51 protein-coding genes (1 of these 51 running past the window's edge) are annotated in these 54,344 nt (G+C 59.9%); 24 read left to right on the plus strand and 27 right to left on the minus strand.

Annotation, left to right across the window (positions count from 1 at the left end):
• From J1G35_RS17000 to rpsU, 4 genes are all read right to left on the minus strand, one after another.
• On the minus strand, window positions 1–2,246 hold the 5' portion of the coding sequence (locus J1G35_RS17000; RefSeq protein ID WP_053131120.1) for an EAL domain-containing protein. It extends 1,498 nt beyond the left edge of the window; 2,246 of the gene's 3,744 nt are visible here — the first part of the coding sequence; it begins with the start codon at window positions 2,244–2,246; its stop codon lies beyond the left edge, outside the window.
• A gap of 121 nt (window positions 2,247–2,367) precedes the next feature.
• Entirely contained in the window at window positions 2,368–4,218 is a 1,851-nt protein-coding gene (gene rpoD, locus J1G35_RS17005; protein ID WP_053131122.1) for an RNA polymerase sigma factor RpoD, read from the minus strand.
• Between the two features lie 67 nt (window positions 4,219–4,285).
• A complete protein-coding gene (gene dnaG, locus J1G35_RS17010) occupies window positions 4,286–6,256 on the minus strand; it encodes a DNA primase (protein ID WP_223015510.1) in 1,971 nt (656 codons plus the stop codon).
• A gap of 445 nt (window positions 6,257–6,701) precedes the next feature.
• On the minus strand, window positions 6,702–6,917 hold the full coding sequence (gene rpsU, locus J1G35_RS17015) for a 30S ribosomal protein S21 (RefSeq protein WP_002551877.1): 216 nt from the start codon (window positions 6,915–6,917) through the stop codon (window positions 6,702–6,704).
• Between the two features lie 203 nt (window positions 6,918–7,120).
• Here rpsU and tsaD point away from each other — a divergent pair, with 203 nt between their 5' ends.
• Window positions 7,121–8,146, plus strand: a complete 1,026-nt coding sequence (gene tsaD / locus J1G35_RS17020) for a tRNA (adenosine(37)-N6)-threonylcarbamoyltransferase complex transferase subunit TsaD (RefSeq protein ID WP_027605922.1) — start codon at window positions 7,121–7,123, stop codon at window positions 8,144–8,146.
• 33 nt (window positions 8,147–8,179) lie between these two features.
• On the opposite strand, the gene plsY is transcribed toward tsaD, so the two are convergent.
• Window positions 8,180–8,749: a glycerol-3-phosphate 1-O-acyltransferase PlsY gene (gene plsY, locus J1G35_RS17025; protein WP_223015511.1), complete on the minus strand. Its 570-nt coding sequence runs from the start codon at window positions 8,747–8,749 to the stop codon at window positions 8,180–8,182.
• A gap of 72 nt (window positions 8,750–8,821) precedes the next feature.
• Here plsY and folB point away from each other — a divergent pair, with 72 nt between their 5' ends.
• Together folB and folK are read left to right on the plus strand one after the other, a co-directional pair.
• The gene (gene folB, locus J1G35_RS17030; RefSeq protein ID WP_053131128.1) at window positions 8,822–9,175 is read left to right on the plus strand and encodes a dihydroneopterin aldolase; all 354 of its coding nucleotides are present in this window, start codon (window positions 8,822–8,824) and stop codon (window positions 9,173–9,175) included.
• Window positions 9,166–9,684, plus strand: coding sequence for a 2-amino-4-hydroxy-6-hydroxymethyldihydropteridine diphosphokinase (folK, locus tag J1G35_RS17035; RefSeq protein WP_053131129.1), 519 nt, complete (start codon window positions 9,166–9,168; stop codon window positions 9,682–9,684). Before folB ends, folK begins: the two co-directional genes overlap by 10 nt.
• Before the next feature lie 71 nt (window positions 9,685–9,755).
• Here the strand turns inward: folK and J1G35_RS17040 are convergent, their stop codons facing one another.
• From J1G35_RS17040 to J1G35_RS17090, 11 genes are all read right to left on the minus strand, one after another.
• Window positions 9,756–10,988, minus strand: coding sequence for a multifunctional CCA addition/repair protein (locus J1G35_RS17040; RefSeq protein ID WP_223015512.1), 1,233 nt, complete (start codon window positions 10,986–10,988; stop codon window positions 9,756–9,758).
• A gap of 63 nt (window positions 10,989–11,051) precedes the next feature.
• On the minus strand, window positions 11,052–12,617 hold the full coding sequence (locus tag J1G35_RS17045; protein ID WP_053131134.1) for a SpoVR family protein: 1,566 nt from the start codon (window positions 12,615–12,617) through the stop codon (window positions 11,052–11,054).
• Window positions 12,614–13,885: a YeaH/YhbH family protein gene (locus tag J1G35_RS17050; RefSeq protein WP_223015513.1), complete on the minus strand. Its 1,272-nt coding sequence runs from the start codon at window positions 13,883–13,885 to the stop codon at window positions 12,614–12,616. The genes J1G35_RS17045 and J1G35_RS17050 overlap by 4 nt, the downstream gene beginning before the upstream one ends.
• A gap of 113 nt (window positions 13,886–13,998) precedes the next feature.
• Window positions 13,999–15,921 (minus strand): PrkA family serine protein kinase, encoded by a 1,923-nt coding sequence (locus tag J1G35_RS17055; RefSeq protein WP_003194732.1) that lies wholly within the window; start codon window positions 15,919–15,921, stop codon window positions 13,999–14,001.
• 284 nt (window positions 15,922–16,205) lie between these two features.
• Window positions 16,206–16,535, minus strand: coding sequence for a thiosulfate sulfurtransferase GlpE (glpE, locus tag J1G35_RS17060; RefSeq protein ID WP_053131140.1), 330 nt, complete (start codon window positions 16,533–16,535; stop codon window positions 16,206–16,208).
• 29 nt (window positions 16,536–16,564) lie between these two features.
• Window positions 16,565–17,416 carry a symmetrical bis(5'-nucleosyl)-tetraphosphatase gene (locus J1G35_RS17065; RefSeq protein WP_223015514.1) on the minus strand — a complete coding sequence of 284 codons (852 nt, stop codon included), beginning with the start codon at window positions 17,414–17,416 and terminating at the stop codon, window positions 16,565–16,567.
• Window positions 17,416–17,796, minus strand: coding sequence for a Co2+/Mg2+ efflux protein ApaG (gene apaG / locus J1G35_RS17070; RefSeq protein WP_053131146.1), 381 nt, complete (start codon window positions 17,794–17,796; stop codon window positions 17,416–17,418). Before apaG ends, J1G35_RS17065 begins: the two co-directional genes overlap by 1 nt.
• A gap of 103 nt (window positions 17,797–17,899) precedes the next feature.
• Window positions 17,900–18,712 carry a 16S rRNA (adenine(1518)-N(6)/adenine(1519)-N(6))-dimethyltransferase RsmA gene (gene rsmA, locus J1G35_RS17075; protein WP_053131149.1) on the minus strand — a complete coding sequence of 271 codons (813 nt, stop codon included), beginning with the start codon at window positions 18,710–18,712 and terminating at the stop codon, window positions 17,900–17,902.
• Window positions 18,709–19,698 (minus strand): 4-hydroxythreonine-4-phosphate dehydrogenase PdxA, encoded by a 990-nt coding sequence (pdxA, locus tag J1G35_RS17080; RefSeq protein ID WP_223015515.1) that lies wholly within the window; start codon window positions 19,696–19,698, stop codon window positions 18,709–18,711. The genes rsmA and pdxA overlap by 4 nt, the downstream gene beginning before the upstream one ends.
• Window positions 19,695–21,035, minus strand: a complete 1,341-nt coding sequence (locus J1G35_RS17085; protein WP_053131154.1) for a peptidylprolyl isomerase — start codon at window positions 21,033–21,035, stop codon at window positions 19,695–19,697. Before J1G35_RS17085 ends, pdxA begins: the two co-directional genes overlap by 4 nt.
• Window positions 21,010–23,823, minus strand: coding sequence for an LPS-assembly protein LptD (locus J1G35_RS17090; protein WP_053131157.1), 2,814 nt, complete (start codon window positions 23,821–23,823; stop codon window positions 21,010–21,012). The genes J1G35_RS17085 and J1G35_RS17090 overlap by 26 nt, the downstream gene beginning before the upstream one ends.
• 130 nt (window positions 23,824–23,953) lie before the next feature.
• Between J1G35_RS17090 and J1G35_RS17095 the strand changes: the two genes are divergently transcribed.
• From J1G35_RS17095 to J1G35_RS17105, 3 genes are read left to right on the plus strand one after another with little or no spacing between them, the layout of a single operon-like run.
• Window positions 23,954–24,979: a phosphotransferase gene (locus J1G35_RS17095; RefSeq protein WP_223015516.1), complete on the plus strand. Its 1,026-nt coding sequence runs from the start codon at window positions 23,954–23,956 to the stop codon at window positions 24,977–24,979.
• The gene (gene murU / locus J1G35_RS17100; RefSeq protein ID WP_053131162.1) at window positions 24,976–25,650 is read left to right on the plus strand and encodes an N-acetylmuramate alpha-1-phosphate uridylyltransferase MurU; all 675 of its coding nucleotides are present in this window, start codon (window positions 24,976–24,978) and stop codon (window positions 25,648–25,650) included. The genes J1G35_RS17095 and murU overlap by 4 nt, the downstream gene beginning before the upstream one ends.
• A 1-nt stretch (window position 25,651) precedes the next feature.
• On the plus strand, window positions 25,652–26,419 hold the full coding sequence (locus J1G35_RS17105) for a TerB family tellurite resistance protein (RefSeq protein WP_053131164.1): 768 nt from the start codon (window positions 25,652–25,654) through the stop codon (window positions 26,417–26,419).
• Window positions 26,420–26,492: 73 nt separating this feature from the next.
• Here the strand turns inward: J1G35_RS17105 and J1G35_RS17110 are convergent, their stop codons facing one another.
• Window positions 26,493–27,467 (minus strand): alpha/beta hydrolase family protein, encoded by a 975-nt coding sequence (locus J1G35_RS17110; protein ID WP_053131166.1) that lies wholly within the window; start codon window positions 27,465–27,467, stop codon window positions 26,493–26,495.
• A 77-nt stretch (window positions 27,468–27,544) separates the two neighbouring features.
• On the opposite strand from J1G35_RS17110, the gene J1G35_RS17115 reads away from it, so the two are divergent.
• The 14 genes from J1G35_RS17115 (at window position 27,545) to J1G35_RS17180 (ending at window position 42,489) form a co-directional block, all read left to right on the plus strand.
• On the plus strand, window positions 27,545–29,539 hold the full coding sequence (locus J1G35_RS17115; protein WP_223015517.1) for a transporter substrate-binding domain-containing protein: 1,995 nt from the start codon (window positions 27,545–27,547) through the stop codon (window positions 29,537–29,539).
• An 18-nt stretch (window positions 29,540–29,557) separates the two neighbouring features.
• Window positions 29,558–30,187 (plus strand): response regulator transcription factor, encoded by a 630-nt coding sequence (locus J1G35_RS17120; RefSeq protein WP_027605903.1) that lies wholly within the window; start codon window positions 29,558–29,560, stop codon window positions 30,185–30,187.
• A gap of 225 nt (window positions 30,188–30,412) precedes the next feature.
• A complete protein-coding gene (locus J1G35_RS17125; protein WP_223015518.1) occupies window positions 30,413–31,525 on the plus strand; it encodes an ABC transporter ATP-binding protein in 1,113 nt (370 codons plus the stop codon).
• 43 nt (window positions 31,526–31,568) lie between these two features.
• Window positions 31,569–32,609: an ABC transporter substrate-binding protein gene (locus tag J1G35_RS17130; RefSeq protein WP_053131175.1), complete on the plus strand. Its 1,041-nt coding sequence runs from the start codon at window positions 31,569–31,571 to the stop codon at window positions 32,607–32,609.
• A 68-nt stretch (window positions 32,610–32,677) separates the two neighbouring features.
• Window positions 32,678–33,925 carry an ABC transporter permease gene (locus J1G35_RS17135; RefSeq protein WP_053131178.1) on the plus strand — a complete coding sequence of 416 codons (1,248 nt, stop codon included), beginning with the start codon at window positions 32,678–32,680 and terminating at the stop codon, window positions 33,923–33,925.
• A gap of 12 nt (window positions 33,926–33,937) precedes the next feature.
• On the plus strand, window positions 33,938–34,762 hold the full coding sequence (locus tag J1G35_RS17140) for an ABC transporter permease (RefSeq protein WP_092489587.1): 825 nt from the start codon (window positions 33,938–33,940) through the stop codon (window positions 34,760–34,762).
• Window positions 34,763–34,880: 118 nt separating this feature from the next.
• Window positions 34,881–36,029, plus strand: coding sequence for an iron-containing alcohol dehydrogenase (locus tag J1G35_RS17145; RefSeq protein ID WP_053131184.1), 1,149 nt, complete (start codon window positions 34,881–34,883; stop codon window positions 36,027–36,029).
• A gap of 84 nt (window positions 36,030–36,113) precedes the next feature.
• On the plus strand, window positions 36,114–36,788 hold the full coding sequence (gene rpe, locus J1G35_RS17150; protein WP_034101050.1) for a ribulose-phosphate 3-epimerase: 675 nt from the start codon (window positions 36,114–36,116) through the stop codon (window positions 36,786–36,788).
• The gene (locus J1G35_RS17155; RefSeq protein WP_223015519.1) at window positions 36,785–37,603 is read left to right on the plus strand and encodes a phosphoglycolate phosphatase; all 819 of its coding nucleotides are present in this window, start codon (window positions 36,785–36,787) and stop codon (window positions 37,601–37,603) included. Before rpe ends, J1G35_RS17155 begins: the two co-directional genes overlap by 4 nt.
• 70 nt (window positions 37,604–37,673) lie before the next feature.
• Complete coding sequence (gene trpE / locus J1G35_RS17160; protein WP_223015520.1) at window positions 37,674–39,155, plus strand: anthranilate synthase component I; 1,482 nt, start codon at window positions 37,674–37,676, stop codon at window positions 39,153–39,155.
• Between the two features lie 10 nt (window positions 39,156–39,165).
• The gene (locus J1G35_RS17165; RefSeq protein WP_223015521.1) at window positions 39,166–39,759 is read left to right on the plus strand and encodes an aminodeoxychorismate/anthranilate synthase component II; all 594 of its coding nucleotides are present in this window, start codon (window positions 39,166–39,168) and stop codon (window positions 39,757–39,759) included.
• Between the two features lie 9 nt (window positions 39,760–39,768).
• Window positions 39,769–40,818, plus strand: coding sequence for an anthranilate phosphoribosyltransferase (gene trpD, locus J1G35_RS17170; RefSeq protein ID WP_053131196.1), 1,050 nt, complete (start codon window positions 39,769–39,771; stop codon window positions 40,816–40,818).
• Window positions 40,815–41,651: an indole-3-glycerol phosphate synthase TrpC gene (trpC, locus tag J1G35_RS17175; protein ID WP_053131199.1), complete on the plus strand. Its 837-nt coding sequence runs from the start codon at window positions 40,815–40,817 to the stop codon at window positions 41,649–41,651. Before trpD ends, trpC begins: the two co-directional genes overlap by 4 nt.
• A gap of 142 nt (window positions 41,652–41,793) precedes the next feature.
• Window positions 41,794–42,489, plus strand: coding sequence for a lipoate--protein ligase family protein (locus J1G35_RS17180; RefSeq protein ID WP_053131201.1), 696 nt, complete (start codon window positions 41,794–41,796; stop codon window positions 42,487–42,489).
• On the opposite strand, the gene crp is transcribed toward J1G35_RS17180, so the two are convergent.
• Window positions 42,486–43,130: a cAMP-activated global transcriptional regulator CRP gene (crp, locus tag J1G35_RS17185; protein WP_223015522.1), complete on the minus strand. Its 645-nt coding sequence runs from the start codon at window positions 43,128–43,130 to the stop codon at window positions 42,486–42,488. The two genes, J1G35_RS17180 and crp, sit on opposite strands and share 4 nt — an antisense overlap.
• A 245-nt stretch (window positions 43,131–43,375) precedes the next feature.
• Here crp and J1G35_RS17190 point away from each other — a divergent pair, with 245 nt between their 5' ends.
• Window positions 43,376–43,798: an OsmC family protein gene (locus J1G35_RS17190; protein WP_005792019.1), complete on the plus strand. Its 423-nt coding sequence runs from the start codon at window positions 43,376–43,378 to the stop codon at window positions 43,796–43,798.
• Between the two features lie 62 nt (window positions 43,799–43,860).
• On the opposite strand, the gene coq7 is transcribed toward J1G35_RS17190, so the two are convergent.
• From coq7 to hemJ, 6 genes are all read right to left on the minus strand, one after another.
• Window positions 43,861–44,508 (minus strand): 2-polyprenyl-3-methyl-6-methoxy-1,4-benzoquinone monooxygenase, encoded by a 648-nt coding sequence (gene coq7 / locus J1G35_RS17195; RefSeq protein WP_053131207.1) that lies wholly within the window; start codon window positions 44,506–44,508, stop codon window positions 43,861–43,863.
• Window positions 44,509–44,625: 117 nt separating this feature from the next.
• Window positions 44,626–44,964, minus strand: a complete 339-nt coding sequence (locus tag J1G35_RS17200) for a histidine triad nucleotide-binding protein (RefSeq protein ID WP_003194682.1) — start codon at window positions 44,962–44,964, stop codon at window positions 44,626–44,628.
• 46 nt (window positions 44,965–45,010) lie between these two features.
• A complete protein-coding gene (locus tag J1G35_RS17205) occupies window positions 45,011–45,799 on the minus strand; it encodes an SDR family oxidoreductase (protein WP_053131210.1) in 789 nt (262 codons plus the stop codon).
• A 62-nt stretch (window positions 45,800–45,861) separates the two neighbouring features.
• Window positions 45,862–46,824: a DUF805 domain-containing protein gene (locus J1G35_RS17210; RefSeq protein ID WP_223015523.1), complete on the minus strand. Its 963-nt coding sequence runs from the start codon at window positions 46,822–46,824 to the stop codon at window positions 45,862–45,864.
• Window positions 46,825–46,893: 69 nt separating this feature from the next.
• On the minus strand, window positions 46,894–47,856 hold the full coding sequence (locus tag J1G35_RS17215; protein WP_053131216.1) for a nitronate monooxygenase family protein: 963 nt from the start codon (window positions 47,854–47,856) through the stop codon (window positions 46,894–46,896).
• A 25-nt stretch (window positions 47,857–47,881) separates the two neighbouring features.
• Window positions 47,882–48,310 carry a protoporphyrinogen oxidase HemJ gene (gene hemJ, locus J1G35_RS17220; protein WP_053131219.1) on the minus strand — a complete coding sequence of 143 codons (429 nt, stop codon included), beginning with the start codon at window positions 48,308–48,310 and terminating at the stop codon, window positions 47,882–47,884.
• 134 nt (window positions 48,311–48,444) lie between these two features.
• On the opposite strand from hemJ, the gene argC reads away from it, so the two are divergent.
• A complete protein-coding gene (argC, locus tag J1G35_RS17225) occupies window positions 48,445–49,479 on the plus strand; it encodes an N-acetyl-gamma-glutamyl-phosphate reductase (RefSeq protein WP_027605886.1) in 1,035 nt (344 codons plus the stop codon).
• A 165-nt stretch (window positions 49,480–49,644) separates the two neighbouring features.
• A complete protein-coding gene (erpA, locus tag J1G35_RS17230) occupies window positions 49,645–49,995 on the plus strand; it encodes an iron-sulfur cluster insertion protein ErpA (protein WP_003176443.1) in 351 nt (116 codons plus the stop codon).
• 92 nt (window positions 49,996–50,087) lie between these two features.
• On the opposite strand, the gene J1G35_RS17235 is transcribed toward erpA, so the two are convergent.
• The gene (locus tag J1G35_RS17235) at window positions 50,088–51,179 is read right to left on the minus strand and encodes an anhydro-N-acetylmuramic acid kinase (protein ID WP_223015524.1); all 1,092 of its coding nucleotides are present in this window, start codon (window positions 51,177–51,179) and stop codon (window positions 50,088–50,090) included.
• 3 nt (window positions 51,180–51,182) lie between these two features.
• The gene (locus J1G35_RS17240; protein WP_223015525.1) at window positions 51,183–52,601 is read right to left on the minus strand and encodes a peptidoglycan DD-metalloendopeptidase family protein; all 1,419 of its coding nucleotides are present in this window, start codon (window positions 52,599–52,601) and stop codon (window positions 51,183–51,185) included.
• 209 nt (window positions 52,602–52,810) lie between these two features.
• On the opposite strand from J1G35_RS17240, the gene tyrS reads away from it, so the two are divergent.
• Window positions 52,811–54,010, plus strand: coding sequence for a tyrosine--tRNA ligase (tyrS, locus tag J1G35_RS17245; protein WP_223015526.1), 1,200 nt, complete (start codon window positions 52,811–52,813; stop codon window positions 54,008–54,010).
• A gap of 126 nt (window positions 54,011–54,136) precedes the next feature.
• On the opposite strand, the gene J1G35_RS17250 is transcribed toward tyrS, so the two are convergent.
• Window positions 54,137–54,344 (minus strand): hypothetical protein (locus J1G35_RS17250; RefSeq protein ID WP_223015527.1); only part of this gene is annotated, 208 nt, incomplete at its 5' end.

A 54,344-nucleotide genomic window follows, 5' to 3' on the forward strand; every position in this document is an offset into this window, starting at 1 on the left:
GCTGTCAGTTGGTGCCACATGGCGGCATAGAAGGCACTGTCATGCAAGCCGGAGGCGAGCAAGCGCGGGGTCTGGCCAAGGGCTTCGGCTTCGCTGTAGCCGGTGATCTCGCTGAAGGCGCGGTTTACGGCGCTGATGTTCTGGCGGGTGTCGGTGATCAATACACCTTCGGCGGTACTCTCGAAGACTGTCGCGGCCTGTTGTAGTTTTTCCTGCATCAGTTGGCGCTCGGTGATGTCCCGGGCGATGGTGAGCATGCAGGCTTCACCGGCGATTGGCAGTGGGCGGCTGGAGACTTCACACAGCCGAATCTGTCCGTCGCTGCGGCGTATGTGGCAAATGAAGTCACGCACAAATCCATCCCGATGCATCAATTCCAGCATGTGCTTGCGTTCGTTGAGGTCGACCCAGATGCCCAGGTCCAGGGTCGACTGGTCGAGGGATGCCGCGCTGTTGAAGCCGGTGATGCGACTGAACCCATCGTTCACTTCAATCAGCAGGCCGTCACGCTGTCGGCTTAACAGCAAGCCGTCGGGAGAGGCATGAAAGGCCTTGGCGAATTTCTCTTCGGAGATTTGCAGTTGCTGCTGGGTTTCTTTGAGCTGGGTGATGTCGCGCACTACCACGACGATGGCTTCAGTGGTGTCGAGTTGAAACGGTTCGGCGGAAATCAGGCCGGTAAAGGATTGGCCGTTGCTGCGCAGAAAAGGCATTTCCAGGTTTCGGATGCTGGTGGTCTGCACGCGTTGCAACAGGTCCGGGCCGATGCCCGGGATGCCCCAGATATTCAGCGCCGTCGCGGTTTTGCCAATCACCTCTTCGGCCTTCAGGCCCACTTGATCCTCAAACGCCTTGTTGACCTCCAGCAGGCAACCGTCGGCCAGCCGTGCGATCACCAAAATATCCGGGCATTGCTGGAACACCGAGGCAAACTTCTGCTCGGACAACTGCAAGGCTTCCTCGGTGCGCTTGGCCTCGCTGATATCAATCATCAAACCGCGCAGTACGGGCTCATGGCCGTGTTCGATCAGGCTGACAATATCGCGTACCCACAGGCAACGGCCGTCGGCGGTAATCACCCGGTAATCAACACTGTGGTCGCGGTTGGCGCGGGTTTCGCGGTAGCAATAGGCTTCGGTGCGGATAAGGTCGGCGGGGTGAATGATGTTGCGCCAGAAGCCCGGAATCAGCCAATGGGCGCGCGGGTAACCGAGCAGATCCTCGGCATGGGGTGACACGTAGCTGTAGGTGAAATCGCTGACGCTGGCTTCCCAGGCGATGGCGGACAGGCTCTCCACCAGGCCGCGATAATGGTATTCGCTGCTGCGCAATTCCTGTTCGAGGGCGACGCGGCGGGAAATTTCCGAACTCAGCCGGCGATTGATCCGAATCACGACGCCCAATACCGTGCTTAGCAGCAGCACGGCGGGCAGCCCGTACATCAGCAGGTCGCTCCAGAAGGTGCGGTTATCGGTGAACCTACCCACCCAGTGTTGCTGAATGGCGTTGGTCTCGGTCGGGCTGAGGTCGGCAAGGACTTTATCCAGGATACCCACCAGCATTTTGTCGTCTCGTGGCACTCCCATCGCCAATTGATAGCGGTAGGGCGTTTCACCGCTGACGTACAGGCCGTCAAGCTTGAGTTCGCGCAGGCTCCAGACGCTGGATGCCAGGTCGCTGACCACGGCATCCACTTCGCCAGTGGCCAGTGCTTGCAGCGTGGAGCTGACGTTGGGCAGGGCCACCAGGTTGAGGTCGGGGTGGTGGGTACGCAATAGCTCGTGGGGGGCGTAGTTTTCCACCACGGCGACCTTCAGCCCGTAAAGGTCCTTGAGATTGCGCGGCCGTGCCCCGCCTTCGTGGGCAAGGATGACCATCGGAAAGTCGATATACGGCCGCGTGAAGGCCAGGTAGTTCTGGCGTTCCGGGGTCGACATGATACTGGGAACAAGGTCGAGCTGATTGCTGCGCGCCATATCCAGCACAACGCCCCAGCTCGATGGCTCGATCAGCTTTACCCTGACACCCAGACGGTCCTGGATCAGGCGTACATAATCTGCCGACAAGCCCAAGTAGCGGCCATCTTCATCACGGTATTCGAACGGTGGCCATGAGGCGTCCACCCCAAGGCGCAGCTCCTGATGGTCCGCCAGCCAGCTACGCTCATCATCGGTAAGAGTCAACGCGCCAGCCGTTGCGGTCCAGGTCAGCAGCGACAGCAGTATCACGGTCGGCAATCTGGGCATAACGGTCTCGTTATGGCACGGGGAATGTTTCGAGTGTAGACGGGCATTGCGGGAGAGGGGATTCGCGCGGGATTTTATCTGTACAAAGCAAAACCCCCGGCCTGGGCCGGGGGTTCTGGTGTCACTCGTCGAGGAAGGAGCGTAGATGCTCGCTTCGCGTCGGGTGGCGCAACTTGCGCAACGCCTTGGCTTCGATCTGACGGATCCGCTCGCGGGTCACGTCAAACTGCTTACCGACTTCCTCAAGGGTGTGGTCGGTATTCATGTCGATGCCGAAACGCATGCGCAGTACCTTGGCTTCACGGGCAGTGAGGCCGGACAGTACGTCGCGGGTCGCTTCTTTAAGGCTCTCAACAGTGGCGACATCGATTGGCGACTGCATGGTCGAGTCTTCGATGAAGTCACCCAGGTGGGAGTCTTCGTCATCACCGATCGGGGTTTCCATGGAGATCGGCTCTTTAGCGATCTTCAATACCTTGCGGATTTTATCCTCAGGCATTTCCATGCGTTCACCCAGCTCTTCCGGGGTCGGTTCGCGACCCATTTCCTGCAACATCTGCCGGGAAATACGGTTGAGCTTGTTGATGGTCTCGATCATGTGCACCGGAATACGGATGGTGCGGGCCTGGTCGGCGATCGAGCGAGTGATCGCCTGACGGATCCACCAGGTGGCATAAGTCGAGAACTTGTAGCCGCGACGGTATTCGAACTTGTCCACAGCCTTCATCAAGCCGATGTTGCCTTCCTGGATCAGATCGAGGAATTGCAGGCCACGGTTGGTGTACTTCTTGGCAATGGAGATCACCAGACGCAAGTTCGCTTCAACCATTTCTTTCTTCGCGCGGCGGGCCTTGGCCTCACCGATCGACATGCGACGGTTGATGTCCTTGATCTCGGCAATCGTCAGACCGGTTTCGGTCTCAAGTGCAGTCAGCTTCTGCTGGCAACGGATGATATCCGGCTGCAGGCGGCCAATGGCTTCAGCGTACTTCGCCTTGCCTTTGGCCAGAGCATCGCTCCAGCTTTCGTCAACTTCGTTGCCCGGGAACTGGCGCAGGAAGTCGGTACGCGGCATGCGCGCATCACGGACACAGAGCTGCATGATCGCACGCTCTTGTGCACGCAGACGCTCAAGGGCGCTACGAACGCGTTCAACCAGGCCTTCGAATTGCTTCGGTACCAGCTTGATCGGCATGAACAGCTCTGCCAGCGCCAGCAGCTCGGCAATTGCCAGCTTGTTGGAGCGACCGTGCTTTTTCAGGGCCTTGCGGGTGATTTCCATTTGATCGGAAACCGCACCGAAACGCTGGGCGGCGATGATCGGGTCTGGACCGCTTTCGACTTCGTCTTCGTCATCACTGCTGGCTTCAGCGTCGTCGTCTTCGGTGTCATCGTCCGCTTTCGCGGCTTTGGCATCGACAGGCGGCGGTACTTCGGCGGCAGGCGGCGCAATACCGTCATCCGGGTCGATATAACCGCTCAGGACGTCGGACAGGCGGCCACCTTCGGTGGTGACGCGAGTGTACTCGGAGAGAATGTGGTCAACCGTGCCAGGGAAGTGCGCGATTGCGCCCATCACTTCACGGATGCCCTCTTCGATACGCTTGGCGATTTCGATCTCGCCTTCGCGTGTCAGCAACTCGACGGTACCCATTTCACGCATATACATGCGCACAGGGTCAGTCGTGCGACCGATGTCGGTCTCCACCGCGGCCAACGCGGCAGCGGCTTCTTCAGCGGCTGCCTCGTCGGTATCGGCGTCGGCCAACATAAGGGCGTCCGCATCCGGAGCACTCTCGTGTACGGGGATCCCCATGTCATTAATCATGCGGATGATGTCTTCCACCTGCTCAGGATCTGAAATATCCTCAGGCAGGTGATCGTTGACCTCTGCGTAAGTCAGATACTTCTGCTCACGACCAAGGGTGATCAACTCTTTGATACGAGACTGCTGTTGCGCTTTTCCGGACATAACACCCTATCCACTGAAGGTCTTGGCGGGCAAAAAACAAGCCGAGGATTATACCCGAGCTATGACCTCACACGCCAGCTGAGGTCGGGTTTGATGCGGAAACATTCTGTTTTAAGAGGTCGCGCATCTGTTTTGCTATCTGAATTTGCTCTTCAGCCGATAATCCCGGCTGCCTCGCTCTCTTGATGAGTTCATCGAGGGTCTGCGTGTGCTGACCCGCGGATAACCTAGTAATGGTGTCTAAAAACTGTTGTTCAAGGTTGTCGCCGTCAATTAGCCACTCCTTTTCCGCGAGTGCTTTCAATAAGCGACCTTGTTCTGTGCCATGCCAGCGAGCCATCAACTGAATTGAGTTTAGCTTAGGATTTTTCTGCACGGCCTCGATCAGCGCGATCAGCACCTGAGCGTAGGTATTGCTCGCATTGGCAAAATGGTCAGCGCTTTCAACCTTGCCCGCCAATTGCGGGTGATGGATAAGGGTGCGCAGGGCAATCAGCGTCGGCGCTTCTACGGCAACCGGGGTGCGCGGGGCATAGGCCTCATCGCGATCACCGCGCTTGCCATTTTTGTTCCAGGGTTTCTTGTCCCATTTCTTGCCGCCGGCACCGGGTTTCTTCGGCGTCCATTCCTGTTGGGGCGCGTATGCCTCCTGGGGTTGATGGAAATCGGCGTAGTCCGGCATGGCGTCATAATCCATGCCTGGGTCATAGGCAGGCGGCGCGTCCTGCGGTGCGCTGTGCACCAGCTGGCTGACGGCTTCGCCACTCAGTCCTGTGATTTCCTGCAGGCGTTGGCGCATCAAGGTGCGCAGGTTCGCGCCTGGAACCTTGTCGATCAATGGCGCCGCAAGGGTGGCCATGTGGGCCTTGCCTTCGAGGGAGCGCGGGTCGGCTTCCTCGGTCAGTTGCTGGAAGAAATAATCCGCCAGTGGCTGCGCGTGTTGATTGATGCGTGCCCGGAATGCGTCGGTGCCTTCGGAGCGCACCAGGGTATCCGGGTCTTCCCCTTCAGGCAGGAACAGGAAGCGCGCGCGGCGCCCATCCTGCAGGCTCGGTAGCGTGGCTTCGAGTGCGCGCCAGGCGGCGTTGCGGCCGGCCTGGTCGCCATCGAAACAGAACAGCACGCTGGGCACTACGCGAAACAGGCGCTTCAAATGCTCTTCGCTGGTGGCGGTGCCAAGGGTGGCCACGGCATTGCGCAAACCTTGTTGGGCCAGGGCGATAACGTCCATATAGCCTTCAACCACGATGATTTCATCGAGATTTCGATTGTTCTTGCGCGCCTCAAACAGGCCGTACAGCTCCTGGCCCTTGTGGAATACCGGGGTTTCCGGGGAGTTCAGGTACTTGGGCTTGTCATCCCCCAGCACCCGGCCACCGAAGGCGATGATGCGGCCACGGCTGTCGCGGATCGGGAACATCACGCGATCGCGGAAGCGGTCGTAGCGCTTGCCGGTCTCGGCGTTCTCAACCAAAAGGCCGGCGTCGATCATGGCTTTTTGCTGCAGGGTGTCGCTGCTCAGGTGCTTGTACAGATTGTCCCAGCCTGGCGGGGCGAAGCCGAGACCGAAGTCGCGGGCGATTTCGCCGGTCAGGCCGCGACCCTTGAGGTAATCAACGGCGGCCTTGCGCTGCGGATGGCTTTTAAGTGCCTGGCGGTAAAAGTCGGCAGCGGCGTTGAGCAGTGGGTACAGCGGCGAGTCAGTGGGTTGCCGTGGTTTATGCGGGCGGCCACTTTCTTCGCGGGGGACTTCCATGCCGGCGGCTTTCGCCAGGTCCTCGATAGCCTGGGGGAAATCCAGGTTGTCGTGGTCCATCAGGAAGCCGAGGGCGTTGCCGCCCGCGCCGCAGCCGAAGCAGTAGTAGAACTGCTTGTCGGGGCTGACGCTGAATGACGGGGTCTTTTCCTTGTGGAACGGGCAGCAGGCTGTGTAGTTTTTGCCGGCTTTCTTCAGTTGCAGGCGCGAGCTGACAACATCGACGATGTCGGTGCGGTTCAGAAGGTCGTCAATAAAGCTCTGGGGAATCAGCCCGGCCATGGCGTTCTCGTCATCACTGCGTGTAAATGAGTGCCCGTGAAGTGCTCAAGCGCACGTGTCGAATGGCTCGACCATCAATCGTCTGCTTGGGCTGTCAGGAAGTGTATCTGCCGAACATTCACTGACGTTAATTTCAATCAGCTTTTCGGCGTAGAAATGTTGCCCGGGAGTCCGGCGTTGGCCAATGGTGGCCTCGGATGCTCATCGGTGGGCACAGCCGATACAGTTGATCGCCTGCTTATAAAATGAGTGTGCTCGTCAGTAGCCTTGTTAGGCTCGTCAGAAGAGACGTGCACCGCTGGCAAAAGAGCCAGTCCTGACGTTTGAAGCGGTTGTATCAGTCGCGTGTGCGGCGTCAACGATGAAGCATCAAGCGATATCCGCAAATGCCAACAGCCCGGCTGAGGGCCGGGCTTGGCAGAAGCTTGCTACGAACGTCTGTGTATTAGTACAGACGAACGGCGCGGCGCTGTTCGCGCTGAACTTTCTTGGCGTGACGCTTAACAGCGGCTGCTGCTTTGCGCTTACGCTCAGAAGTTGGCTTCTCATAAAATTCGCGGCTACGAACTTCAGCCAGAACACCGGCTTTTTCGCAGGAGCGCTTGAAACGACGCAGAGCTACGTCGAAGGGTTCGTTCTCTTTTACTTTGACGGCTGGCATCCAGAGCTACCTTCTTTCATTACCGGGAATCAACGTTCTCGTCGCAAAAAATTCGCGGCTGAGGTCGTCGGTTTTTAAGGGTTGCGGATGTTAACCCCTCATCGGCAGGAATGCAAAGCCTCTGATCGAAAACCGCTAGTCGGGAGGGGGAGTGGCGACTATTATGCGCGCCTTCGAATTCAGCCTCTACAAGGCGCAAACCCATGCTAGTACTGGGACTTGAAACCTCCTGCGACGAAACCGGTGTCGCACTTTACGACAGTGAACGCGGGCTTTTGGCCGATGCACTGTTCAGTCAGATCGACCTGCACCGCGCCTATGGCGGCGTTGTGCCGGAGCTGGCCAGTCGTGATCACGTCAAACGTATGCTGCCGCTGATTCGCCAGGTGTTGGACGAGGCCGGTTGCGTGCCGACCGAGATCGATGCGATTGCCTATACGGCGGGCCCCGGATTGGTCGGAGCCCTTCTGGTTGGGGCCTCTTGCGCCCAGGCGCTGGCCTTTGCCTGGGGGATTCCGGCCCTCGGCGTGCACCACATGGAAGGCCATTTACTGGCGCCGATGTTGGAAGAGAACCCGCCGCAGTTCCCGTTCGTCGCTTTGTTGGTTTCGGGGGGGCATACGCAGCTGGTTCAGGTCGATGGGATCGGTCAATACACGCTTCTGGGCGAGTCCTTGGACGATGCCGCCGGCGAAGCTTTCGACAAGACGGCGAAGATGATGGGCCTCAATTACCCGGGTGGGCCGGAAATCGCTCGCCTCGCCGAAAAAGGCGTTGTCGGTCGCTACACTTTCCCGCGTCCGATGTGCGATCGCCCTGGTCTGATGTTCAGCTTCAGCGGCTTGAAAACCTCGGCGTTGAATACCTGGCAGCACAGCGTCAGCGCCGGGGACGACAGTGAGCAAGCCCGTTGCGACATCGCGCTGGCGTTCCAGCAGGCCGTGGTGGAGACTTTGACCATCAAGTGCAAGCGCGCCCTGAAACAGGCGGGCATGAAGCGCCTGGTGATCGCCGGTGGCGTCAGCGCCAACAAGGCGTTGCGCAGCTCATTGGAGAAGATGCTCGGTGATATGAAGGGGGATGTGTTCTACGCCCGTCCTGAGTTCTGCACCGACAATGGCGCGATGATCGCTTATGCCGGCTGTCAGCGCCTGCAGGCGGGGCAGCACGAAAGCCTGGCGATCAGCGTGCAGGCGCGCTGGCCGATGGAGCAGCTGCCGCCCTTGTAAATGCGCAACGTGAACCAGGCTCATTGACGGTATTTAAAAATGCCGTTCGCGCCCGGCAAACAGGTCGCGTAAATTGCCCCGGTGCCGCCAGACGATCAGCAGTGTCAGCACGCTCATCGGCAGCAGCGCCGCCGGCTCCTGCCAGGCCAGCAACGGCAGGGTGAGCGGCGTGGCGATCAGTGCAGCCAGCGAGCTGGTGCGGGTCAGGTAGAACGTCAACAGCCAGGCGAGCACGGCCAGCAACGCCGCCGGTGGGTAGATCCCCAGCAGCATGCCGGCTGCCGTGGCGACACCTTTGCCACCGCGAAAGCGGAAGTACAGTGGAAACAGATGGCCGAGGACGGCGCATATGCCCACCCAGGCCTGCTGTTGCAGGGTCAGGCCGGCGAGGTTGGCGATCAGTACGGGCAACAGGCCCTTGCACACGTCGCCCAGCAGCGTCAGTACGGCGAGCTTCTTGCCGGCCAGGCGCAACATATTGGTGGCGCCGGCATTGCCAGAGCCACTCATTCGCGGGTCGGGATTTCCCGTCAGGCGGCTGAGCAAAATGGCGAAGGACAGCGAGCCGAGCAGGTAGGCGAGAATCGCCAGTGACCAAAACATGCTAACTATTCCGGGCGAGGACGCCCTGATTCTAACGGGGCATCGCGCCCTTGTCGTGCTGCGGAGAAGAGCTTGGACAGAGTGTTTATCGAAGGCCTGGAAGTCGACACCGTGATCGGGGCCTACGACTGGGAGCGCGGAATCCGCCAATGCCTGCGCCTGGACCTGAGTTTCGCTTGGGACAATCGCCCGGCCGCGGCCGGCGACGACCTCACCCTCGCGCTGGACTACGCCAGCGTGTCCACGCGTATCCAGGCCTTTGCCGAGCAGTCCCAGTACCAACTGGTAGAGACCTTTGCCGAGCGCCTGGCCGAAGTGCTCATGAGTGAGTTCCAGATTCCCTGGCTGCACCTCAAACTGACCAAGCCCGGCGCCGTGCCGGCCGCCAAGGGCGTCGGCGTGGAGATCGAGCGCGGATGTCGCTAACGCAGATTTACCTTGGCCTGGGCAGCAATATCGAGCGCGAGACCCGTTTGTGCGCCGGCCTGGATGCGCTGGCGGGCTTTTTGACGGGGATTCGCTGCTCGGCGGTGTTCGAAAGCCAGCCGGTGGGTATCAAGAGCGGACCGTTCTTCAATCTGGTGGTATCGGCCTATACCGAACTGTCGTTGAAGGAACTGGATCGCCGTTTGAAATCCATTGAGGCCGACAACGGCCGCTATGCTCCGGACCGTAAGGGGCTGCCGTTGGATATCGACGTGTTGCTGTATGGCGATCTGGTGGGGGATTTCGATGGCTTGATCCTGCCAAGGGCCGAAATTCTGAAAAATGCCTTTGTGTTGTGGCCGCTGTCGATGATGGCGCCGGACCGTGTGCACCCTGAAGCGGGCAAGACGATGGCTGCACTCTGGCGTGATGCTCAGATCGATCAGGTGCTGGCGCCTGTCAGGTTTGAATGGCAGGGCCAGCCACTCACCCCGAACTCGCTCTTGTAGGCGCGCGCTTGCTCGCGAAAAACTGAGAGCGCTGCGTTATCGTTGACGTTCTTCGCGAGCAAGCTCAGCTCCTACAAGGGCTTGTGTTGTTCCTTGTAGTCTTTGAGTGCCTTGAGCCGTTCGCGCTTGAGCGCTTCGCCCAACTCCGGTCCCTTGAATCCTTTCTCAAGCAGTGGCGCAACGGCGACCTCGCGCGCTGCCTTCGCCGCGCCGCGCAAGTAATCCGCTTGTGGATAACTTCTTTGCTCCAGGCCCTTGCGGCCCCGGGCATCCATTTCACACGCCACCACAAACTCTTCAAAGCGCTGCGGCCGACGGTAAACGTCGAAACTCTGCAGCAACTCCAGAAGCGTCGAGGCTTTAAGCTCCAGGGCCCGATGACCGTGGGTGTGATATTGGCCAACCAGCACCGCCAGTTCCTGGCAATCCCTTGGTACCTTGAAGCGTTCATTCACCGCCTTGATCAGCTTCAGGCCGCGGTGTTCATGGGCAATATGCTGCGGCAACTTATCCACAGGTGTCAGGCCCTTGCCCAGGTCGTGCAGCAGGCAGGCCCAGCGTACGGTCAGTGGTTGTTGATGCCGCGCAGCCTGTTCCAGCACGCTCAAGGTGTGAATGCCGGTATCGATCTCGGGGTGATGCGCTTCGGGTTGTGGTACGCCAAACAATGCGTCCACTTCCGGCATTAAACTCTTCAGCGCATTGCAATCGCGCAGCACTTGGATGAATACCTGGGGTTGTTCTTCCATCAGGGCGCGGGAGATTTCTTTCCAGCTGCGCTCCGGAGTCAGGGCGTCCAGTTCGCCGGACTCGCTGAGTTGACGCATCAGTTCCAGGGTCTCCGGGGCCACCTTGAAACCCAACGGTGCATAGCGTGCGGCGAAACGCGCAACGCGGAGTACACGCAATGGATCTTCGGCGAAGGCCGGGGAAACATGGCGTAAGATTCGCGCTTCAAGGTCATGCTGACCGTTATAAGGGTCAGTCAGATTACCGTCGTCGTCTTCTGCTATGGCATTGATGGTCAGGTCGCGACGGACAAGGTCTTCCTCCAGCGTAACTTCCGGGCTGGCGTGGAATACAAAGCCGCCGTAACCCCGACCACTTTTGCGTTCGGTACGGGCGAGGGCGTATTCATCGCCGTTCCTCGGGTCCAGGAACACCGGGAAGTCCGCCCCGACCGGCTTGAAACCCTTGGCAAGCATCTGCTCGGTGGTGGCGCCGACGACCACGCGGTCGATATCGGTGACCTCTATGCCCAGCAAGCGGTCACGCACGGCGCCGCCGACTTTGTAGATTTTCATGAAAAAGCCTCCATTAGCGGCACAGGATACTGCCTGTGCCTGACCAATGGAGGCTTTGCTGTTTCAGAGATGAACGACGGCCAGGTCCAGGCGGCCGTAGTCGTTGTCGTTATGGTCACTTCGCGGTGGTACATGGTGCGTCTTCATTACCTGGTCGCCTTGCAGCGTTTCCAGGTGGATGTCGAAGCCCCATAGCCGGTGCAGGTGCTTGAGCACTTCCTCGGTGGATTCGCCCAAGGGTTTACGGTCGTGCTGCTGGTGGCGCAAGGTCAGCGAGCGGTCGCCGCGCACATCGATGCTGTAGATCTGCACATTAGGCTCGCGATTGCCCAGGTTGTACTGCGCGGCCAACGTTTCACGAATGATGCGGTAACCCGGTTCATCATGGATGGCCGGTACCACCAAGTCGTCCTTGAGGTCGTCATCCAGGATGCTGAACAACTTGAGATCCCGAATAACCTGGGGTGACAGGTACTGCAGGATAAAACTCTCATCCTTGAAACTGCTCATGGCGAACTTGATGGTCGATAACCAGTCACTGCCGGCGATTTCCGGGAACCAGTGGCGGTCCTCATCGGTGGGATGTTCGCACATGCGCCGAATATCGCGGTACATGGCAAAACCCAGCGCATAAGGGTTGATTCCGCTGTAGTACGGGCTGTCGAAACCGGGTTGGAACACCACGCTGGTGTGGGACGTGAGGAACTCCATCATGAAGCCGTCGGTGACCAGGCCCTCGTCGTAGAGGTCGTTCATCAATGTGTAGTGCCAGAACGTTGCCCAGCCTTCGTTCATCACCTGGGTCTGGCGCTGTGGATAAAAGTACTGGGCGATCTTGCGCACGATACGCACGATTTCCCGTTGCCACGGCTCCAGCAACGGTGCGTGCTTTTCCAGGAAATACAGGATGTTTTCCTGAGGTTCGGCGGGGAAACGCGCGTTGTCCTTGTCGCTGTTCTTGCCGGCTCGTTTGGGAATGGTGCGCCACAGGTCGTTGATCTGCTTCTGCAGGTGCTCTTCGCGTTCCTTCTGGCGCAGGCGTTCTTCCTCGGCAGAAATCGGGTACGGACGCTTGTAGCGGTCGACGCCGTAGTTCATCAGGGCATGGCAGGAGTCGAGTAAGTCCTCCACGGCGTCGATACCGTGGCGCTCCTCGCACTGCATGATGTACTGCTTGGCGAACACCAGGTAATCGATGATCGAACTGGCATCGGTCCAGGTGCGGAACAGGTAGTTGCCCTTGAAGAAGCTGTTGTGCCCATAGCAGGCATGGGCCACCACCAGCGCCTGCATGCAGATGGTGTTTTCTTCCATCAGGTAGGCGATGCACGGGTCGGAGTTGATCACGATCTCGTAGGCCAGGCCCATCTGGCCCCGTGTGTAGGACTTCTCGGTGCTGAGGAAGTGTTTGCCGTAGGACCAGTGGTGGTAACCCAGGGGCATACCAACGGACGCGTAGGCATCCATCATCTGTTCGGCCGTGATCACTTCGATCTGGTTGGGGTAAGTGTCCAGGGCATAACCTGCCGCGATGCGGCTGATTTCCCGGTCATAAGCCTGGATCAGTTCAAAGGTCCACTCGGAACCGGTGGAAATAGGTTGGCGCTTAGTCTCTTTTTTGGCGGTCATGTCACTAACCTGCGCTGGAAGAGTTCACGGAAGACCGGATAGATATCGCCGGCCGAGACCAGTTGCTGCTGAGCGAACGTGTCGGCAAAGGCCTCGCCGATACGCTCGTATTCAAACCACAGGGCCTGGTGCTCACGGGGGGTAATTTCGACGTAGGTGTAGTACTGCACGAACGGCATGATCTGATTGATCAGGATGTCGCGGCAGATCGGCGAGTCATCGTTCCAGTTGTCGCCGTCAGACGCTTGGGCGGCATAGATGTTCCACTCGTTGGCCGGGTAGCGTGCGGCCATGATCTCCTGCATCAACTTCAGCGCGCTGGAGACAATGGTGCCGCCAGTTTCCCGCGAGTAGAAGAACTCTTCTTCGTCGACTTCCCGTGCACTGGTGTGATGGCGGATGAATACTACGTCGATCTTGTCGTAGTTCCGCTTCAGAAACAGGTACAGCAGGATGAAGAATCGCTTGGCAATGTCCTTGGTGGCTTGGGTCATGGACCCCGACACGTCCATCAGGCAGAACATTACCGCCTTGGAGCTGGGGTTGGGTTGCTTGACCAGCAGGTTGTACTTCAAGTCGAAGGTGTCGAGGAACGGCACGCGGTGGATGCGCGCGCTGAGTTTCTCTATTTCTGCCTCGATTTCCTGGATATCGCCGAAGTTATCCGGTTCTTCACGCTTGAGCCGGGCCAGTTCTTCCTTGGCATCCCTCAGTTTGGCGCGGCTGCTGCCCGACAAGGCAATACGCCGGGCATGGGCGGAGCGCAGTGTTCGAATGATATTGATCCGGGACGGGTTGCCCTCGTTGCTGATCCCGGCGCGCACGGTTTTGAAGGTGTCCGTGCCGGTCAGGTTGCGTTTGACCAGGTTGGGCAATTCCAGGTCCTCGAACATGAATTCGAGGAATTCTTCCTGGGTGATCTGGAACACGAACTCGTCCATGCCCTCGCCGGAGTTACCGGCCTTGCCCGGGCCTTTGCCACCACCACCGCCTTGTGGGCGCTGGATATGCTCGCCGGTGGTGAATTCCTTGTTGCCAGGGTGAACGACGGTCTGCTTGCCGCCCCGGCCGTGGTGCAGCACCGGTTCGTCAATGTCCCGTCCAGGAATGCTGATTTGCTCGCCATGCTCCATGTCGGTGATGGAACGGCGGCTAACGGCCTCTTCAACGGCCTTTTTGATGTGGTCACGGTAACGCCGCAGGAAACGCTGGCGGTTTACCGTGCTCTTGTTCTTGCCATTGAGGCGTCGGTCGATCACATAGCTCATGAGGAGCCCTCCGGGCAGCTTCACGTTACAAGCTTCAAGCAGCGAGCTGGAAGCTTAGAGACAAGCGGTCAACTGCCAGGCCTAAGACCTGGCAGTGCACGCCTGTCGCTGCCTTATTGCGATTTGCGCACCCGCAGGTACCACTCGGAGAGCAGCCGTACCTGCTTGTCTGTGTAGCCACGCTCGACCATTCGTGTGACGAAGTCGTTGTGTTTTTGCTGATCCTCCTTGCTGGCCTTGGCGTTGAAACTGATGACCGGCAGCAGATCCTCGGTGTTGGAGAACATTTTCTTCTCGATGACCACCCGCAGTTTCTCGTAGCTGAGCCAAGTGGGGTTCTTGCCGTTGTTGTTGGCGCGGGCGCGCAGCACGAAGTTGACGATCTCGTTGCGGAAATCCTTCGGATTGCTGATGCCAGCAGGTTTTTCGATCTTCTCCAGTTCTTCGTTGAGGGCTACGCGGTTGAGAATCTCGCCGGTTTCCGGGTCGCGGTATTCCTGGTCCTGGATCCAGAAGTCCGCATACAGCACGTAGCGATCAAAGATGTTCTGGCCGTACTCGCTGTAGGACTCCAGGTACGCGGTCTGGATTTCCTTGCCGATAAACTCGATGTAGCGCGGCGCCAGGTATTCCTTGAGGAAGCGCAGGTAGCGTTCGCGGGTTTCGGCCTGGAATTGTTCCTGTTCGATCTGCTGTTCCAGCACATAGAGCAGGTGTACCGGGTTGGCGGCGATCTCATGGGGGTCGAAGTTGAAGACCTTGGACAGGATCTTGAACGCAAAGCGGGTCGACAGGCCGTTCATGCCTTCATCCACGCCGGCAGTGTCGCGGTATTCCTGGATCGACTTGGCCTTGGGATCGGTATCCTTGAGGTTTTCGCCGTCATACACGCGCATTTTCGAATAGATATTCGAGTTTTCCGGCTCCTTGAGGCGCGACAGCACGGTGAACTGGGCAAGCATCTTCAAGGTGTCGGGTGCGCAATGGGCTTTGGCCAGGGAGCTGTTGAACAGCAGCTTGTCGTAGATCTTGATTTCATCGCTGACCCGCAGGCAGTACGGCACCTTGACGATGTAGATCCGGTCGATGAAGGCTTCGTTGTTCTTGTTGTTGCGGAAGGTGTGCCATTCCGATTCGTTGGAGTGAGCCAGCAGGATCCCGGTGAACGGAATCGCGCCCAGGCCTTCGGTGCTGTTGTAGTTGCCTTCCTGGGTGGCGGTGAGCAGTGGGTGCAGCACCTTGATCGGTGCCTTGAACATCTCGACGAATTCCATAAGGCCCTGGTTGGCCCGGCACAGTGCGCCCGAGTAGCTGTAGGCGTCGGCGTCGTTCTGCGGGAATTCCTCCAGCTTGCGGATATCGACCTTGCCCACCAGCGCCGAAATGTCCTGGTTGTTCTCATCGCCCGGTTCGGTCTTTGCCACGCCGATCTGGTTGAGGATCGACGGGTAGAGTTTCACCACGCGGAACTGGCTGATATCACCGCCAAACTCGGCCAGGCGCTTGGTGGCCCAGGGCGACATGATGGTGTTGAGATAGCGCCGTGGGATACCGAAGTCTTCTTCGAGGATGGCACCATCTTCCGTGGCGTTGAACAAGCCCAGGGGCGATTCAAAAACCGGTGAGCCCTTGATGGCGTAAAAGGGCACCTTTTCGATCAGTTGTTTGAGTTTTTCGGCCAGGGACGACTTGCCGCCGCCGACGGGGCCGAGCAGGTAGAGGATCTGTTTCTTTTCCTCCAGGCCTTGGGCGGCATGGCGGAAGTAGGAGACGATCTGGTCAATGCATTCTTCCATTCCGTGGAAGTCTTCAAAGGCCGGATAGCGGCGAATCACCTTGTTGGAGAATATTCGCGACAGGCGCGAATTATTCGCGGTTTCCACCAGCTCCGGCTCACCAATTGCCAATAGCAGGCGCTCGGCGGCAGACGCGTAGGTGCTGCGGTCCTGTTTGCACAGCTCAAGATACTCTTGCAGCGTGAGTTCTTCCTGCTGTGTGGACGCGAAGCGTTGTTGGAAGTGGCTAAAAATACTCATGACGTCGTCACCTCGCTCGATACGTGGAGCCGACGCCGGATCTATCAGTCGATGCTGGCAGTCATTGACGAACGCCAATGGCCGTTTTCCCCCCAGAACACCCTAAACGCTACCGATGACCCGCACGCCGGTGTACCGGCTCTCCCCTGATTCGGATGGCCTGCGCTTAAGGATAGTTCGGAATCGGAGAGGTCAAGGCGCGATGAGCAATTAGTTTGGCTGCGCCGTTCGTCAGAAACGGCGCGAGCCCAAGCGTCACGCGGGGTAGCGGTGTGTGAAAAAAATTATTGCGAATCGCCGGATGAAATTTCCGCAGGATAGGTCGTACGCCATAGCTCAAAGCCGCCATCCAGGCTATAGACGTCGGAGAAGCCTTGGCTGATCAGGTAGGCGGCGGCGCTCTGGCTGGAGTTGCCGTGGTAGCAGGCCACGATCACTGGGGCGTCAAGGTCGGCAGCGCGAATGAAGTCGCTGATATTGACGTTGTCCAGGTGCTGGGCGCCGGTGATGTGGGCGGCGGCGTAAGTAGGCTGGTCGCGGATATCGACCACTACCGCACCTTGCTCGCGCAGGGTCTGGGCTTGTTCGGGAGGGATACGTTTGAATTCGCTCATGGCGGGCTCCTTGGGCTTGGCTGCGGCGTCTAGCGTTTGGCGGCAGCTGGCAGTGTAACGGGAAGGGGAGATTCGCATTGGCAGCTCAGGCGCTCGCCAGTGTCGATGTTCATCAGGGTCATGGCGCCGCCCCACACGCATCCGGTGTCGAGGGCGAATACGCCGGGTTCATCACACTTGCCTTCCAGGGCTGCCCAATGACCGAAGATGATCCTGGTGTCGCGGGTCTTGCGTTCCTTGTGGGCAAACCACGGCTTGTAGCCGGGCAGGGCGGTGTCGGCGCCTTCCTTGCTCTTGAGGTCCAGCTTGCCATCGGCGGTACAGAAGCGCATGCGCGTGAAGTAATTGGTGATCACGCGCAGGCGGGCGACGCCGGTGAGGTCGTTGTCCCATTTCGCCGGCTCGTTGCCATACATGCCGTCGAGGTAGGCGGTGTAAAGGTTGTCATCGGCCAGCGCATGTTCGACTTCGGCGGCGCACTTGAGGGCTTTCTTCAACGTCCACTGTGGCGGGATACCGGCATGGACCAGGGCCATGTTGCGGCCTTCGTCGTAATGCATGATCTTTTGCCGGCGCAGCCAGTCAAGCAATTCGGTGCGGTCTGGTGCTTCGAGGATTTCCCGCAGGGTGTCGCCCTTTTTCAGGCGCTCGATGTTGTTGCCGGCCGCCAGCAGGTGCAGGTCGTGATTGCCCAGTACGCACACCAGGGACTCTCGCAGCCTATATAAGTAGCGCAGGGTCTCCAGCGATTCGGGTCCACGATTGACGAGGTCGCCTACCAGCCACAGGCGATCGGTCGCCGGGTTGAAGGCTACGCGTTCAAGCAGGCACTTGAGGGGCTCCAGGCAGCCTTGCAGGTCACCGACCGCGTAAGTTGCCATCAGTGCAGGGACCCCGGCACCGCAAGACGAAAGGGCGCGATGACGGCGTCGAATAATTTGCCGTCGGTGGCTTTCATCTGATACGAGCCCTGCATGGTGCCGACCTTGGACGTCATGACTGTGCCGCTGCTGTAAGTATGGCTGGCACCGATGTCGATCAGCGGTTGTTGGCCGACAACGCCTGCGCCGCGAACTTCCTCGACCTGACCGTCACCGTCGGTGATCACCCAGTGGCGTGACAGCAGCTTGGCCGGCACCTGCCCGTTGTTCTTCACCGTAATGGTGTAGGCAAAGGCAAAGCGGTTCTGTTCAGGTTGCGATTGGTCCGCCAGGAAGCGGGTGACGACGCTGACGTCGATCTGGTAGCGAGGATCGGACATGCAAGAGGCCTTAAAAGCAAAAGCGGAGGACAGCAGATGCGGATCAGTCTAGGCCAAGAGGTGGGCACTAGGCCAGACATGTGTCTGGCCATGCCTGGGTGCTTCAGTCGGCGGTCGGCGCAGGCTGTATGGCAAGCTGGTCGGCCAAGCGCACGAACGCGGCCAGGTCCAGTTGCTCTGGGCGCAGGCTGCCATCGACGCCGGCAGCTTCGATTTCAGCGTTGCTCAGCAGGGCTTTGAGCGTGTTGCGCAGGGTCTTGCGGCGTTGGTTGAACGCCTCACGCACCACTCGCTCGAGCAATTTGTGGTCCTTGGCCGGGTGTGGCAGCACGGCGTGCGGTACGAGGCGCACGATGGCCGAGTCGACTTTCGGCGGCGGGTTGAATGCGCCCGGGCCAACGTTGAACAGGTGTTCGACGCGGCAGTGGTACTGGACCATTATCGACAGACGGCCCCAATCACCTCCACCAGGGCCCGCGGCCAGGCGCTCCACCACTTCTTTTTGCAGCATGAAGTGCATGTCGCGGATGATCCCGGCGTTGTTCAGCAGGTGGAAAATGAGTGGCGTGGAGATGTTGTACGGCAGGTTACCCACCACGCGCAGGCTGTTGGGCGCGGCGTTGAGGGTATTGAAGTCGAACTTCAGTGCATCACCCTGATGCAGGTTGAAGTTGGGCTTGTCGGCGAACTGCTGGTTGAGGATCGGGATCAGGTCCTTGTCCAACTCCACCACGTCCAGTTGGCCGCCGCTGGCCAGCAGGCCTTGAGTCAGCGCGCCCTGGCCCGGGCCGATCTCCAGCAGACGGTCTTCTGGCTTGGCATGGATGGAGCGCAGGATACGGTCGATCACGCCAGCGTCGTGCAGGAAGTTTTGCCCGAAGCGCTTGCGCGCCCGGTGTTGGTAATGCTCGGTCATATACGGGTCTCGGCCATCTGATAGGCGGTTTCCAGGGCCACGTGCAGGCTGCCGGTATCGATCTTGCCGCTGCCTGCCAAGTCCAGGGCGGTGCCATGGTCGACGGAGGTGCGGATGATCGGCAGGCCCAGTGTCACGTTGACTGCGGCGCCGAAGCCTTTGTACTTCAGCACGGGCAGCCCCTGGTCATGGTACATCGCCAGCACTGCGTCGCAGTGCTCCAGATATTTGGGGGTAAATAGAGTGTCTGCAGGCAGTGGGCCACGCAGGTCCATGCCTTCTTGGCGCAGACGCTCCAGGGTTGGTTCGATGATGTCGATTTCTTCATGGCCCAAGTGGCCGCCTTCGCCGGCGTGGGGGTTGAGCCCGCAGACCAGGATGCGCGGTTGGGCGATGCCGAATTTCTGTTGCAGGTCGGCATGCAGGATGCGCGTAACGCGCTCCAGGCGCTCGGCGGTGATGGCGTCGGCAATGTCACGCAACGGCAGGTGTGTAGTCACCAGCGCGACACGCAGGCCACGTGTGGCCAGCATCATCACCACTTGAGCGGTATTGGTCAGCTCAGCCAGGAATTCGGTGTGACCGGAAAATGCTATGCCTGATTCGTTGATCACGCCCTTGTGGACCGGTGCAGTGATCATGCCGGCGAAGTCGCCGTCGATGCAGCCTTGTGCCGCGCGGGTCAGGGTTTCCAGGACGAACGCCGCGTTGGCCGTGTGGAGTTGCCCGGCAACGACCTTGGCTTGCAGCGGGGTGTCCCACACATACAAGCTGCCAGCGGGCGCCGGCAGGTCGGGCCAGTTGCCCGGTGCCACGTCCAGCAGATTGACGACCACACCCAGCTGCGCGGCCCGCTCAAGGAGCAGGTCGCGGCTGGTAATGGCAATCAGGGGGTGCGGCTGGGGTTGCGAGGCGAGCAGCAGGCACAGGTCTGGACCAATGCCGGCCGGCTCGCCGGGTGTTACCGCGAAACGCTGTGGTTTCACTGTGCTGCCTGGTCGGTGCCTGTTTGCTCGGCGCCTGGCAGCTTGTTTTCCACGTAGGCTTCGTCACGGATCTGACGCAACCAGGTCTGCAGCTCTTCATCGTATTTGCGGTTACGCAGTACGTTCAGCGCTTGCTGCTCACGGGCCTGGCTGGTGTTGTCGGTGGCGCGACGGCCAAGGACTTCCAGCACATGCCAGCCATACTGAGTCTTGAACGGTTTGGACAATACGCCTTGCGGAGTATCGGCCATTACCTGTTGGAACTCGGGCACCAAGGCTTTCGGGTCGATCCAATTCAGGTCGCCGCCGTTGAGGGCCGAGCCTGGATCCTCAGAGAAGCTTTTAGCCAGGGTGGCGAAGTCTTCACCGCTTTGGATGCGGTCATAGATCTTCTGGGCCAGTTCCTTGGTTTGCGCTTCGGTGCGAATTTCGCTTGGTTTGACCAGGATATGACGAACATGCACTTCGTCTTTCAGCGAGGCCTCGCCACCGCGGCGTTCCAGCAACTTCAGGATAATGAAGCCGCCTGGCGTGCGTGCTGGCTGGGTGATGCCACCCACCTCCATTGCGCTCAGTTCGCGGTCGAACGGAGGTGGCAATTGAGCGGCTTTACGCCAGCCCATGTCACCGCCTTCAAGGGCGTTGTCGCTGCCGGATTGAGCAATCGCCATCTGGGCAAAGTCGGCACCGGCTTTCAGGCGATCATAAATGGCCTGGGTTTTGGCGGCGGCGGCATTGAGCTGCTCGGAGTTGGCGCTGTCCGGGGTCGGGATCAGGATATTGGCCAAGTGCAGTTCTTCGGAAAGCTGCATCTTGCCGAGATCCGAGGCCAGGAAGTTCTTCACTTCCTGTTCGGACACCTGAACCCGCTCGGCTACGCGGCGCTGACGCACACGGCTGATGATCATTTCGCGGCGGATCTGGTCACGGGCGTCCTCATAGGACAAACCGTCGTGGGCCAAGGCGGCGCGGAATTGATCAATGCTCATGTTGTTGCGTTGAGCGATGGTGCCGACCGCCTGGTTCAGTTCTTCGTCCGAAATACGGATGCCGGAACGATCACCGATCTGCAGTTGCAGGTTTTCGACGATCAGGCGCTCCAGTACCTGCTGGTCCAGGACGCTGGTAGGTGGCACGCCGCCGCCACGCTTGGCGATGGTTTGCTGAACTTCCTTGACCCGTTGGTCGAGTTGGCTCTGCATGATCACGTCGTTATCGACGATAGCCACTACTTTATCCAGCTGTTGAACCGCAGCGTGTGCCGATGCGGTCCCCAGGAACAGTGCGCCCAGCACTAGCGGGCGCAGACAATCAGAAAGCTTGGTCTTCACGTTCACGATAACCTTCAATGCCTTTGTCGAGGAAGCTCTCTACCTTGGCGCCGGTCAGGCCGCCGAGTCCTTTGAGGACGATCTGCAGGAAGAGCCCGTGGTCACCCTTTTCGTTCAGCGGGGCGATCTGGCTGTATTCGTCGTTGGAAACCCAGTAACGGTTGATGACGCGCAGTTTCCAGCAGCAGTTGTCGTACTCGAAACCACCGAAGGCTTCCAGGGTACGGTTGCGTGCGTAGTCATACTGCCAGCGGGTGATCAGGTTCCACTGGGGAATGATCGGCCACATCATCGAGAAGTCGTGTTGTTGGATTTTGTAGTAATCCTTCACGTAGTTCGCCGAGCCTGGGGTGCCGTAGTCGCCGCCGAACTGCCATTTGCCGGTCAGCTGGTTGTAGACGACCTGGTCGTTACGATAGCGATAACCAACGTTGATGATCTTGTTCGGGTCGTTTTCCGGCTGGTAGTGAAGCATCGCACTGCCGGAGCGAGGGCTGTGCTCCTCGGTGTCCCAGTTGTAACCGGCAGTGGCGCGCCAGTCACGGTTGAAGCGGAACTCGTAGTCCAGGGCAACCGGAGATACGTCGGATTGCGAATCGGCACGGTCGGCGGCTAGGATGCCCGGCAATTGAACTTCACGATCCTTGAAGTACAGCGCCTGGCCCACGGATACGCGCTGACGCTCGAAGCCGTTTTCTTCGATCCAGCGGCTGGTCAAGCCAAGGGACAGCTTGTTTTCGTCGCCGATACGGTCCGTGCCGCTGAAGCGGTTGTCGCGGAACAACGACGCGTAGCTGAACGCGTACTCGCTGCTGTCGAAGATCGGGATATCGGACTGGTCCTTGTTCGGCACGTACAGGTAGAACGCGCGCGGTTCAAGGGTCTGGCGATAGTTTGTGCCGAACCAGTTGGTATCGCGGTCGAAATACAGGCCGCTGTCGAGACTGGCCACCGGAATCGCGCGGTCCTGGGAGCTCTTGAAGGAGCCGCCTGCGTACTGGGTGCCGGCATTCGCTGCTGCTGTTTGTGCAGCGATGATGTCGTTCTTGCCCTTGTTGTCCAAGTCGAGATCGTACTTGGTGTAGACGTACTTGAGCTTCGGCGTCACAAAACCGTAGGTCCAGTTCATCGGGTATTCGACGGCGGGTGCTACGTTCAGGCGAGTACCGTTTGCACGGGTCAGGCCGGTTACGTAGGTGTCCAGGCGACGCTCGGTACCACCATCTTCATTGATGAAGTTGCCGGTTTCCAGGCTTCGCTCAAACCGAACTGCTTCGGTATCGTAGGTGAACTTCAATCCACCTGGGCGGAACGGCAGCTGACCATTCAAGGTGATCTGCGGCAGCCGGTCATAAGGTGTGGTCTGGGAAATCGTCGCCAGTTGATAGGCCTGCACGTTCAGGCGTGCCTGGAACGAATTCCCGCGATAGGTCACGGAGCCCTGCTGGTTGACGAAGTCCCGACTCTCAACACCTTCCTGGTAGGACTTGAGGTCCTGGAAGTAGTAAGGGTCGCTGATCTTGGTGTAGTCGACCTGGGTCAGTACGCGCGAATCCAACCCGCCCTTGTGCTGCCAATTGAGCATGTAGCGGGTTTTTTCGTAGTCGGTCTGCTTCTTGCGCTCGTCGTTGTCGTCGTTCAGGTACGCACCGCCGAACTGGCCTTCGCTGGACTTGGTGAGGTAGCGGAATTCGCCTTCCATCATCATGCCGCGCTTGGTCATGTATTGCGGGTACAACGTGGCGTCGTAGTTTGGCGCCAGGTTGAAGTAGTACGGCGTGACCAGGGTGAAGCCGGTTTCGCCGCCGGTACTGAAGCTTGGAGGCAGGAAGCCGGACTGACGACGGTCATCGATCGGGAAATAGATATAAGGGGTGTACAGGATCGGAATGTTCTTGATCCGCAACGTCGCGTTGGTGGCCGTACCGAAACCGGTGGCCGGGTTCAACGTGATGTTGTTGCCCTTGAGCTGCCATGCGTTGCTGTCTGGCTCGCAGGTGGTGTACGTACCGTCCTTGAGACGGATGATCGCGTTTTCGGCGCGCTTGGCGTACAGCGCGTTACCGCGGATACGCGACTTGTGCAGCACGTATTCGGCGTTGTCGATCTGCGCCGCACCGGTGTCCAGCTGAACCTGGGCGTGGTCGCCGACGATCAGGGCGCCGTTGTCGCGCAGACGTACGTTGCCGTTCAGCTCGCCACGGTTCTCAGCCTGGTACAGGCTGGCTTCTTCCGACTCCAGCTGCATGCTGCCCTGGCGCATGACGACGTCACCGGCCAGGGTCGCCACTTGCGATTCCTGTTCGTAACGAGAGGCCTTGGCACCGATGAAGGTAGGCGCATCGCTCTTGTTCGTCTTGTCGTTCATGCCAGGACGAGTTGGCTCGATGTACGCACCGGCGCAGTAAGGACCGGTTTCGGCCAACTGGGCGGCGGTCAACTTTTCGCGAGGCACCCAGTCCAAGTGGCTGTAGTCGGCGCTGCGCGAACGCAGGCCACGGCCCTTGGAGTCGGTGACCAGTGCGGTCTTCGGCTCGGCTTCGGCACTGCCGCCAGCGTCGGCCTGCGCCGTGCTGTTGCCCGAGCTGACGGCTGCACCGTCATGCACCGGGCGCGGTGGCAATGGGGCGGCGGCGGTTTTCGGCGCGCAATCCCAGGCACCCGAAGCAGAGACTGAGCAGTCATACTGTTCCGCGGCGACCACGAATGAGGTGGCGAAAGGTTGCATGGCCAGCAGACTGCCGGTTACCAGCAACGGAAATTTTCTACGAAACGCGGGGGATTTCAATGCCATCTTATTAGTCCGGGCTTCCTGCGTGCCATCTGCCCGCGGTGTGGGCCGCACGCCTCTCGATGGTCTGAAAAAGATGCGTGATAATAAAGCATGACCCGCTTGACGGCTAGCGCCGTCGGAGACCCTTGTAATGCCCGAGCAAGATCTACGTTTACAACAGCTGGAAGTCTGGCTGGATGAGCAGTTGCCGATCCTTTTCAACGCTCAAGACTGGGGTGCCGTACCCCCGGCCACATTGACCGCGGCCAGCAGCGACGCGAGTTTCAGGCGTTATTTCCGCTGGGAAGGCGGCGGTCGGACTTTCGTGGTAATGGACGCGCCACCCCCCCAGGAAAACTGCAAACCCTTCGTGGATATCGCCCATTTATTGGCGAAGTCAGGAATAAATGTTCCTAAAATTTATGCAGAAGATCTGCCGCGAGGCTTTCTTTTGCTCAATGACCTGGGCAGAAAAACCTATCTGGACGTGATTGACGACGAAAACGCCGATCAATTGTTTGCCGATGCCATCGACGCCTTGCTGGCTTATCAGCAGTTGCCGATGGACGCGCCACTGCCCAGCTATGACGTCGCCTTGCTGCGCCGCGAACTCGAATTGTTTCCCGAGTGGTACGTGCGCCGGCACTTGGGTATCGAGTTGGATACTCAGCAGCAGGCACTTTGGCAGCGTGTCAGCGACCACTTGATCGACAGCGCCCTGGCGCAACCAAAAGTGCTGGTGCACCGCGACTATATGCCACGCAACCTGATGATCAGCGAGCCGAACCCCGGCGTGCTGGATTTCCAGGACGCCGTTTACGGCCCGGTCACCTACGACATTACCTGCCTGTTCAAGGACGCCTTCCTCAGTTGGCCCCAGGCCCGCGTGCGCGAATGGCAGCGCGGTTACTGGGAGCGTGCGGGCCAGGCCGGCATTCCGGTACAGGCGGATTTCGACGACTTCCTGCGTGCCAGCGACCTGATGGGCGTGCAGCGCCATCTCAAGGTCATCGGTATCTTTGCGCGCATCTGCCATCGCGACGGCAAGCCACGCTACCTGGCCGACGTACCGCGCTTCTTTGCTTATATAGACGCGGTGCTCGCAGATCGCCCGGAATTGAGCGAACTGGCTGAGTTACTCACCAGCCTGCGTCAACCCGTCGGGGCCAGCGTATGAAGGCCATGATCCTGGCCGCCGGCAAAGGCGAGCGGATGCGTCCGCTCACTTTGCACACGCCCAAGCCGTTGGTGCAGGCCGGCGGCAAGCGCCTGATCGAGTATCACCTGGAGGCGCTGGCCAAGGCTGGTTTCACCGATATCGTCATCAACCACGCCTGGCTCGGCCAGCAGATCGAGAGCTACCTGGGCGATGGCGCGCAGTTCGGCTTGCGCATCCGCTACTCCCCGGAGGGCGAACCGCTGGAAACCGGTGGCGGGATTTTCCAGGCGTTGCCGTTGCTGGGGGATGAGCCATTCCTGGTGGTCAACGGCGATATCTGGACCGACTACGACTTCACCCGACTCAAGCAACCGCTCCAGGGCCTGGCCCATCTGGTGATGGTCGATAACCCGGCGCATCACCCGTCGGGCGGTGATTTCTACCTTGATCAGGGTCTGCTTCATGATGCGGCGCCCGGTGCCGATAACCTGACCTTCAGTGGCATTTCAGTGCTCGACCCCCAGTTGTTCGCGGGTTGCAGTGCCGGTGCCTTCAAGCTGGCGCCGCTGCTGCGTGGGGCCATGGCGAAAGGTTTGGTAACGGGGGAACACATGGCGGGACGCTGGATTGATGTCGGCACGCTGGAGCGCCTGGCGCAAGTCGAAACCCTGCTGACAGCGGGGCAGTAGCATGTTGTGGCCAGGGACGCTGATCGGCGCCGGGGCTGGCTTTGCCATTGCCAGTATTCCGGGGGCCTTGTTGGGTGCGCTGTTGGGGCAGGCGCTGGATCGCCGCATGCAACTGCACAGTTGGGCACAGTTGCGCGAGCGCTTGGGCGGGCGCCCGGCGTTACGCAATGACGAGTTATTGTTTGTGTTGCTCGGGCGCCTGGCTAAAAGCAACGGGCGTGTGGTGGACGGTCATATCCAGCAGGCGCGGCAAGAGATGCGCTCGCTGGACATGACCGACTCGGCACAGCGCCGTGCGATTGCGGCGTTCAATCGCGGCAAATCCGGTTCCGACCGGGTGCGCCGCTACCTGCGTGTGCTCAAGGCCCAACCCCATGCGGCGGAAGGGGTATTGCGGGCGTGCTGGCGCATGGTCTGGGCGGACGGCAAAGCAGACGCTGCCGAGCGCGATCTGATCGACCTGTGGGGTAAGTGGTTGGGCTGGACACCGCAACAGCTGCAGGCGTTGGCGGCCGACTACGCACCTGAGCGCAAGCCGCTGGTCAGTCGCGGCACTACCTATCAGGACGCGTTGCGCTTACTCGGCGTGACGGCCGCCACCGAGCCCTCGGCCATCAAGCGTGCCTATCGCCGCCTGCTGAGCCGTCACCACCCGGACAAGGTGGCTGGCAGTGGCGCCAGCCCCGCGCAAGTGCGTGAGGCCACCGAGCGCACCCGCGAATTGCACAACGCCTATGCGTTGATTCGCGAGCGCCGGGATTTTCGTTGACGATTTTGAAGTGACTGCCCAATCCAATGTGGGAGGGGGCTTACCCCCTCCCACATTGGTTTTGTGCTGATCCTCAGTCGGCATTCGCCTGCGGGCTCAACCAGCCGCGAATCCGGCGATACAACTGTTCCTGCTCGGCGGCGCTGTTGCCGGGCAAGGTCTTCAAGGACACCTGTTTATAACCCTCATTCTTCAAGCGCTTTGCCGCCTGGGCGCGTGCCTGGGCGTTTTTGCGGGCTTGGGCGTTGTCTTGATAGAAGACGTCGGCGGTCGGCAGTTTCAGGCCTGGTGCCAGTTGCTGCACATCTGGATGACGCCCGGTAGGCGTCTGCGCCGCGACCATCACGAGCTTCTGCACCTGGGACGGTTGTTTCTCGCTCAGGTAGCGCGCCGCCCACCAGGCGCCGGTGCCATGGCCGACCAGCACCACCGTACGTGCGCTCTGGGTCTGGGCAAAGGCCACGGCAGCATCGATGCGACTGAAGATGCGCGAGGCGTCAGTCTTGTCCTGCTCGTCGGCGCCCGGCACCACCGCCGGGTCGGTGCCCTCTGCCTCGGCGCTGGCGGCTTGCTCGATCGGTTTGTCAGCCGTGCTCGCGTCCTTACTGCTGGTGTCGACGGTGGCCTTGGGCGCTTCCATGACACGCGGTGGCAGGGTGTCCATGCTCACGTCCGGTAACGACAGGCTGAGGCTGCCCCAATTGGCATCTGGAAATTTACGTCGCAACGGGCCAATTGCTTGCGGCCAGTCAGCATTTTCACCGGCGCCCGGTACGATAATCACCACACCTTCGGGCTCGGCGCTGTTGGCCGGTTTCCACAAGGCAAGGAATGACTCACTGCCGGCCTGCAACTGTTGCTGTTCCTGTTGCGGAATTTTGCGTTCCAGGGCGCTGGCTTCTTCCAGGCTACGCTCGGGCAAGGGCTGGCGTTCGACGGGTTTTTCGGCAGCCGGCGCCGGTGCGTCTGCGGCCTGCACAGAAAAGGCACTGGTAAACAGCAGCGACAGGCACAATGCTGGCAGTGCCGAACGGTTTCGATAGGGCATCGTTGATTTCCGGCCAGAAGAGATTCCAGCAGCCTAATGGGTTGGTCAGTATTTGTCAGTGATGTGAGACGTGGATCATGGGTTTTCGCTGTCTGCTGGTTATCGGCTGTTTGTGCGTTGCCTTGATGGCAAACGCCTCTCCCGCACCTGTCGCCCCGCAGGCGCAGTTGAATGCGCAGCAGCGCGAATGGCTGGCCCAGCATGCGGAACTGCGGGTGGGCGTGGTGTTGCAGGTGCCTTACGCGCAATACGACCGACGTTTGCAGCGCTTGTCCGGGGCGAATGTCGAGTTGATGCAGTGGTTGGCCAAGGCGCTGAACATCGAGCTGACCTGGCGCAACTTCCCTAATCAGGAGCAACTGGAAGCGGCTGTCCGCGACGACGAGGTGGACATTGCCCCCGGCCTGCAACAAACCCCGGCCGGTTTGCGCCTGTGGCTGTTCACCGACCCGTATATGCGCGTGCCCCAACATATTGTTGGCATCCGCGAGGGCGCCGCCGCCGTAGAGTTGGAGAAACTCGACGAGCAATCCCGTGTTGCCGTGCGCATGCCCAGTGCGGTGGCCGATTACCTGCGCAGCACCTATCCCGGCCTTAACCTGCAAGGCGTGCCCATGGAGCGCCAGGCCTTGCAATTACTGGTCAGCCAGCAGGCGCGTTATGCCGTGGTGGATGAAGCGCAATTAAGCCGGCTCTCCGGTGAGGCGGAGTTCGCCGGGTTGGCGGTGGTGGGGGATATCGGCTTGCCGCAATTGCTGCGGGTCGCCACGCGCCGGGATTGGCCGGAATTGGCCGGCATCATGGAAAGCGCCCTGCGCGCCATCCCGGCCCGCGACCTGGATCAACTGCACAGTCGCTGGCTGCAACCCAAATACCCGCGTTTATCCGAATCCAAAGGCCTGTGGCAGAACCTCAGTCTCTTGCTCGGCCTGTTGCTGCTCGCCAGCCTGGCCGTGGTGTTCTGGCAGCGCCGCCAGCAACGCGTGCTGGAGCACGACCTGCTGGCGGCCCGCGAAGAAAGCGCGGCCCGCGCCGCCGGTGCCGAGGCGTTGAGGTTGACGCAGTTTTCCATCGACCAAAGCACTGTCGGCATCTTGTGGGTCAACTGGGACAGCCATGTGCGCTACGCCAATCGTGCGGCCGAAAGCATGCTCGGTTACGCGCCCGGGGCCTTGATCGAACGGCCGCTGGTCGACCTCGACCCGACCCTGGATATGGACCGCTGGCTCAACCTGTGGAAGCGCGCACGGGCCAGCGAAGAGGGGCCGCAGAACTTCGCCACCGATTGTTTGCGCGCCGATGGCAGCATTCTACCGGCCAACGTGTCCTTGAGCTTTCTGCGCTTTGCCGAGGCCGAATACCTGGTGGTCTATCTGAACGACGTCACCGAACTGCGCCGCACCCTGGCCGCGTTGATGCAAAGTGAAGCGCAACTGCGCGAGTTGTCCGCCCACCTGGAAACCGTGCGCGAAGAAGAAAAGGCGCGCATCGCCCGGGAAGTGCACGACGAACTCGGGCAAATGCTCACGGTGCTCAAGCTGGAAACCTCGATGTGCGAGCTGTCCTATGCGCAACTGGATCCAGGCCTGCACGAGCGCTTGAACAGCATGAAGCGCCTGATCGCCCAGTTGTTCCAGTTGGTGCGGGACGTGGCGACGGCGCTGCGTCCGCCGATTCTCGATGCCGGTATTGCCTCGGCGATTGAATGGCAAGCCCGGCGCTTTGAAGCGCGCACGCAAATCCCCTGCCTGGTGCAAGTACCGGATAACCTGCCGGCCTTGAGCGATGCCAAGGCCATCGGCCTGTTCCGTATCCTGCAGGAGGCACTGACCAATGTGATGCGCCATGCCCAAGCGCATACTGTCGAGCTGACCCTGGCGGTGGAAGGCGCCGACCTGCGACTGACCATCAGCGACGATGGCGTCGGTTTCGTCCAGGCCCAGGGGCGCCCGGTGTCGTTTGGCTTGGTGGGGATGCGCGAGCGCGTGCTGATCATGGGCGGGCAACTGAGCCTGAACAGTCAATTGGGCGAGGGCACCACCCTGAGTGTCACGGTGCCGTTGGATGCATGACGATAAGAGGAAGCCCTTGTGATCCGTGTACTGGTAGCCGAAGACCACACCATTGTTCGTGAAGGCATCAAGCAATTGATCGGCCTGGCCAAAGACCTGCTGGTGGTGGGGGAGGCGAGTAATGGCGAACAACTGTTGGAGACCTTGCGCCACGTGCCTTGCGAGGTGGTGTTGCTGGATATCTCGATGCCCGGCGTGAATGGCCTGGAAGCGATCGCACGCATTCGGGCGTTGAGCAATCCGCCGGCGATCCTGGTGCTGTCGATGCACGATGAGGCGCAAATGGCCGCTCGCGCCCTGAAGGTGGGTGCGGCGGGCTACGCCACCAAGGACAGCGACCCCGCGCTGCTGCTGATGGCGATTCGCAAGGTCGCGGCCGGTGGGCGCTACATCGACCCGGACCTGGCGGACCGCATGGTCTTCGAGGTCGGCCTGACTGACTCGAGACCTTTGCATTCGCTGCTGTCCGAGCGTGAATTCTCCGTGTTCGAACGCCTGGCCCAGGGCGCCAACGTCAATGACATCGCCCAGCAACTGGCGCTGAGCAGCAAGACCATCAGTACCCACAAGGCGCGGCTGATGCAAAAGCTGAATATCACCTCCCTGGCCGAGCTGGTGAAGTACGCCATGGAGCACAAGCTCCTCTAACCACATACCCAATAACGACAACCCCAAAACACCGCCGAACCCATTCTTGCCGCTTGCAGCTCGCCTCTTGCAGCTGCCCTGTCCCATCCCCGCCATCCGTGTAGGGCGATCCCTACCCCAAACCTTCCATCCGGCTGATGCGATTCTCTCTTGGCCCCCGATTTCCGGGGGCTCGCGCCTGGACTACGCTTGTGCCACAGCAGTCCAAAACACAAAGGTGCGGGTATGAGCGAGGCGGATTCAAATGATGTGCTGGTCAGCTTTCGTGGCGTGCAGAAGAGCTACGACGGCGAGAACCTGATCGTCAAAGACCTCAACCTGGAGATTCGCAAGGGCGAGTTCCTCACCTTGCTCGGGCCTTCCGGTTCCGGCAAGACCACCAGCCTGATGATGCTGGCCGGCTTCGAAACGCCGACCGCCGGTGAAATCCAGCTGGCCGGGCGCTCGATCAACAACGTGCCGCCGCACAAGCGTGACATCGGCATGGTGTTCCAGAACTACGCGCTGTTCCCGCACATGACCGTCGCCGAGAACCTCGCGTTCCCGCTGTCGGTACGCGGCTTGAGCAAGACCGATATCAGCGAGCGGGTCAAACGCGTGCTGAGCATGGTCCAGCTCGACGCCTTCGCCCAGCGCTACCCGGCGCAACTGTCCGGCGGCCAGCAGCAGCGCGTGGCCTTGGCCCGGGCGTTGGTGTTCGAACCGCAACTGGTACTGATGGACGAACCCCTCGGCGCCCTCGACAAGCAATTGCGTGAACACATGCAGATGGAGATCAAGCACCTGCACCAACGCCTCGGCGTGACCGTGGTGTACGTGACCCACGACCAGGGCGAAGCCTTGACCATGTCCGACCGCGTGGCGGTGTTTCACCAGGGCGAGATCCAGCAGATCGCCGCGCCGCGCACCTTGTATGAAGAGCCGAAAAACACCTTCGTCGCCAACTTCATCGGTGAAAACAATCGCCTCAATGGCCGCCTGTACAGCCATACCGGCGAGCGCTGCGTGGTAGAGCTGGCGCGCGGCGAGAAGGTCGAGGCACTGGCGGTGAACGTCGGCCAGATCGGCGGCCCGGTGACCCTGTCGGTGCGCCCGGAACGCGTCAGCCTCAATGGTTCCAGCGAAAGTTGCGTCAACCGCTTCTCCGGGCGGGTGGCGGAATTTATCTACCTGGGCGACCACGTGCGTGTGCGCCTGGAAGTCTGCGGCAAGGCCGATTTTTTTGTGAAACAACCGATCGCCGAGCTGGACCCGGCCCTGGCGGTTGGCGACGTGGTACCGATTGGCTGGCAAGTCGAGCACGTTCGCGCACTCGACCCACTTCTAGAGGCGAATTGATCGCCCCATGGCTTCACCAACCCTGCACGTGGAGAGAACAACAATGTTGAGATCCCTGAAGTATTCCGTCCTGGCCCTGAGCTTGATGGGCGCTACACAGGCCATGGCCGGCCCGGACCTGACCGTCGTGTCCTTTGGCGGCGCGAACAAGGCTGCACAGGTCAAGGCTTTCTATGCCCCGTGGGAAAGCGCGGGCAACGGCAAGATTGTCGCCGGTGAGTACAACGGTGAGATGGCCAAGGTGAAAGCCATGGTCGACACCAAGAGCGTGTCCTGGGACCTGGTGGAAGTGGAATCGCCGGAATTGTCCCGTGGCTGTGACGAAGACATGTTCGAGCCGCTGGACCCGAAACTGTTCGGTAACAGCGCCGACTACGTGAAGGGCGCGATCCAGCCGTGCGGTGTGGGCTTCTTCGTATGGTCGACCGTTCTGGCCTACAACGCGGACAAACTGGCTTCCGCGCCAACCAGCTGGGCGGATTTCTGGGACACCAAGAAATTCCCGGGCAAGCGCGGCCTGCGCAAGGGCGCCAAGTACACCCTGGAATTCGCCTTGATGGCCGACGGCGTGGCGCCGAAGGACGTGTACAAAGTGCTGGCCGGCAAAGATGGCCAGGACCGTGCGTTCAAGAAGCTCGACGAACTCAAGCCGTCGATCCAATGGTGGGAAGCTGGCGCACAACCGCCGCAATACCTTGCCTCGGGTGACGTGGTGATGAGCTCGGCCTACAACGGCCGTATTGCCGCCGTGCAAAAAGAAAGCAACCTGAAAGTGGTGTGGAACGGCGGCATCTACGACTTCGACGCTTGGGCCATTCCTAAAGGCCTGGCCAAGGACCGTGCTGAAGCAGCGAAGAAATTCATCGCCTTCTCGGTACAGCCGCAGCAGCAGAAGACCTACTCGGAAAACATCGCCTACGGCCCGGCCAACACCCAAGCCGTTCCGTTGCTGGCCAAGGACATCCTCAAGGATATGCCGACTACGCCAGAGAACATCGCCAACCAAGTGCAGATCGACGTGAGCTTCTGGGCAGATAACGGCGAGCAGTTGGAGCAGCGTTTCAACTCCTGGGCTGCCAAGTAACCATGTGGGAGGGGGCAAGCCCCCTCCCACAGGGGTGTGCATTCATTTTTAATGATTCGGAGTCAGCCATGGCTATCGCCGTTCCCTCGAACGAGGTCAACAGCCCCACCCTCAAGCAGCGCCTGGCGCGTGCCGAGCGGCTCAATCGCTGGAAGGCCCAGGCCTTGATTGCGCCGCTGGTGCTGTTTTTGCTGCTGGTGTTCCTGGTGCCGATTGTTGCGCTGCTGTTTAAAAGCGTCGGCAACCCGGAAGTGGTGGGCGGTCTGCCGCGTACCGTGGTGGCGGTGACGGCCTGGGACGGTCGTGGTCTGCCGGGTGAGCCGGTGTATCAGGCCCTGAGTGAGGACCTGGGCGAGGCGCGTAAAAACCAGACCCTGGGCGATCTGTCCAAACGCTTGAACATGGAACTGGCCGGCTATCGCAGCCTGCTGACCAAAACCGCGCGGGCGCTGCCGTTTACCGAAGCGCCTGCCTCTTATAAAGAAGCGCTGGAAAACCTCGACGAACGCTGGGGCGACCCGGCGTACTGGCAGGCGATCCGGCGTAATACCAGCAGCCTGACACCCTTCTACCTGCTGGCGGCTGTCGATCACCGCATCGACGACCTTGGCGAAGTGGCCCCGGCCACCCCTGATCAGGCGATCTACCTGGACATCTTCGCCCGCACCTTCTGGATGGGCCTGGTGATCACCGCCATCTGCCTGTTGCTGGCGTACCCGCTGGCGTACTTGCTGGCCAACCTGCCGGCGCGCAAAAGCAACCTGCTGATGATTCTGGTGTTGCTGCCGTTCTGGACCTCGATCCTGGTGCGGGTGGCGGCGTGGATCGTGCTGCTGCAATCCGGCGGGCTGATCAACAGTGCGCTGATGGGCATGGGCCTGATCGACAAACCCCTGGAGCTGGTGTTCAACCGCACCGGGGTCTACATCTCCATGGTGCATATCCTGCTGCCGTTCATGATTTTGCCGATCTACAGCGTGATGAAAGGCATCTCGCCCACCTACATGCGTGCGGCGATCTCCCTGGGCTGTCACCCGTTTGCCAGCTTCTGGCGCGTGTACTTCCCACAGACGTATGCCGGTGTCGGCGCCGGCTGCCTGTTGGTGTTCATCCTGGCCATTGGTTACTACATCACCCCGGCGCTGCTGGGCAGCCCGAACGACCAGATGGTCAGCTACTTCGTGGCTTTCTACACCAACACCAGCATCAACTGGGGCATGGCGACGGCGTTGGGCGGCTTGCTGCTGCTGGCGACCGTGGTGCTGTACCTGATCTATAACCGGCTGGTGGGCGCCAGTCGCCTGCGCCTGAGCTGAGGAGACCTTGCGATGCTGAGCCCTTATATGTCACCAGTGGAACGGGTGTGGTTCTACAGCTTGCGGATCCTCTGCGGCTTGATCCTGTTGTTCCTGATATTGCCTGTGCTGGTCATCATCCCGCTGTCGTTCAACAGCGGCAGTTTCCTGGTGTATCCGCTGCAAGGCTTCTCGCTGCACTGGTACCAGGATTTCTTCGCCTCGGCGGAATGGATGCGTGCGCTGAAGAACAGCATCATCGTCGCCCCGGCGGCCACGGTGCTGGCCATGGTGTTCGGCACCCTGGCGGCGATCGGCCTGACCCGTGGGAATTTCCCCGGCAAGGCGTTGGTGATGGCCCTGGTGATTTCACCGATGGTGGTGCCGGTGGTGATTATCGGTGTGGCCAGCTACCTGTTTTTTGCGCCACTGGGCCTGGGCAACAGTTTCTTCTCGCTGATCGTGGTGCATGCCGTGCTCGGCGTGCCGTTTGTGATCATCACCGTGTCGGCGACCTTGCAGGGTTTCAACCATAACCTGGTACGGGCCGCCGCCAGCCTGGGCGCCTCGCCATTGACGGCGTTTCGTCGGGTGACCCTGCCGCTGATTGCGCCGGGGGTGATCTCCGGTGCGCTGTTTGCCTTCGCGACTTCGTTCGATGAGGTGGTAGTGACGCTGTTCCTCGCCGGCCCCGAGCAAGCGACCCTGCCGCGCCAGATGTTCAGCGGCATCCGCGAAAACCTCAGCCCGACGATTGCGGCGGCGGCGACCTTGCTGATTGCCTTCTCGGTCGTGCTGTTGTTGACCCTGGAGTGGCTGCGCGGCCGTAGCGAAAAACTGCGCACTGCCCAAGTCTAAAGCCCCGCACAGCCCCCTCCCACAGGGGGGGCTGTGACCATTCAGCGTCTGAATGGAAGACAACCCGATCCAGTCAGCTACTCTTGTGCCAGCCCAACACCGATAAGAGGCCGCGCACATGAGTACTTCCTCATTCAAGATCGCCCACAAACTGCTGACTGGCGCTGGCGCCATTGAACAACTGGCCGCCGAGCTGACGCGCCTGGATGTGGATAACCCCTTGATTGTCACCGACGCGGCGCTGGTCAAGTCCGGCACCGTGGCGCTGGCGCTCGAGCACCTGGGTGAACGCCCTTACGAGATTTTCGACCGCGTGCTGCCCGACCCGGAAATTTCCATTGTTGAAGATTGCATGCAGGCGTACCGCGATGGCGGGCACGACGGCCTGATCGGCGTGGGCGGCGGCAGTGCCATCGACATAGCCAAGAGCGTTGCCGCCTATGCCGGTTACCACGGCGCCCTGGCCGATTTGTTTGGCGTCGACCAGGTGCCGCGCAAGGGCCCGCCGCTGATCGCCATCCCGACCACGGCCGGCACCGGCTCGGAAGTGACCAATGTGGCGATCCTCTCTGACAAGGTCGCGCAGTTGAAGAAAGGCATCGTCAGCGACTACCTGCTGCCGGACGTCGCGCTGATCAGCCCGCAAATGACCCTGACCTGCCCGCGCAGTGTTACCGCCGCCAGCGGCGTGGATGCGCTGGTGCATGCCATTGAGTCCTACCTTTCCCTGAATGCCTCGCCGATCACCGATGCCCTGGCCATCGGTGCGATCAAGCTGATCGCCAAGGCGCTGCCCAAGGCCTACGCCAACCCGGCCAACCTGCAGGCCCGCGATGATATGGCCACCGCCAGCCTGATGGCCGGCATGGCCTTTGGCAATGCGGGGGTGGGCGCGGTGCATGCGTTGGCCTACCCGTTGGGCGGGCGGTTCAATATCGCCCATGGCGTGAGCAATGCGCTGTTGCTGCCGTACGTGATGCACTGGAACAAACTGGCCTGTGTCGAGCGCATGCAGGACATTGCCCAGGCCATGGGTGTGAATGTCATCGGCTTGAGTGTCAACGATGCGGCTGACCAGGCCGTCGAGGCGATGACGCGCTTGTGTGCCGCGGTGGAGATTCCTTCCGGCCTGCGCAGTTTCGGGGTTCCCGAGGACGCCATCCCGGCCATGGCCACGGAAGCGGCGGGTATCGAGCGCTTGATGCGCAACAACCCGCGCAAGCTCAGTGCGGCCGATATCGAGAAAATCTATCGGGCGGCTTACTAGCCGTTGAGTTAGGTCACGGTGCGCAGGGCAAAGCATGAGGTATACAATGCGCGCCATCGTGATTTAGCTCAAAAAAGGTGCGTCATGCAGCCCTTCGTTATCGCTCCATCGATTCTCTCCGCCGATTTCGCCCGCCTGGGTGAGGAAGTGGACAAGGTGTTGGCCGCAGGTGCCGATTTCGTGCACTTCGATGTCATGGACAACCACTACGTGCCCAACCTGACCATCGGCCCGATGGTCTGCGCGGCGCTGCGCAAGTACGGCATCACTGCGCCGATCGATGCGCACCTGATGGTCAGCCCGGTGGATCGCATCATCGGTGACTTCGTTGAAGCGGGTGCTACCTACATCACCTTCCACCCGGAAGCCTCGCTGCACGTCGACCGCACCTTGCAATTGATCCGCGAAGGCGGCTGCAAGGCCGGCCTGGTGTTCAACCCGGCCACCCCGCTGGACGTGCTCAAGTACGTGATGGACAAGGTCGACATGGTGTTGCTGATGAGCGTCAACCCAGGCTTTGGCGGGCAGAAGTTCATCCCCGGCACCCTCGACAAGCTGCGTGAAGCCCGTGCGCTGATCGATGCGTCGGGCCGTGACATCCGCCTGGAAATCGACGGTGGGGTCAACGTCAACAATATCCGTGAAATCGCTGCTGCTGGCGCCGACACCTTCGTGGCCGGCTCGGCGATCTTCAACGCTCCTGACTATCAAGAGGTCATCGCCAAGATGCGCGCCGAACTGGCGCTGGCGCGTCCATGAGCGGCTTTGAGCAGCTGTTCCCCGGCAAACTGCCACGGCTGGTGATGTTCGATCTGGACGGTACCTTGATCGACTCGGTACCGGACCTGGCGGCGGCGGTGGATGAGATGCTGCTCAAGCTGGGGCGCAAGCCGGCGGGGGTCGAGTCAGTACGCCAATGGGTTGGCAATGGCGTGCAGATGCTGGTGCGCCGGGCCCTGGCCAATCACATCGATGCCGAAGGTGTCGATGATGTCGAGGCCGAGCACGCCCTGGAACTGTTCAATGTTGCCTATGAGCGCAGCCACGAACTGACCGTGGTCTACCCCGGCGTACGCGACACCCTCAAATGGCTGAGCAAGCAGGGCGTGGAAATGGCCCTGATTACCAACAAGCCGGAGCGCTTCGTCGCGCCGCTGTTGGACCAGATGAAAATCGGCCGTTATTTTCGCTGGATCATCGGTGGCGATACCTTGCCGCAGAAGAAGCCCGACCCGGCGGCACTGTTTTTCGTGATGAAAATGGCCAATATTCCGGCGTCCCAGTCGTTGTTTGTCGGCGATTCACGCAGTGACGTGCTGGCGGCGAAAGCGGCCGGCGTGCAGTGCGTGGCCCTGAGTTACGGCTACAACCATGGTCGTCCCATCGCCGAAGAGTCGCCGTCGCTGGTGATTGATGACCTGAGACTGCTAATCCCCGGTTGCTTGGGAGCTGGCGCTGAGATAACGTTGCCCGACATCGATCCGTCCCCTTCTGGAAATTCCATCGTGGTGGTCACTCGCAAACTCTGGATGAAAGTCATCAAGGCCCTGGCCCGCTGGCGTTGGCGCGCCTGACTGATCCTGGCCGCGCCATGCGGCACGTTTGCATACCTGACTGTTAGACCCTCACGCCACGAGGCACCCCATGATCCGCGAAGAATTCCTGCGTTTGGCCGCTGCCGGCTATAACCGTATCCCCCTGGCCTGCGAAACCCTGGCCGACTTCGACACGCCGCTGTCGATCTACCTGAAACTGGCCGACCAGCCCAACTCCTACCTGCTGGAGTCGGTACAGGGCGGCGAGAAGTGGGGCCGTTACTCGATCATCGGCCTGCCATGCCGCACGGTGCTGCGGGTGCATGACCATCATGTGAGCATCACCCATGATGGCGTCGAGATCGAAAGTCATGACGTCGAAGACCCGCTGGCCTTCGTCGAAGCCTTCAAGGCGCGCTACAACGTGCCGACCATCCCTGGCCTGCCGCGCTTCAACGGCGGCCTGGTGGGGTACTTCGGCTACGACTGCGTGCGCTATGTGGAAAAACGCCTGGGCAAATGCCCGAACCCGGACCCGCTGGGCGTGCCGGACATTCTGCTGATGGTCTCCGACGCGGTGGTGGTGTTCGATAACCTCGCTGGCAAGATGCACGCGATCGTGCTCGCCGACCCGTCCCAGGTCGACGCCTTCGAGCAAGGCCAGGCCAGCCTCGAAGCACTGTTGGAAAAACTGCGCCAGCCGATCACCCCGCGTCGCGGCCTAGACCTCAGCCGGCCGCCGGCAGCTGACCCGGTGTTCCGCTCCAGCTTTACCCAGGATGACTACGAGCGCGCGGTCGATACCATCAAGGAATACATCCTCGCCGGCGACTGCATGCAGGTGGTGCCGTCGCAACGCATGTCCATCGACTTCAAGGCTGCACCCATTGACCTGTACCGGGCGCTGCGCTGCTTCAACCCGACGCCGTACATGTACTTCTTCAACTTTGGCGACTTCCACGTGGTGGGCAGCTCGCCGGAAGTGCTGGTGCGTGTCGAGGACAACCTGATCACCGTGCGTCCGATTGCCGGCACACGCCCGCGTGGCGCGACCGAAGAAGCGGATGTGGCGCTCGAGGAAGACCTGCTCAGCGACGACAAGGAAATCGCCGAACACCTGATGTTGATCGACCTGGGCCGCAATGACACCGGGCGTGTCTCGGAAATCGGTTCGGTGAAGTTGACCGAGAAGATGGTCATTGAGCGTTATTCCAACGTGATGCACATCGTGTCCAACGTTACCGGCGAGTTGAAGGCCGGGCTGACCGCGATGGATGCATTGCGGGCGATTCTGCCGGCGGGCACCTTGTCGGGCGCGCCGAAGATCCGTGCGATGGAAATCATCGACGAACTGGAACCGGTCAAGCGGGGTGTCTATGGCGGCGCCGTGGGGTATTTCGCCTGGAACGGCAACATGGACACCGCTATTGCGATTCGCACGGCGGTGATCAAGGACGGGGAGTTGCATGTGCAGGCCGGTGGCGGGATTGTCGCCGACTCGGTGCCGGCCCTCGAATGGGAAGAAACCCTGAACAAGCGCCGCGCGATGTTCCGCGCCGTAGCGCTGGCTGAACAGACCCCCAATTCTTGAGGTTTCCCCCATGTTGCTGATGATTGATAACTACGATTCCTTTACCTACAACGTTGTGCAGTACCTGGGGGAGCTGGGGGCCGAGGTCAAGGTGGTTCGCAATGACGAACTGACCGTGGCCGAAATCGCCGCCCTGAACCCGGAGCGCATCGTGGTTTCGCCGGGGCCCTGCACGCCGACCGAGGCGGGTATTTCCCTCGAAGCGATCAAGTATTTCGCCGGCAAGCTGCCGATCCTGGGCGTCTGCCTGGGCCACCAGTCCATCGGCCAGGCCTTTGGTGGTGACGTGGTGCGCGCGCGCCAGGTGATGCACGGCAAGACCAGCCCGGTATTCCATAAGGACCTGGGCGTATTCCAGGCACTCAACAACCCGGTGACCGTGACCCGCTACCACTCGCTGGTGGTCAAGCGTGAAACCCTGCCGGATTGCCTGGAACTGACCGCCTGGACCCAGCTTGAAGACGGCTCCGTCGACGAGATCATGGGCCTGCGCCACAAGACACTGAACGTCGAAGGGGTGCAATTTCACCCCGAATCGATCCTGACCGAGCAGGGCTACGAGCTGTTCGCCAACTTTCTCAAGCAGAGCGGCGGCACGCGCTAAGGACTTTCCATGGATATCAAGACTGCCCTGAGCCGTATCGTCGGCCATCTGGACCTGAGCACCGCTGAAATGAGCGATGTGATGCGCGAGATCATGACCGGTCAATGCACCGACGCGCAGATCGGCGCGTTCATGATGGCGATGCGCATGAAGAGCGAAAGCATCGACGAGATCGTCGGCGCCGTAACGGTGATGCGTGAGCTGGCGGACAAGGTCGAGCTCAAGACCCTCGACGGCGTGGTCGACGTGGTCGGCACCGGCGGTGATGGTGCGAATATCTTCAACGTCTCGACGGCCTCTTCCTTTGTGGTCGCGGCGGCAGGCTGCACCGTGGCCAAGCATGGCAACCGCGCGGTGTCCGGCAAGAGCGGCAGTGCCGACCTGCTGGAAGCGGCCGGCATCTACCTGAACCTCACTCCGGTTCAAGTGGCGCGCTGCATCGATAACGTCGGCATCGGTTTCATGTTTGCCCAATCCCACCATGGTGCGATGAAGCACGCTGCGGGTCCGCGTAAAGACCTGGGCCTGCGCACGCTGTTCAACATGCTCGGCCCGCTTACGAATCCGGCCGGTGTGAAGCACCAGGTGGTGGGCGTGTTCAGCCAGGCGCTGTGCCGGCCATTGGCTGAAGTGCTGCAGCGCATGGGCAGCAAGCATGTGCTGGTGGTGCATTCCAAAGACGGCCTGGACGAGTTCAGCCTGGCTGCGCCAACGTTTGTGGCGGAGCTGAAGAATGACCAGATCACCGAATACTGGGTCGAGCCGGAAGACCTGGGCATGAAGAGCCAGAGCCTGCATGGTCTGGCGGTGGAAAGCCCGGCGGCGTCCCTGGAACTGATTCGCGATGCCCTGGGGCGTCGCAAGACTGAGAACGGTCAAAAAGCCGCGGAAATGATTGTTCTGAATGCTGGCGCGGCACTTTACGCTGCCGACCATGCCTATAGTCTTAAGGAAGGTGTCGAATTGGCCCACGATGCGCTGCACACCGGTCTGGCTCGTGAAAAGCTCGAAGAGCTGGGAGCATTCACCGCTGTATTCAAGATGGAGAATGAAGGATGAGTGTTCCGACCGTTCTGGAAAAAATCCTCGCCCGCAAGGCCGAAGAAGTGGCCGAGCGCCGCGCCCGTGTGAGCCTGTCCGAGTTGGAAGCACAGGCGAAAATCGCCGATGCCCCACGCGGCTTTGCCAATGCCTTGATCGCCCAGGCCAAGCTCAAGCAGCCCGCCGTCATCGCCGAGGTCAAGAAGGCCTCGCCGAGCAAAGGTGTAATCCGCGAAAACTTTGTCCCGGCCGACATCGCCGCCAGCTACGAGAAGGGCGGGGCGACGTGCCTGTCGGTGCTGACCGATATCGACTACTTCCAAGGCTCCGACCTGTTCCTGCAGCAGGCCCGCGCCGCGTGCAAGTTGCCGGTGATCCGCAAGGATTTCATGGTTGACCCGTACCAGATCGTCGAAGCCCGTGCCTTGGGCGCCGACTGTGTATTGTTGATCGTCTCCGCATTGGATGACGTGAAGATGGCCGAGCTGGCGGCCGTGGCCAAGAGCGTCGGTCTGGATGTGCTGGTGGAAGTGCACGACGGCGATGAGCTGGAGCGCGCGCTGAAAACCCTCGACACACCGCTGGTGGGGGTCAACAACCGCAATCTGCACACCTTTGAAGTCAGCCTGGAAAACACCCTCGACCTGCTGCCGCGTATTCCGCGTGACCGCCTGGTGATCACCGAGAGTGGCATCGTCAACCGTGCCGATGTGGAGCTGATGGAAATCAGTGGGGTGTACTCGTTCCTGGTGGGCGAGACCTTCATGCGTGCGGAAAACCCTGGGGCGGAGCTGCAGCGTCTGTTCTTCCCGGAGCGTGGCGTGGCGGTCAGTGGTTCGACTCTCGATTGATTTGAAATGCGATCGAAATGTTTGAGGGGGCTTGCCCCCGATGGCGGCGGTTCAGTTGGAGCATCCTTGACTGACACACCGCTATCGGGGCGAGCCCCCTCCCACATTTGGGTTTGTGTTTATTCAGATAGGTAGGTGCCCATTGATCCAGCCAGTGTCGATGCGTGTTGAAGCAGGCCTTGCCGCCGAGCAAGACCTGCTGGCCGCCGTATGCGCGGGTGAGTCGCAGTGTGGGCTGCTGTTCTGGCAGCCCAGCGATCAGGCGCTGGTGATGCCGCGTCGTCTGAGTCGCTTGCCCGCGTTTGAAGCGGCGAGCCGGGTCTCGGCGGATGCCGGTTGGCCGGTGCTCTTGCGCGAAACTGGCGGCGAACCGGTGCCGCAGTCCAGCGCCACCGTCAATATCGCCTTGGTTTACGCTCCCCCGCGCAGTGAAGGCGATCAGGGACGTATCGAAACCGGTTATCAGCGTCTATGCCAACCGATCTGCGATTTGCTCATCGAGCTGGGCGGGGATGCCTCCGTCGGCGAAATTGACGGAGCGTTCTGCGACGGTCGTTACAACGTTAACCTCAACGGTCGCAAAATGGTCGGCACTGCCCAGCGCTGGCGACAGAGTGGTGGCCGCCCGGTGGGGTTGGTGCACGGTGCGTTGTTGCTGGATAACGATCGCGAAGAACTGATCGCGGCGGTCAATCGCTTCAACGAAGCCTGCGGCCTGGAGCAGCGGGTGCGTGCCGACAGCCATATCGCCCTGCACGAAGCATTCCCCGCGCCGGATGCAATCAGCCGGCTGGACACCCTGTACCGTCAAATGCTGGCCAGCTTCCTGCCGGGTTAACGGGTACCGAACACCACCATCGTCTTGCCTTTGACGTGCACCAGGTTGCGCTCTTCCAGGTCTTTGAGCACGCGGCCGACCATCTCCCGTGAACAGCCGACGATACGTCCGATCTCTTGGCGCGTGACTTTGATTTGCATGCCATCAGGGTGTGTCATGGCGTCGGGCTGCTTGCACAACTCCAGCAGGCAGCGCGCCACACGCCCGGTGACGTCGAAGAACGCCAGGTCGCCGACCTTGCGCGTGGTGTCTCGCAGGCGCTGGGCGATCTGACCGCTGAGGGCATAGAGGATGTCGGGATCCTGTTGGGCCAACTCGCGAAACTTCGTGTAGCTGATTTCGGCCACTTCGCACTCGACCTTGGCCCGTACCCAGGCGCTACGCTCCTGTTCCTTGCCGGCTTGTTCAAACAGCCCTAACTCCCCGAAGAAATCTCCGGTATTAAGGTAGGCGATGATCATTTCGCGACCGTCTTCATCCTCGATCAGGATGGTGACCGAGCCTTTGATAATGAAGAACAGTGTTTCGGAGCGTTCGCCAGCACAGATGATGTTGTGCTTGGCCGGGTAGCGCCGGCGTTGGCAGTGCATCAGCAACTTGTCGAGATTTTTGATCTTGGGTATGGGCGTCAGAGCAACCATGGTTGTATCCCGAAAGTCGGCACGAGGTGGTTGGGATTGTTGTAGTCAGCGGTATCGGCATTGATACACGTTGTATGAGGGTGGCAATACGCCACTCATTTGGCGCCAGCTTAACAGACACATTCTGACTCGATTAGCGAATTTACCGAGCAACCCCCCGTTATTGATCGCTTTGATGGGAAACCCTGCCGCGTCCGGGCCCTGTGCTAAGCTGGCGACCCTTTTTTAGCAGTGGAGTCTGGGCGATGAAGGCACGCATCCAATGGGCGGGCGAAGCCATGTTCCTCGGTGAGTCGGGCAGCGGCCATGTGGTGGTCATGGATGGCCCGCCGGAAGCCGGTGGCCGTAACCTGGGCGTACGCCCGATGGAAATGCTTCTGCTTGGTGTGGGCGGTTGCAGCAATTTCGACGTGGTCAGCATCCTGAAAAAATCCCGCCAGGCCGTAGAAAGCTGCGAAGCCTTCCTGGAAGCCGAGCGCGCCACTGAAGATCCCAAGGTGTTCACCAAGATCCACATGCATTTTGTGGTGAAGGGCCGGGCGTTGAAAGAAGCCCAGGTCAAGCGTGCCATCGAGTTGTCGGCGGAGAAGTACTGCTCAGCGTCGATCATGCTCGGCGCAGCCGGTGTGGCCATCACTCATGATTACGAGATCATCGAGTTGGGTTGATCGCCAATAGGCAAAAGAAAAGGGCGCTTCGAGAGCGCCCTTTTTTGCAGGTGCGGGTTGGGTCAGATGCGGTAGGTACTTTTGGTCATGACCTTGGCCAGCAGGCTCATGCCGAATCTCACTGGCGCCGGGAAGCGGAAACCGCCTGCATCCAATGCACTTTCTGCGTGGTGCGCTTCATCGATGCGCATCTGCTCAAGAATTGCCCGGGACTTTTCGTCGTCGGCTGGCAGTTGTTCCAGGTGTTCATCCAGATGCTTGCACACTTGATGTTCAGTCGCGGCGACAAAGCCGAGGCTGACCTTGTCGCTGATCAGGCCGGCAGCAGCGCCGATGCCAAACGACAAGCCGTAAAACAGTGGGTTGAGCACGCTGGGGTGGCTGCCCAACTGACGAATACGTTGCTCACACCAAGCCAGGTGATCGATTTCTTCTTCGGCGGCGTGCTCCATGGCTGCACGTACCTGCGGCAGCTTGGCGGTCAGGGCCTGGCCTTGGTACAGCGCCTGGGCACAGACTTCGCCGGTATGGTTGATGCGCATCAGGCCAGCCACATGACGGGTGTCGGTCTCGCTCATCTGCGCATCAGGCTGCAGGATGGCGGGCGACGGACGGTAGGGTTGGCCGCTGAAGGGCAGCAACGTGCGCATGGCCATGTCGGCTTGCAGCAACAGACGGTCTATCGGCGAGTAGTGACGTTGGGTAGTCATGCTGACCTCCAGGAAGAATCTCGGCGGCCAGTTTACCGCAAGAGAGAGGAACGCGTTTGCCCTGAGTCAAGGGCATGGGGTCGCAGCCTTGGACCGCGCCCCTTGCAGCGGGCTATTTCAGCCCGGCGGCCAGTTCATCTGGCGCTGACCCAGTACATGCATATGGATGTGGTAAACCGTCTGCCCACCGTCTTCATTGCAGTTCATCACCACGCGGAAACCTTTCTCGCAGCCTTGCTCCACTGCCAAGCGTTGGGCGGTGAACAGAATATGGCCGGCCAGGGCTTTATCGTCCTCGGTCAGGTCATTCAATGTACGGATAGGTTTCTTCGGGATAACCAGAAAATGTACCGGCGCCTGTGGGGCAATATCGTGGAAGGCGAGGACTTGATCATCTTCGTAGATAATCTTCGCGGGTATTTCTCTGTTGATGATCTTGGTGAACAGAGTATCCACAGCTGTTTCTCCATTATGAAAGTGCAAGGTGAGTGTACTCAGGCGATCAGCGTGGGCAATAGGCCTTGTTGATGGCGCCGGCGATCTTGCGGGTCAGCCATCGCGGGCTGAAACGCGGGCTGAAGGCCAGCCAGCGATTACGTCGCCCGGGAATGATGATGGCTTTGTTCTTTTCCAGTGCGCGCACGGTATAGAGCGCCACTTCTTCCGGGCTCATCAATTGCTCGCTGCGGTCGAGTTTGGCGGTGTCCATCTGCGCTGTACCGAAGAAGGCGGTGCGCGTAGGGCCTGGGCAAAGCACCGAGACCTTGATGCCACAGGTCTTGAGTTCTTCGCGCAAGCCTTCGGAGAAATGCAGCACATAGGCCTTGCTGGCGTAGTAGCTACTCATCCAGGGTCCGGGTTGGAACGCTGCGACCGAGGCGACGTTGAGAATCTGTCCGCCGCCTTGCAGCGCCATGGTATTGCCCAGGGCGTGGCACATGCGGGTGAGGGCGAGGATGTTGACTTCGATGAGGTCTTGCTCGGTCATCCAGTCCTGAGCCAGGAATGGCCCACTGGTGCCAATGCCAGCGCAGTTCACCAGCAAATCGATCTGCCGCTCGCCTTCTTCCAGCTCCAGCAGGAACCCGGACAAGCGCAATGGCTCACCCAGGTCGCATGCCCGAAACAGCACCTCGACGCCGAAGCGTTGGGTCAATTCGATTGCAATGCTTTCCAACTGATCACGCTGGCGGGCCACCAGAATCAAGCTGCGGCCGCGACGGGCCAGGGCCTCGGCCAAAGCCAGGCCGATGCCGCTGGAGGCACCGGTGATCAGAGCGTAACGGGTCATGCCTTTCTCCATCGCAACGCGCTGCGCCTGGGATGGAGGCATCACAGGCGCGGGGCGTTTCTTTACTGTTCTGGAGAGTCTACAGGTTCGGCCGCGTCGTCAGCACTTTGCGCGTCTTCTTCCTCGACGATCACGCTTTGGTCGGCGTCGTCATCGGAGGTGATGGAGCTGCTTTCGTAGCTGCTATCCACGTTGGCTTCGAGTTGGTCCAAGTAGCCGTTCATGCCCAGCGTTACCACGATGATGAGCATCAGCGGAATGAATGCCAGCCACAGCGAGGCCAGGACTTTCACCGCAGTGGAGTTGCGCGGTGGCGGTGCGCCGTACTGGTTGGCGCCCGCATTACCCGGCAAAACCAGCAGCAGAAGCGGGAAAATGCTGTTCACCAGCGGTACCAGGTTCAGCAAGTAAAGCCATCCGGACCAGCCCAGGTCGTGCAGGCGTTGAACGCCGATTTGAACGCTGACCCAGACCAGTGCCACAAACAACGCGAGACCGAGCAGCACGCCGAGGAGGGTGCCTGCTGTCGGCGAGGCGGTGGCCACGGCAAAGCTGACGGTACTGATGATGCCACCCGCTACCAACAGCGTGAGGGTCAGCACCAACGTCCAGGCGAGATAACGCAGGCGGCCGATCCGTCCGTGGATCGTGAAGACCTTGAGGGTGGAGTACTCCGGCAGGTTCTCACCTACGGCGGCGCGTGGCGGTGCGTAGGGGGAAGCGGCTGGACGAGAGAAGTCAGTGGCGGCGGAACCTGTCTCGTGGGTTTCGGCGAGGCTGAAGGCCACGGGTTGTTCTGCTTCGATACGCGCATCGACCCCGGCGTTTTTCAGCGCAGTGAGGTAGGTTTCGGCGTCGGGGCGGGACAGGTCACGCTTCAGCGCAACGGGGCGGCCTGTGAAGAGTTTCTCGATTTCCTCGACTGTGCTCTTGAACAGTTCAGCCAGGTTCAGCTTGGCCGTGGTGCTTTCGACACCCGGGAGCAAGGCTCCATCAAACACAATCTTGAAACGGTTGTCGCTCATGCGGGCATCCTTGTCACGGAATCAGTGGGGTAGTGCAGGCCTGCTCAATCGGCAGGCCGTGCGGTTGGGTCAGCGTGGCCAGCGTAACTGCGCCGCCTGCTCGAGCGCCTTGCGGTATTCGGCATCCAGACGGGCAACGAGTTCATCGACGCTGGGTAAATCATTGATCTCACCGACGCCTTGGCCAGCGGACCATACGGTCTTCCAGGCCTTGGCTTCGTCGCTCAACGGTTTGAGCTTGGAGCCGAAGTTTACTTCGCCTTTGCCTTGCAGGGCAGCGAGGTCGAAACCGGCGTTTTCCAGGCTCTGGCGCATAAAGCTTGCAGGCACACCGGAGACAGCAGGAGTGTGCACGATGTCAGCGGCGCGCGATGTGAGCAGCATCTCTTTATACGCATCTGGCGCGTGGCTTTCAGTGGTCCCGATAAAACGTGTGCCGAAATAGGCCAGGTCTGCCCCCAGCAACTGGGCGGCGAGGATCTCATGGCCGTGGTTAAGGCAGCCGGCCAGCAGCAGGGTTTTATCGAAGAATTGGCGGATTTCCGCGATCAGCGAGAATGGGCTCCAGGTGCCGGCATGGCCGCCGGCGCCTGCGGCGACGGCGATCAGGCCGTCCACGCCGGCTTCAGCGGCTTTTTCAGCATGGCGCCGGGTAGTGACGTCGTGAAACACCAGGCCGCCGTAGCTGTGCACAGCATCCACCAACTCCTTCACCGCGCCCAGGCTGGTGATGACGATGGGTACCTTGTGTTCAACACAGATCGCCAGGTCCGCCTCCAGGCGAGGGTTGCTGTTGTGCACAATCAGGTTGACGGCGTAGGGGGCTGGATTGTCCAACTGCGCCAGACCCGCTTCGATTTCCTGCAGCCAGGCCTTGAAACCACTGCTCTCGCGTTGGTTGAGCGCCGGGAAACTGCCGACCACGCCATTGCGGCAGCAGGCCAGTACCAGTTGCGGATTGGAAATCAGGAACATCGGCGCAGCCACCACGGGCAGGCGCAGACGTTGTTCAAGCAGAGCGGGCAGCGACATTTGGAGGTACCCCGAATAATTGAAGTTAGAACGGTTTGACCACGACCAAAATTACGATTGCCAGCAATATCAGAACCGGGACCTCATTGAACCAGCGATAAAAGACATGGCTGCGGGTGTTTTCGCCACGGGCGAAACGTTTTACCTGCGCGCCGCACATGTGGTGGTAACCAATCAGGAACACTACCAGGGTCAACTTGGCGTGGATCCAGGCGCCGGATTTAAAAATGCCGGGGTTAAGGGCTATCAGCCAGATACCAAACACCAGGCTGGCCAGCATCGCCGGGCCCATGATGCCGCGGTACAACTTGCGCTCCATGACGCTGAAGCGTTCCTTGCTGACGGTGTCTTCGCTCTGTGCGTGGTAGACGAACAGGCGTGGCAGGTAGAACAGCCCGGCAAACCAGCAGACGATGCTGACGATATGGAAGGCTTTGACCCATAGATAAAGCATTTTTAGTTATTCCCAGGTTCACGGTAGCGAAGATAGTAGTGGCTCATGCGCCCGTACGTCACGTTGACGGTTGTCGCAGGACGATGCGGCCCCTATTATCGACGGCTTTCCAGTGGTTCGTTGAGGGCAGGTTTATGGTCAAGGTCGGTATCGTCGGCGGCACAGGTTACACCGGTGTCGAATTGCTGCGTCTGTTGGCTCAGCATCCGCAAGCTGAGGTGGTGGTCATTACCTCTCGATCCGAGGCCGGCCTGGCCGTGGCCGATATGTACCCGAACCTGCGAGGCCACTACGACGGCCTGGCGTTCAGTGTTCCGGACATCAACACTCTTGGCGCCTGCGATGTCGTGTTCTTTGCCACCCCTCATGGCGTTGCCCATGCGTTGGCTGGCGAACTGCTTGCCGCTGGCACCAAGGTCATCGACCTGTCGGCTGACTTCCGCCTGCAAGACGCCGACGAATGGGCCAAATGGTACGGCCAGCCGCACGGTGCTCCGGAACTGTTGGAAGAGGCGGTGTACGGCCTGCCGGAAGTCAATCGTGAACAGATCAAGCAGGCGCGTCTGATCGCTGTGCCGGGTTGCTATCCGACGGCGACGCAACTGGGATTCCTGCCGTTGCTGGAAGCTGGGTTGGCGGATGCTTCGCGCCTGATCGCAGACTGCAAGTCGGGCGTCAGCGGCGCCGGCCGTGGTGCAGCGGTCGGTTCGCTGTACTCCGAGACGTCGGAAAGCATGAAGGCCTACGCAGTAAAAGGGCATCGCCATTTGCCGGAAATCCGCCAGGGGCTGCGTCGCGCCGCCGGCAAGGACGTTGGCCTGACCTTCGTGCCACACCTGACGCCGATGATTCGTGGCATTCATTCCACGTTGTATGCCACCGTAGTCGATCGTTCGGTAGACCTGCAGGCTTTGTTTGAAAAGCGTTATGCCAACGAGCCGTTCGTCGATGTTATGCCTGCCGGCAGCCATCCGGAAACCCGCAGCGTGCGAGGCGCTAACGTGTGCCGTATTGCGGTGCATCGTCCGCAGGATGGTGACCTGGTGGTGGTGTTGTCGGTGATCGATAACCTGGTCAAGGGCGCGTCGGGCCAGGCGGTGCAGAACATGAACATCCTGTTTGGCCTGGATGAAAAGCTGGGCCTGTCCCACGCCGGCATGCTGCCTTAAGACGATTTCCTGAATGTACAAAAGGCCCGTTGATCGGGCCTTTTGTGTTTCTAATGGCGGCGATGCAGATTGATATACCGTAACAATAGTTGACCGCTTTTCTAGGAGAAGCGGATAATGCCCGCCATTACGCATATGGCGGCGTTACGCCGGGAGATTATCAGCATGAGCGTTGAATCCTTCACCCCCACGGCTTTGCAATTCACCCACGGTGCTGCGCACAAGGTGAAGAGCCTGGTCGATGAAGAGGGTAATGATCGCTTGAAGCTGCGCGTATTCGTTACGGGCGGCGGTTGTTCAGGGTTTCAGTACGGTTTCACCTTCGATGAAGATGTGGCCGACGATGACACCATTGTTGAACGCGAGGGTGTGAGCCTGGTTGTGGACCCGATGAGTTTTCAATACTTGGCAGGCGCCGAGGTGGATTATCAGGAAGGTCTTGAGGGTTCGCGTTTTGTGATCAAGAACCCTAACGCCACCACCACGTGTGGTTGTGGGTCTTCGTTTTCGATCTGATTGATAGCCTGATCCAAAACGAATAAAAAACGCCGCTTGGCTTTGATCGGCCAAGCGGCGTTTTTGTGTCTGAGTATCCTGGTGGAAGGCAGTCAGGCGGGGTAGATCGCGCCGAGTACGCGTAGTCCGCGTGCTCCGGTGACGCTGGGCCGGTTGGCGGTAATGCCTTCCAGGCAGCAGTGAGCCAGCCAGGCGAAGGCCATGGCTTCGACCCAGTCAGGATCTACGCCATAAGTGGCAGTGCTACTGACTTGGGTAGATGGCAGCAGGGCGGCCAGGCGGTTCATCAATGTAAGGTTATGGGCGCCGCCACCACAGACCAGCAGGGTTTCGGTCTGGGGTTGTGCCGTTTGCAGGGATTCGACGATGGTCAAGGCGGTCAATTCCAGCAAGGTGGCCTGGACGTCCTGGGGAGGGAATGCTGGCAGGCTGCCAAGGTGCTGCTGCAGCCACGCCAGGTTGAAGACTTCGCGCCCGGTGCTCTTCGGCCCTTTAGTTATAAAGAATGGGTCGCTGAGTAGCGTCTTGAGCAGTTGTGGCTCGACGTTGCCACCGGCTGCCCATTGGCCGTCACGATCAAAGTGTTCGCCGCGCTGGTGGTGGATCCAGGCGTCCAGCAGGACGTTGCCGGGACCGCAGTCGAAGCCGGCGACAGGCTTGCCGGTCTCGATCAGGCTCAGGTTGCTGAAACCGCCGATATTCAATACTGCACGGTGGCCGGTGCTTTCACCAAACAACGCTTCATGAAATGCGGGTACCAGAGGCGCACCCTGGCCGCCAGCGGCGACATCGCGGCTGCGGAAGTCGCTGACTACGGTGATGCCCGTCAGCTCCGTGAGCAGCGCCGGGTTACCGATCTGCACGGTGAAGCCTCGGGCGGGCTCGTGGCGGATGGTCTGGCCATGGCTGCCGATCGCGCGTATGTCCCGAGGCTTGAGGTTTTGCTGGTCGAGCAGGGTGTGAATGCCCCGGGCGGCGAGAGTGACCCAGTGCTGCTGGGCAATCGCTGAGCGGGCAATCTCATCCGGGCCGCTGGCGCACAGGCTTAACAGTTCTGCGCGCAGGGTGTCCGGCATGGGGGTGTAGTGGGTGGCGATCAGATTGACCGCCGAGTCTTGTTCGATCAGGGCGATATCCAGGCCATCGAGGCTGGTCCCGGACATCACACCTATATAGAGCGCCATCCCTTAGCGCTTCGCCGAGGCCAGCAGGGTGGAGCGCTCCTGATCCATGCGCGCCATCAGCGGCTGGCTTTGTTGCATGAAGCGCGCGCGTTCGGCCTTGGCGATCGGGTCGGCCATCGGCAGTTTCTGGCCCAGCGGGTCAACGTGTACGCCATTGACCTGGAACTCATAGTGCAAGTGCGGGCCGGTGGATAGGCCAGTGGTGCCGATATAACCGATCACTTGGCCCTGCTTCACATTGCCGCCAGTTTTCACGCCCTTGGCGAAACCTTGCATATGGCCGTACAGGGTGCGGTAGGTGTTGCCGTGCTGGATGATTACCGTGTTGCCGTAGCCACCACGACGCCCGGCGAGCAGGACCTTGCCATCACCGGCAGCCTTGATGGGCGTACCGCGCGGGGCGGCATAGTCGACGCCTTTGTGGGCGCGGATTTTGTTCAGAATTGGATGCTTGCGACCCATGGAGAAACGCGAGCTAATACGAGCGAAATCCACCGGGGTGCGGATAAAGGCCTTGCGCATGCTGTTGCCATCAGCGGTGTAGTAGCTGCTGTTGCCTTGCTTGTTGGTGTAACGGACGGCGGTGTAGGTCTTGCCGCGGTTGGTGAAGCGTGCGGAAAGAATGTTGCCGGTGCCGACCACTTTGCCGTTGGCGACTTTCTGCTCGTAGATCACGTCGAATTCATCGCCCTGGCGGATGTCCTGGGCGAAGTCGATGTCGTAACCAAACACGCTGGCCATGTCCATGGTCATGCTATGGGACAGGCCGGCGCGTGCGGCAGATTGTGACAGTGAGCTGTTGATCACGCCGTGAACGTAGGCGGAGCGCATGACTGGCTTGGTAGTGGTGCGGTTGAAGGCAAAGCCTTTGGCGCCTTTTGTAAGGGAGATGCTTTCGAGGTCGCTGACGTTAGTGTGCAGGTTGTTCAACTGACCGTCTGGTGTCAGTTCGAACTCAAGTTTCTGGCCGTGCTTGAGTTGGGTGAATTGCTTGGCTTGTTTATCACTGGCCAGCACGTCGTTAACGGTTGCTGCGGAAAGGCCTACTTTCTCGAACAGGGTCGAGAGCGTGTCGCCTTTGGCCACCGTCACTTCGCGATGTTGAGGGTTCTTGGCAGCGTCTACTACGGACTTTTTCTGTTCCTGAGCGGCTTGCTGGGTATCTTCCGGCGTGTTTTCTATCTGGGCAAACGGTGATTCAACTGGAGCATTTGTGGCTTGTTGGGCATCGGAAGCGTCTTGATCTTGTGTCAGTTGTTCAACCGGACTCTCCAAGTCAAGGCTCAGGGATGTTCGTTTGGCTTCTACGTCACTGGAAGGGAATACCAGGAGTGCCAGGCTGAGAAGGGCGGCGATACCACTTGCAGCGAGCAGGTGGGTCTTCGGGTAAAGCGGCGGCGCTTTAGACGGTTCAGTGGTCATAGGTAATTTTGACTTTGAAGATGAAATGGAAAAGATGAATGACATGATGAAGATGAAATAACTGTATAAAATATAACCAAATCATCTGTGGCGCAAGCTCGCGAACGCTGGGCTTGCTGAACGGTGTCCGTGCGCAGGGCAAAACTTGTAATTAGTCCCTGATCTTGTATGGTTGGTTCCCTTTTGAATCTGAGCCTTGCGGGTCTGTTATGAAGTCGGTTGAAGAGCAGCTAGCGCTGATAAAACGTGGTGCGGAAGAACTGTTGGTCGAGGCTGAGCTGATCGAGAAGCTCAAGCGTGGCCAACCCCTGCGTATTAAGGCTGGCTTCGATCCAACGGCGCCGGACCTGCACCTGGGTCATACCGTGCTTATTAATAAGCTGCGTCAGTTCCAGGAGCTGGGGCATCAGGTGATCTTCCTTATCGGTGATTTCACCGGGATGATCGGCGACCCGAGCGGTAAGAGTGCTACACGTCCGCCGCTGACCCGTGAGCAGGTTCTCGATAATGCCGAGACCTATAAGACCCAGGTATTCAAGATCCTTGACCCGGCCAAGACCGAGGTGGCGTTTAACTCTACCTGGATGGATCAGATGGGGCCGGCGGATTTCATTCGCCTGACGTCTCAGTACACGGTTGCGCGGATGCTTGAGCGCGATGACTTCGATAAGCGCTACTCCACTAATCAGCCGATAGCCATTCATGAGTTCCTGTATCCGCTGGTCCAGGGCTATGACTCGGTGGCGTTGCGTGCCGATGTGGAGCTGGGTGGGACCGACCAGAAGTTTAACCTGCTGATGGGGCGCGAGCTGCAGCGGGCTTATGGTCAGGAGGCTCAGTGCATTTTGACCATGCCTTTGCTGGAGGGGTTGGACGGCGTCAAGAAGATGTCCAAGTCTCTGGGTAACTATGTAGGGATCCAGGAGGCGCCGGGTGTCATGTACGGCAAGCTGGTCTCCATTCCTGATGCGCTGATGTGGCGTTATTTCGAACTGTTGAGCTTCCGCTCGATGGATGAAATCAATGCGCTGCGTGCTGATGTTGAGGCGGGTGCTAATCCGCGTGATGTGAAGATTAAGTTAGCCGAAGAGATCGTTGCTCGTTTTCATGGTGAGGAGGCTGCGGCTAATGCTCATCGTGCGGCGGGTAATCGCATGAAGGATGGCGAGCTGCCGGATGATCTGCCTGAGATTGAATTGACTGCTGTCGAAGCCATGCCGATTGCTGCTGTCCTTAATAAGGCAGGTCTAGTGAAGAACTCCGCGGTTGCGCGTGATCTCCTGGGTTCTGGTGGTGTGCGTATAGATGGTGAGGTGGTAGATCGCACCTTTATATACGAACTGGGCGCTACCCACATTTGCCAGGCAGGGAAGAAGGCATTTGCGCGTATTACGCTCAAAACCGAATGACCTGAAATTAAGTGTTGACGGCGAATTATATCTGTCTATAATTCGCCCCACTTCCGGCGCAGTCGAAACGTAAAACTCCTTGATAAACAAAGAGTTATGCAAGATTAGACAGCGGTTTGCTTCAGTTCATCGAAGTCCAGAAGGAGTTGATAGTGTCGTGTTATTTGGCTCTATTAACGATTCGATCTTCTCGGTCGAAAGCGGAGAAAAAGAGGTGTTGACAGCAGCGTGTAACGCTGTAGAATTCGCCTCCCGCTGACGAGAGATCGGAAGCGCAAGTGGTTGAAGTTGTTGAAGAAATCTTCGAAAGCTTCTGAAAATAATCACTTGACAG

This window comes from Pseudomonas sp. SH10-3B (assembly GCF_019891415.1).
In the GTDB taxonomy this organism is placed as follows: Bacteria; Pseudomonadota; Gammaproteobacteria; order Pseudomonadales; family Pseudomonadaceae; genus Aquipseudomonas.

Excerpts from the sequence above, each read along its gene's own strand:
- trpD (WP_053131196.1), top strand. The coding sequence starts at position 39,769 with ATGGATATCAAGACTGCCCTGAGCCGTATCGTCGGCCATCTGGACCTG.
- apaG (WP_053131146.1), bottom strand. The coding sequence starts at position 17,796 with ATGTCCGATCCTCGCTACCAGATCGACGTCAGCGTCGTCACCCGCTTC.
- J1G35_RS17240 (WP_223015525.1), bottom strand. The coding sequence starts at position 52,601 with ATGACCACTGAACCGTCTAAAGCGCCGCCGCTTTACCCGAAGACCCAC.
- dnaG (WP_223015510.1), bottom strand. The coding sequence starts at position 6,256 with ATGGCCGGGCTGATTCCCCAGAGCTTTATTGACGACCTTCTGAACCGC.
- J1G35_RS17235 (WP_223015524.1), bottom strand. The coding sequence starts at position 51,179 with ATGGCGCTCTATATAGGTGTGATGTCCGGGACCAGCCTCGATGGCCTG.
- tsaD (WP_027605922.1), top strand. The coding sequence starts at position 7,121 with ATGCTAGTACTGGGACTTGAAACCTCCTGCGACGAAACCGGTGTCGCA.
- J1G35_RS17095 (WP_223015516.1), top strand. The coding sequence starts at position 23,954 with ATGCCCGAGCAAGATCTACGTTTACAACAGCTGGAAGTCTGGCTGGAT.
- rpe (WP_034101050.1), top strand. The coding sequence starts at position 36,114 with ATGCAGCCCTTCGTTATCGCTCCATCGATTCTCTCCGCCGATTTCGCC.
- glpE (WP_053131140.1), bottom strand. The coding sequence starts at position 16,535 with ATGAGCGAATTCAAACGTATCCCTCCCGAACAAGCCCAGACCCTGCGC.
- J1G35_RS17210 (WP_223015523.1), bottom strand. The coding sequence starts at position 46,824 with ATGAGCGACAACCGTTTCAAGATTGTGTTTGATGGAGCCTTGCTCCCG.
- crp (WP_223015522.1), bottom strand. The coding sequence starts at position 43,130 with ATGGTTGCTCTGACGCCCATACCCAAGATCAAAAATCTCGACAAGTTG.
- J1G35_RS17145 (WP_053131184.1), top strand. The coding sequence starts at position 34,881 with ATGAGTACTTCCTCATTCAAGATCGCCCACAAACTGCTGACTGGCGCT.
- plsY (WP_223015511.1), bottom strand. The coding sequence starts at position 8,749 with ATGTTTTGGTCACTGGCGATTCTCGCCTACCTGCTCGGCTCGCTGTCC.
- J1G35_RS17090 (WP_053131157.1), bottom strand. The coding sequence starts at position 23,823 with ATGGCATTGAAATCCCCCGCGTTTCGTAGAAAATTTCCGTTGCTGGTA.
- J1G35_RS17125 (WP_223015518.1), top strand. The coding sequence starts at position 30,413 with ATGAGCGAGGCGGATTCAAATGATGTGCTGGTCAGCTTTCGTGGCGTG.
- J1G35_RS17135 (WP_053131178.1), top strand. The coding sequence starts at position 32,678 with ATGGCTATCGCCGTTCCCTCGAACGAGGTCAACAGCCCCACCCTCAAG.
- folK (WP_053131129.1), top strand. The coding sequence starts at position 9,166 with ATGTCGCTAACGCAGATTTACCTTGGCCTGGGCAGCAATATCGAGCGC.
- tyrS (WP_223015526.1), top strand. The coding sequence starts at position 52,811 with ATGAAGTCGGTTGAAGAGCAGCTAGCGCTGATAAAACGTGGTGCGGAA.
- coq7 (WP_053131207.1), bottom strand. The coding sequence starts at position 44,508 with ATGACTACCCAACGTCACTACTCGCCGATAGACCGTCTGTTGCTGCAA.
- J1G35_RS17065 (WP_223015514.1), bottom strand. The coding sequence starts at position 17,416 with ATGGCAACTTACGCGGTCGGTGACCTGCAAGGCTGCCTGGAGCCCCTC.
- J1G35_RS17050 (WP_223015513.1), bottom strand. The coding sequence starts at position 13,885 with ATGAGCTATGTGATCGACCGACGCCTCAATGGCAAGAACAAGAGCACG.
- murU (WP_053131162.1), top strand. The coding sequence starts at position 24,976 with ATGAAGGCCATGATCCTGGCCGCCGGCAAAGGCGAGCGGATGCGTCCG.
- J1G35_RS17110 (WP_053131166.1), bottom strand. The coding sequence starts at position 27,467 with ATGCCCTATCGAAACCGTTCGGCACTGCCAGCATTGTGCCTGTCGCTG.
- J1G35_RS17045 (WP_053131134.1), bottom strand. The coding sequence starts at position 12,617 with ATGACCGCCAAAAAAGAGACTAAGCGCCAACCTATTTCCACCGGTTCC.
- J1G35_RS17140 (WP_092489587.1), top strand. The coding sequence starts at position 33,938 with ATGCTGAGCCCTTATATGTCACCAGTGGAACGGGTGTGGTTCTACAGC.
- trpC (WP_053131199.1), top strand. The coding sequence starts at position 40,815 with ATGAGTGTTCCGACCGTTCTGGAAAAAATCCTCGCCCGCAAGGCCGAA.
- J1G35_RS17205 (WP_053131210.1), bottom strand. The coding sequence starts at position 45,799 with ATGACCCGTTACGCTCTGATCACCGGTGCCTCCAGCGGCATCGGCCTG.
- J1G35_RS17055 (WP_003194732.1), bottom strand. The coding sequence starts at position 15,921 with ATGAGTATTTTTAGCCACTTCCAACAACGCTTCGCGTCCACACAGCAG.
- J1G35_RS17115 (WP_223015517.1), top strand. The coding sequence starts at position 27,545 with ATGGGTTTTCGCTGTCTGCTGGTTATCGGCTGTTTGTGCGTTGCCTTG.
- J1G35_RS17040 (WP_223015512.1), bottom strand. The coding sequence starts at position 10,988 with ATGAAAATCTACAAAGTCGGCGGCGCCGTGCGTGACCGCTTGCTGGGC.
- J1G35_RS17190 (WP_005792019.1), top strand. The coding sequence starts at position 43,376 with ATGAAGGCACGCATCCAATGGGCGGGCGAAGCCATGTTCCTCGGTGAG.
- rpoD (WP_053131122.1), bottom strand. The coding sequence starts at position 4,218 with ATGTCCGGAAAAGCGCAACAGCAGTCTCGTATCAAAGAGTTGATCACC.
- J1G35_RS17165 (WP_223015521.1), top strand. The coding sequence starts at position 39,166 with ATGTTGCTGATGATTGATAACTACGATTCCTTTACCTACAACGTTGTG.
- J1G35_RS17130 (WP_053131175.1), top strand. The coding sequence starts at position 31,569 with ATGTTGAGATCCCTGAAGTATTCCGTCCTGGCCCTGAGCTTGATGGGC.
- trpE (WP_223015520.1), top strand. The coding sequence starts at position 37,674 with ATGATCCGCGAAGAATTCCTGCGTTTGGCCGCTGCCGGCTATAACCGT.
- argC (WP_027605886.1), top strand. The coding sequence starts at position 48,445 with ATGGTCAAGGTCGGTATCGTCGGCGGCACAGGTTACACCGGTGTCGAA.
- hemJ (WP_053131219.1), bottom strand. The coding sequence starts at position 48,310 with ATGCTTTATCTATGGGTCAAAGCCTTCCATATCGTCAGCATCGTCTGC.
- J1G35_RS17105 (WP_053131164.1), top strand. The coding sequence starts at position 25,652 with ATGTTGTGGCCAGGGACGCTGATCGGCGCCGGGGCTGGCTTTGCCATT.
- rpsU (WP_002551877.1), bottom strand. The coding sequence starts at position 6,917 with ATGCCAGCCGTCAAAGTAAAAGAGAACGAACCCTTCGACGTAGCTCTG.
- rsmA (WP_053131149.1), bottom strand. The coding sequence starts at position 18,712 with ATGACCGAGCATTACCAACACCGGGCGCGCAAGCGCTTCGGGCAAAAC.
- J1G35_RS17215 (WP_053131216.1), bottom strand. The coding sequence starts at position 47,856 with ATGTCGCTGCCCGCTCTGCTTGAACAACGTCTGCGCCTGCCCGTGGTG.
- J1G35_RS17155 (WP_223015519.1), top strand. The coding sequence starts at position 36,785 with ATGAGCGGCTTTGAGCAGCTGTTCCCCGGCAAACTGCCACGGCTGGTG.
- erpA (WP_003176443.1), top strand. The coding sequence starts at position 49,645 with ATGAGCGTTGAATCCTTCACCCCCACGGCTTTGCAATTCACCCACGGT.